Here is a 56,871-nt window from a genome sequence, read left to right as displayed (position 1 = left end):
GCGTCTTGGCCAGCTCGCCGAGCTCGGCGAGGGCGTCGCCGATCCGCTGCTCCTCCGTCAGGCGCTCCGGGAAGCCGGCGATGATGCGGCCGGACAGCGAGATGTCGCGGGTCTCCAGCGTCACCCCGGCCTTCGCGGCGTAGGCCCCCACGACCGGCAGGAACGAGTACGTCGCAAGGGCCGGGGCCTCGTCAGTGTGGGTGTAAATGATGGTCGAGTCAGTCACCGGGTACTCCGCTCCATCCACGTCTCAAATATTGCTCGACATCAAGATATCAAGATTCCTCGACATCAAGATATCTCCTGGTCCGTCCCGCCCCCACGGCGGTGTGGCCGCCGGCGAACGGGACCGGCCACCGCGGCGGCGGACCGTCAGCCGGTCCGCCGCAGCAGCGCCAGATACATCGCGTCGGTGCCGTGCCGGTGCGGCCACAGCTGGACGTCCGGCCCGTCGCCGAGCTCCGGGACCCCCGGCATCAGCGGCCGGGCGTCGATCCACTCGGCCGCGGCCGCCGGACCGCCGCGCCCCTTGAGGACGTCCTCCACCACCGCCCGGGTCTCTGCCGGATGCGGCGAACAGGTCGCATAGCCCACCACCCCGCCGATCCGCACCGCCGCCAGCGCCTGCCGCAGCAGCTCCCGCTGGAGCGGAGCGAAGCCGTCCAGGTCCTCGGGGCGGCGCCGCCAGCGCGCCTCGGGCCGGCGGCGCAGCGCGCCCAGACCGGTGCACGGCACGTCCACCAGCACCCGGTCGAAGGCCCCGAGCCGCCACGCCGGACGGGTGCCGTCGGCGGCGATCACCGCATACGGGCCGGGGTTGCCGTCCAGAGCCCGGGCCACCAGCCGCGCGCGGTGCGGCTGCTTCTCCGAGGCCAGCAGCGCCGCGCCGCGCTGCGCCGCCAGCGCACCCAGCAGCGCCGCCTTGCCGCCCGGCCCCGCGCAGCCGTCCAGCCACACGCGGTCGGGGCCCTCCAGCGGCGCGTTCGCCAGCGCCAGCGCGACCAGCTGGCTGCCCTCGTCCTGCACGCCGGCGCGCCCCTCCCGCACCGCGTCCAGCGCGCCCGGCTCCCCGCCCTCGGCGAGCCGGACCGCGTACGGCGACCACCGGCCCGGCACCGCGCCGTTCTCGCCCGCGGCCGCCAGCAGTTCCTCGGCGGTGGACCGGCCGGGCCGCGCCACCAGCGTCACCTCGGGGCGCTCGTTGTCCGCCGCCAGCAGCTCCTCGATACCGGCGCGCCCGCCGCCGAGCGCGTCCCAGAGCGCGGAGACGACCCACCGCGGATGCGCGTGCACGATCCCCAGGTGCTCCTCGGGATCCTCGTCGTACGCCGGAGCCACCCGCTCCAGCCAGCCGTCCAGATCGTGCGCGGTGACCTTGCGCAGCACCGCGTTGACGAACTTCGCCCGGCCGTCGCCCACCACCACCCGGGCCAGTTCGACGGTGGCGCCGACCGCGGCGTGCGGGGGGATGCGGGTGCCGAGCAGCTGGTGCACGCCGAGCGTCAGCACGTCCAGCACCGGCGGGTCGACGTCGCGCAGCGGCCGGTCCACGCAGTCGGCCAGGATCGCGTCGTAGGTGCCCTGGCGGCGCAGCGAGCCGTAGACCAGCTCGGTGGCCAGCGCCGCGTCCCGGGCGTCGAAGTCGCCGGCCGCCCGCGCCTTGCGCAGCAGCGGCGGCAGGACAAGATTCGCGTACGCGTCCCGCTGGTCCACGGCCCGCAGCGCCTCGAACGCGAGGATCCGGACCGGGTCCTTCGTGGGGCGGCGGTAGGGCTTACGGGTGCCGTGGCGACGCGGCGGCTGCTGACTCACAGAAAGGTGCTCCGGTATTACGGGACGGGGTCCGCCCCAGCCTACGCGGACCGGAAGGCCCTGGCGCGGGGGGACTTACGGCCCCGGGGGAACGGCGGGGTGCCGGCCCAGCCGACATACCCGCGCCCCCGTCAGAAGCGCCCTAGTCCTCCAGCCGCTCCCCGGTCGCGATCCGCACGCCGCGGGCCCAGTCCGCGGCCCGCATCGGCTTCTTGCCCTGCGGCTGGACCCAGAGCAGCTCCACCGGGTCGCTGCCGGTGCCCGCGTGCACCGCCTTCTTGGTGGCGGCCAGTTCGCCCGGCGCCAGGGCCGGCCCGTCGTAGGCGGGGGCCGGGCCGGCCGCCATCACCTTCAGCCGCTCCCCGCGGAAGACCGTCCAGGCGCCGGGCGCCGGGGCGCACCCCCGGACCACCCGGTCCACCCGCAGCGCGGGCGCCGTCCAGTCGATCCGGGCGTCCTCCACCTCGATCTTCGGGGCGAGGGTGATCCCCTCCGCCGGCTGCGGCACGGCCTTGAGGGTGCCGTCCTCGATGCCGTCCATCGTGGCGGCGAGCAGACCGGAGCCGGCGAACGCCAGCCGGGTCAGCAGATCGCCGCTGGTGTCCGTCGGCCGGATCTCCTCGGTGAGCACCCCGTACACCGGGCCCGAGTCCAGCCCCTGCTCGATCTGGAACGTCGTGGCGCCGGTGATCTCGTCGCCGGCGAGCACCGCGTGCTGCACCGGCGCCGCGCCACGCCACGCCGGCAGCAGCGAGAAGTGCAGATTGACCCAGCCGTGGGCCGGGATGTCCAGCGCCGCCTTGGGCAGCAGCGCCCCGTAGGCGACCACCGGGCAGCAGTCCGGCGCGATCTCCCGCAGCCGGGCCAGGAAGTCCTCGTCCCGCGGCTTGACGGGCTTGAGCACCTCGATGCCGGCCTCCTCGGCGCGCTCCGCGACCGGGCTGGCCACCAGCCGGCGGCCCCGCCCGGCCGGCGCGTCCGGCCGGGTCACCACGGCCACCACCTCGTGCCGGTCCGAGGCGATCAGGGCGTCGAGGGCGGGTACGGCGACCTCGGGGGTACCGGCGAAGACAAGCCTCATGGGTGACGGACTACCTCTCACACGCTGCGGAACGGCGCACCAGTCTAGATGAGTGAGTCCGAAGTCCCGCCTGCCCGGCGGCGCCTTGACGCAGGTTCATGGGGCCGAACGCCAGGGGGCGTGCGAACCCGTCCGCGCCCTGCGTACACGCTCGTACGCCCCTGCACCGTGACCAGAGCCGCTCCTGGCGCGTTGGTCAAGCAGCATTGACCGAATTCCGGGCCGCTTTGGCGGCCCGATCGCTTTCACCTTTCCTTTCCACGCCGGTTCGAGAGGCTTGCTCATGGCCGACCACGCAACCCACGACGCCCAGGCACGCGCCAGCCTGCATCTCCTGGTGCGGGACATCGAGCGGGTCCGCCGGCAGGTGGATGCCCTGCGCACGCTCACCGCACAGCTCGGCAACGTCTACCGGCCCCGGCGCACGGGCCCCTCCACGGGCTTCGTCGTCTACGGGCGGGCGCCGGCCCCCACCGTGCGCCTCGCCCAGGAGCTGCGCGACAGCGTCGAGACCCTCGTCACCGCGGCGGTCGACTTCGACCGCTCGCTGGGCTTCTCCTGGGACGCGGTGGGCTCCGCGCTCGGCGTCACCAAGCAGGCGGTGCACCGCCGTTACGGCGCCCGGCGGGCCTCCACCCAGTCGTCGGGCGACGGCGGTGAGGCCGCGGTGCGCTCGTCCGACACCGCCGCGGCCCGCGCGGTCAGCATCGCCGGTGGCCTCGCCGGGGCCCCGTCCGTCCCCGCCGCCCGGTCGATGCCCACCCAGCCCTCCGCGTCCTCCCGCGACGAGGCCCGGCCGGGCGCCTTCCCCGGCCCCCGCAACGGCTGACTTCTCCCCCACCCGTGCAGGCCGCACCCCGCGGGCGCCACGCACCGGCACCCGGACCGCCCGCCGACATCGGTCCCGGGTGCCGTGCCATGCGACGGGCCTGATGGCTGCCGTCCGGCGGGGCTTCGAGCGGAGCGCCCACCGGCCGAAGCGGCGCGCTCAGCCCAGATCCGGCGGATCGACCCGCACCCGCACCGGCTGCCCCTCCCGCTTGACCAGACGGGCCGCCTGCGCCGTCTTCAGCGCCGCCGCCAGCGCCCCGCCCTGCCCGGGACGGACCCGTACGAGCACCCGCTCCCATACCTCGCCCGGCGGCGGGTCGCCCGGCCTGCGGGGCCGCCCGGGATCCGGCACCGCCACCGGAACGGGACCCAGCACCTCGGCCCCCGCGGGGAGTTCGGCCGCCGCCAGCACACCGGCCACGTCCTCGGCACGGCCCGCCACCGCGGCCATCCGCGACACCGGCGGGAAGCCCAGCTCCGCCCGCTCGGCCAGCTCCCGGACCGCGTGGCCCACCGGATCCCAGCGCACCAGCGCCTGCACCGGCCGCAGCGTCGGCTCCGCGATCACCGCGACCGTGCCGCCCGCCGCCTGGCCGCGGACCAGCGCCGCCGCGCCCAGCCAGCGGCGCAGCGCCTCCTCGCCGGCCCGCAGATCCGGCCGGCCCAGCAGCGCCCAGCCGTCCAGCAGCAGCGCCGCGGCATAGCCCGCGCCCTCCGCGATCGGCTCGGCGCCCGGTGTGCTCACCACCAGCGCGGGCAGGTCGGGGACGGACTCCAGGATGTGGTCCCGGCCGGAGGTCCGGACCGGTACGCCGGGGAACGCCCGGCCGAGCTCCTCCGCCGTCCGCCGTGCGCCGACGACCTGCGCCCGCAGCCGGGTGCCGCCGCACTCCGCGCAGGACCACTCCGGGACCGCCTGCCCGCACCAGCCGCAGCACAGTGCGCCGCCCTGGCTCTGCGCCTCCAGCGGCCCGGCGCAGTGCCGGCACCGGGCCGGTGTGCGGCAGCGCCCGCACGCCAGCCGGGGCACATATCCCCGCCGCGGAACCTGCACCAGGACCGGCCCGTGCGCCAGCGCCTTGCGCGCCGTCTGCCAGGCCAGCGACGGCAGCCGGGCGGCCCGCGCCGCCTCGTCCCGCGCCTGCTCGGTCTCGTCGACGGTGCGGACCAACGGCGCCGCGCCGCGCACCACTTCGCGGTCAGCGGCCAGCTGACGCGCCCAGCCGTTCTCCACCAGCTGGGTGGCCTCCACCGTGCGTCCCACGTCGCCGACCAGGCACCCGGCCTTCTCGTGGACGGCGCGGAGCAGGAGCACGTCCCGGGCGTGCGGATGGGGCGCGTGGATCTCGCTGTGGTTGGTGTTGCCGTCGTCCCAGATGGCGACGAGGCCGAGCTCGGCGACCGGTGCGTACATGGCGGCGCGGGTGCCCACCACGGCCCGCACCGCGCCGCGGCGTATCGCCAGCCAGCGGCGATAGCGCTCCTCGGGGCCCGAGTCGGCCACCAGGAGGGTGTGCCGGCCCGGCCCGATCAGCTCCGTCAGCGCCGCCTCGACCCGGGCGGCGGAGCGGCCGTCGGGCATCACCACCAGGGCGCCGCGCCCGGACGCCAGGGTGGCGGCCACCGCGGCGGCCAGTTCGGCCGGCCAGTGCGGACCCGGCAGGGCGGTCCACACGGCGCGCGGGGAGTCGCCGCGGGCCAGCGCCTCCAGGAACGCCGGGCCGGCCGGATAGCGGCTCCAGCTCCCCGGCGCGGGAGGGACGGGCGGCGGCGGGGCCGGCGGGAAGCGCTCCGCCTCGGCCTTGGCGTTGCGCGGTGGCAGGGCGAGCTGGAGGACATCGGCGAGCGAGCCGGCGTAGCGGTCGGCGACCGCCCGGCACAGCGCCAGCAGCGGGCCGCTGAGCACCGGCTCCGGCGAGACGACCTGGGCGAGCGCCGCCAGCGGTCCACGGTAGTCGGACTCGGCGACCCGCTCGACGAGATACCCGTCCAGCAGGCTCCCGCCCTCGCGGCGGCCCTCGCGCACCTTGCCGCTGCCCGCCCCGAAGCGCACCCGCACCCGCACCCCGGGCTGCGCCTCGGCGTCCATGGCGGCGGGCACCGCGTAGTCCCAGAGCCGGTCGAGGTGGACGGGGCCCTTGTCCACCAGTACCCGGGCCACCGGCAGGTGCGGCGCCAGCGCGGCGCCCCGCCAGGTGCGCGGTTTGGCCCGCTCCGCCTTCTTCTCCCGCACGGCCTCCCGGATCAGGGCCAGCTGCTCGCCCCGCTCCCCCGGATCCGGTCCGTTCTCCCTGCTCACAGCAACCAGTCTTAGCAGACGGCACCGACAACGGCGGCCGGGTGCGCAACGGCCCGGGGCCCCNGNCCNNCGTAGCGGTCCGGGGCCCCGGGGAAGTGCCCTGGTGGTGCGTGCCCTACAGGCCCGCGGCCTTGCGGAGGGCGTCCACCCGGTCGGTGCGCTCCCAGGTGAAGTCCTCCAGCTCGCGGCCGAAGTGGCCGTAGGCGGCGGTCTGGGAGTAGATCGGGCGGAGCAGGTCGAGATCGCGGATGATCGCGGCCGGGCGGAGGTCGAAGACCTCACCGATGGCCTGCTCGATCTTGTCGGTCTCGACGGCGTTGGTGCCGAAGGTCTCGACGAACAGGCCGACCGGCTCGGCCTTGCCGATCGCGTAGGCGACCTGGACCTCGCAGCGCGAGGCGAGACCGGCGGCGACCACGTTCTTGGCGACCCAGCGCATGGCGTAGGCGGCGGAGCGGTCGACCTTGGACGGGTCCTTGCCGGAGAAGGCACCGCCGCCGTGCCGGGCCATACCGCCGTAGGTGTCGATGATGATCTTGCGGCCGGTCAGGCCGGCGTCGCCCATCGGGCCGCCGATCTCGAACCGCCCGGTCGGGTTCACCAGCAGGCGGTAGCCGTCGGTGTCCAGCTTGATGCCGTCCTCGACGAGCTGGTTGAGGACGTGCTCGACGACGAACTCGCGGATGTCGGGTGCCAGCAGCGAATCCAGGTCGATGTCGCTGGCGTGCTGCGAGGAGACCACCACGGTGTCGAGACGGACGGCCTTGTTGCCGTCGTACTCGATGGTGACCTGGGTCTTGCCGTCGGGACGGAGGTAGGGGATGGTCCCGTTCTTGCGGACCTCCGACAGCCGGCGCGAGAGACGGTGCGCCAGGTAGATCGGCAGCGGCATCAGCTCGGGGGTCTCGTCGCACGCGTACCCGAACATCAGGCCCTGGTCGCCCGCGCCCTGCCGGTCCAGCTCGTCGTCGTCGCCCTCGACGCGGTTCTCATAAGCGGTGTCGACGCCCTGGGCGATGTCCGGCGACTGCGCGCCGATGGACACCGAGACACCGCAGGAGGCGCCGTCGAAGCCCTTCTTGGACGAGTCGTAGCCGATCTCCAGAATCTTGTTCCGGACAAGATTGGGGATGTCGGCGTACGCCTTGGTCGTCACCTCGCCGGCCACGTGCACCAGGCCGGTGGTGATCAGCGTCTCCACGGCGACCCGGGACGTCGGGTCCTCCTTCAGGAGTGCGTCGAGAATGGTGTCGCTGATCTGGTCAGCGATCTTGTCGGGGTGGCCCTCGGTGACGGACTCCGAGGTGAACAGGCGGCGGGACACATCGCTCCCTGGGGTTGCAGCGGCTGCTGGCTGATCATTTAGCGGAACGGCCGAGAGCTGCGCTCGGCCGAATCCACTGCCAGTTTATCGGTCTAATGTGGCGCGCGGGCACGCAGTCTCGATTTATGGAACCCCCGTGACCAGGGACACCACTGCCTCGCGGTAGTGACGATCACCTCGAGATCCAGTCGGGTCAAGAGGGCACGCCGATTTTCGGGGGTCGACCAGGGGTGCCGGGCGGCCCGGTGCGGCGGTTTCCGGCCGCGCCGGACATCACGGGCGCGGCTCGGCCAGTCGGGGGGCGACCAGGTCCCAGACGGTGTCGGCGAGGGCCTCCTTCGGCCCGTACGGGACGGGGGTCTCGGTGCCGTCCGTGGCGAGGATCACTGCCTCGTTCTCGGTCGAACCGAAGGTCCGGTGCTCGCCGACCTCGTTGACGACCAGGAGGTCGCAGCCCTTGCGGGCGAGCTTGGCGCGGCCGTTGGCGAGCACGTCGTCGGTCTCGGCGGCGAAGCCGACGACCAGCTGGCCGGGGCGGGCCCGCTCGGCGGAGAGCTCCGCGAGGATGTCCGGATTCCGTACCAGCGCGACCGGCTCCGGCTCCTGCCCCTCCTGCTTCTTGATCTTGCCGGGGGCGTAGACGGCGGGCCGGAAGTCGGCGACCGCGGCGGCCATCACCACCGCGTCGGCGTCCGCTGCGGCCTTCAGCACCGCCTCGCGCAGCTGGAGCGCGGTGCCGATGCGGAGCACGTCCACGCCGGCCGGGTCGGGCAGCTCGGTGTTGCCGGCGACGAGCGTGACCCGGGCGCCGCGGGCCGCGGCGGTGCGGGCGAGGGCGTAGCCCTGCCTGCCGGAGGAGCGGTTGCCGAGGTAGCGCACCGGGTCCAGCGGCTCACGGGTGCCGCCCGCGCTGACCACGACATGGCGGCCGGCGAGGTCCTGCGGCAGACCCCGGGCGCCGCGGGCCAGCACCTGGCGGCACAGGTCGAAGATCTCCACCGGGTCGGGGAAGCGGCCCTTGCCGGTGTCAACGCCGGTGAGCCGGCCCACCGCGGGCTCGATGACCAGCGCGCCGCGGCGCCGCAGGGTGGCGACGTTCCCCTGGGTGGCGGGGTTCTCCCACATCTCGGTGTGCATCGCGGGCGCGAAGACCACCGGGCAGCGGGCCGTGAGCAGGGTGTTGGTCAGCAGGTCGTCGGCGAGGCCGTGGGCGGCCTTGGCCAGCATGTCGGCGGTGGCCGGGGCGACCACGACGAGGTCGGCGGCCTGGCCGATGCGGACGTGCGGGACCTCGTGGACAGACTCCCAGACCTCGGTGGTGGCGGGGTTGCCGGACAATGCCGACCAGGTGGCCTCGCCGACGAAGTGCAGCGCCGAGGCGGTCGGCACGACCCGGACGTCGTGGCCGGACTCCGTGAACCGGCGCAGCAGCTCGCACGCCTTGTACGCGGCGACGCCGCCGCTGACCCCCAGGACGACCCTGGGCCGCTCCCGCTTGTCCATCGTTTCCCCGCTCCCCGAGCCTAGGTCCGAACGTGTGCCCCTCAACCTATGCCCTCGCGGCGCACCAAGGGCCCGGCAGGTTCCCCAGCTCGACGCCGGGGGCCCTGCCGGGCCCTTGGTGAGGGTGCGGTGTGCCGCTTACTGGCCGACCGGACCCTCGACGGCCTCGGAGGTCAGCAGGCCCGCGTTGATCTCGCGGAGCGCGATCGACAGCGGCTTCTCGTGCACGTGGGTGTCGACCAGCGGCCCGACGTACTCCAGCAGGCCCTCGCCGAGCTGGGAGTAGTAGGCGTTGATCTGGCGCGCGCTTGGCGGCGTAGATCACGAGGCTGTACTTCGAGTCGGTGGCCTCGAGAAGCTCATCAATGGGCGGGTTGATGATGCCCTCGGGTGCGGTGATGGAAGAGGACACTCTCTACCTTCCGAAAGGGGATGAAGCAGGTGGTGGCGCATAGGGCGCCGAAATCCGTGGCGCCGCGGTCGGGGCCGGGGTCAGTCGCCGGTGGCCCGGTCCTCAGTGCGGCGCAGCATCAAGGCTAGCAGCTCACGGCTGACGTCCTCGACGGAGGTGTTGACGAGCGTCACGTCGAACTCCTTCTCCGCCGCGAGCTCGATCCGGGCCGCCTCCAGGCGCCGCTCGATGACCTCGGGCGCCTCCGTGCCGCGGCCGGTGAGCCGGCGGACCAGCTCCTCCCAGCTCGGCGGCGCCAGGAAGACGAGGTTGGCCTCCGGCATGGACTCGCGCACCTGGCGGGCGCCCTGCAGGTCGATCTCCAGCAGGACCGGCTCGCCGGCCTCCAGGCGGTCCAGCACCGCCTTGCGCGGGGTGCCGTAGCGGTTGCCCGCGAACTCAGCCCACTCCAGCAGCTCGCCGTTGGCGATGAGCTTGTCGAACTCCTCGTCCTCGACGAAGAAGTACTGGACGCCGTGGCGCTCCCCGGGACGCGGCCTGCGGGTGGTGGCCGACACCGAGAGCCAGATCTCGGGATGGACCTTGCGCAGATGCGCGACGACCGTGCTCTTGCCGACCCCCGAGGGGCCGGAGAGCACGGTCAGGCGCGGTTGTCTGGCCGGGGATACGGGGGCGGACCCCCGGGAGACTGCTGAACTCATGCAGCGATTATTCCAGCTACCCGGCAGTGCCGGGAAACTCAGGAACCCGTGCTGCCGAACTCGCGCTCCAGCGATGCGATCTGGTTGGAGCCCAGACCACGGACCCGGCGGCTCTCGGAGATCCCGAGCCGCTCCATGATCTGCTTCGCCCGGACCTTGCCCACGCCGGGCAGGGACTCCAGGAGGGCCGAGACCTTCATCTTGCCGATGACATCGTTTTTCTGGCCCTGCTGGATGACCTCGTGCAGGGAGGCTCCCGAGTGCTTGAGCCGATTCTTGACCTCGGCGCGCTCCCGGCGAGCCGCGGCGGCCTTTTCGAGCGCGGCAGCGCGCTGTTCAGGGGTAAGGGGCGGAAGAGCCACGCCTACGTCACCTCGGATGTCGAACTGTCGGATACGGACCGGTGTGGAACCTAGTCGCCCCGCAACAGCGGAGCAACGAGCAACGCGCTTACGTGCAGTGCTCTCGACGGAGACTAGCGGCCGATCGCGCCGGAGTCAGCGAGAACAGACGAAAAGTCCTGGTCAGACTCAGCTGACCAGGACATTTCGGGACCAAATAACCGCGTTATGCGACGGCCGCGCGCACTTCGTCGGCACAGCGGGCCGCCGCCGCGCGCAGTGCGCCGGCGTCCGGACCGTGCTTCAGCACTCCCCGGCTGACGCTCGGGACGACGTTGCGGACCGCCGCGCCGAAGACGGTGGGCAGGTCGGCGGGGGTGGCGCCCTGGGCTCCGATGCCGGGCGCCAGCAGCGGACCGTTGATCGCCAGGTCGAAGGCGGAGAGATCGCCGAGGGTGGCGCCGACGACCGCGCCGAAGGAGCCCAGCGGCGCCGCCTGGGCGTTCTCGGCGGCGAGGTGGCCGAGCATGGTGGCGGCGACGCTGCGGCCGTCCTCACGGACCGCGCGCTGCACCTCCGCGCCCTCCGGGTTGGAGGTCAGGCCCAGCACGAAGAGCCCGGCGCCGCTCTGCCGGGCCAGCTCCACGGCCGGCGCAAGCGAGCCGTAGCCGAGGTACGGGGAGACCGTCAGCGCGTCCGAGAACAGCGGCGAGTCCGGGCGCAGGAACGCCTCGGCGTAGGCGCTCATGGTGGAACCGATGTCGCCGCGCTTGGCGTCCATGAGGATCAGCGCACCCCGCTCCCGCGCCTCTTCGACGGCGGTCTCCAGGACGGCGATGCCGCGCGAGCCGAACCGCTCGAAGAAGGCCGACTGCGGCTTGAAGACCGCGACCTGCTCGCCGAGCGCCTCCACGACGGTCCTGGTGAACCGCGCCAGGCCGGCGACGTCGTCGTTCAGGCCCCAGTCGGCCAGCAGCGAGGCGTGCGGGTCGATGCCGACGCAGAGCGGCCCGCGCTCGTCCATGGCACGGCGGAGACGGGCGCCGAAGGGTTCCATCGAGGTCATGATGCGGGCTTCCTTGCGTCGGCGCCGACCGCGTCGGCGAGGGTGGCGTACGGGCTGGTGCGCAGGCGCGCGGCGAGGCCCTTGTGGATCGACCGGCACCAGAAGGGGCCCTGGTAGATGAAGGCGCTGTAGCCCTGGACGAGGGTGGCGCCGGCGAGGATGCGCTGCCAGGCGTCCTCGGCGGTCTCGATGCCGCCGACGCCGATCAGGGTGGTCCGGTCGCCGACCCGGGCGTAGAGGCGGCGCAGGACCTCCAGGGAGCGCTCCTTGAGGGGGGCGCCGGAGAGGCCGCCGGTCTCGGCGGTCAGCTCGGGGTCGGAGGCCAGGCCCAGGCCCTCGCGGGCGACGGTGGTGTTGGTGGCGATGATGCCGTCCAGGGACAGTTCCAGGGCGAGGTCGGCGACCGCGTCCACGTCCTCGTCCGCGAGGTCCGGGGCGATCTTGACCAGCAGCGGGACCCGGCGGTCGGGGACGGTGCGGTCGGCGGCCTCGCGGACCGCGGTGAGCAGCGGCCGCAGGTGGTCGACGGCCTGGAGGTTGCGCAGCCCCGGCGTGTTCGGCGAGGAGACGTTGACGACCAGGTAGTCGGCGTGCCGGGCCAGGCGCTCGGTGGAGATGACGTAGTCGGCGACCGCCTCGGACTCCGGGACGATCTTGGTCTTGCCGATGTTGACGCCGAGGGTGGTCCGGAAGACCGGGTTGCGGGCGGCCAGGCGGGCCGCGACCGCCGCCGAGCCGTCGTTGTTGAAGCCCATGCGGTTGATCAGCGCGCGGTCCGGGACCAGCCGGAACAGCCGCTTCTTGGGGTTGCCGGGCTGTGGCTGGGCGGTGACCGTGCCGATCTCGACGTGGTCGAAGCCGAGCATGGCCAGGCCGTCGACGGCGGCGGCGTTCTTGTCGAAGCCGGCGGCCAGGCCGAACGGGCCGTGCATCCGGCGGCCCAGGGCCTCGGTGCGCAGCTCCTTGTAGCGGGGGGCGAGGGCGGCCGCGGCGAAGGTGCGCAGCACCGGGATGCGCGCGGCCCGGCGGATCCAGCGGAAGGCCAGGTGGTGGGCCTTCTCGGGGTCCATGCGCTGGAAGAACAGCTGGAAGAACAGGCGGTACATGGTGGTGGGGACGACCTTTTCGCGAGGAGTCGGGCGGGCTCAGGGAAGAGGCGGGCTCATGAAGAGGGGGACACCGCCTTCGGTGTCCCCCTCGCGGGCCTACTCCTCGCGGGCCGCGGTCAGTTGCCGGGCGTGTTCCTGGAGGGAGCGCACCCCGACGTCGCCGCGGGAGGTCGCCTCGATGCCCTGGACGGCGGCGGCCAGTGCCTGGACGGTGGTCAGGCAGGGGATGCCGCGGGCCACGGAGGCGGTGCGGATGTCGTAGCCGTCGAGCCGGCCGCCGGTCCCGTAGGGGGTGTTGACGATCAGGTCGACCTGGCCGTCGTGGATCAGCTGGACGATGGTCTTCTCGCCGTTCGGGCCCTCGCCCTCGGACTGCTTGCGGACCACGGTGGCCTTGATGCCGTTGCGGCGCAGCACCTCGGCGGTGCCGGAGGTGGCCAGCAGCTCGAAGCCGTGGGCGACCAGCTCACGGGCCGGGAAGATCATCGAGCGCTTGTCGCGGTTGGCGACGGAGACGAAGGCCCGGCCCTTGGTGGGCAGCGCGCCGTAGGCCCCGGCCTGCGACTTGGCGTAGGCGGTGCCGAAGACCGAGTCGATGCCCATGACCTCGCCGGTGGAGCGCATCTCCGGGCCGAGGACGGTGTCCACGCCGCGGCCGGAGGCATCCCGGAACCGCGACCAGGGCATGACCGCCTCCTTGACGGAGATCGGCGCGTCCAGCGGCAGGGTGCCGCCGTCGCCGGTCTTCGGCAGCATGCCCTCGGCGCGCAGCTCGGCGATGGTGGCGCCCAGTGAGATGCGGGCGGCGGCCTTGGCCAGCGGGACCGCGGTGGCCTTCGAGGTGAAGGGCACGGTGCGGGAGGCGCGCGGGTTGGCTTCGAGGACGTAGAGGATGTCGCCGGCCATCGCGAACTGGATGTTGATCAGTCCGCGGACCCCGACTCCCTTGGCGATGGCCTCCGTTGAGGCCCGCAGCCGCTTGATGTCGAAGCCGCCGAGGGTGATCGGGGGCAGTGCGCAGGCGGAGTCGCCGGAGTGGATGCCGGCCTCCTCGATGTGCTCCATGACGCCGCCGAGGTAGAGCTCGTGGCCGTCGTAGAGCGCGTCCACGTCGATCTCGATGGCGTCGTCGAGGAAGCGGTCGATGAGGACCGGGTGCCGGTCGATCAGGCCGGCGTGCCGCTCCAGGTACCCGGCCAGCGAGGGCTCGTCGTAGACGATCTCCATGCCGCGGCCGCCGAGCACGTAGGACGGGCGGACCATGACCGGGTAGCCGATCTCGGCGGCGATGGTCTTGGCCTCCTCGAAGGAGAAGGCGGTGCCGTACTTGGGGGCCGGCAGCCCGGCCTCGGTCAGCACCCGGCCGAACGCGCCGCGCTCCTCGGCGAGGTCGATGGCCTCGGGGGAGGTGCCGACGATCGGCACGCCGTTGTCCTTGAGTGCCTGTGCCAGGCCCAGCGGGGTCTGGCCGCCGAGCTGGACGATGACGCCCGCGACCGGGCCGGCCTGCTGCTCGGCGTGCACGATCTCCAGCACGTCCTCCAGGGTGAGCGGCTCGAAGTAGAGCCGGTCGGAGGTGTCGTAGTCGGTGGAGACGGTCTCCGGGTTGCAGTTGACCATGACGGTCTCGTAGCCGGCGTCGCTGAGCGCGAACGAGGCGTGGACGCAGGAGTAGTCGAACTCGATGCCCTGGCCGATGCGGTTGGGGCCGGAGCCGAGGATGATCACCGCGGGCTTCTCGCGGGGCGCGACCTCGGTCTCCTCGTCGTAGGAGGAGTAGAAGTACGGCGTCTTCGCGGCGAACTCGGCGGCGCAGGTGTCGACCGTCTTGTAGACCGGGCGGATGCCCAGCGCGTGCCGCACCTCGCGGACGACGTCCTCGCGCAGGCCGCGGATGTCCGCGATCTGGGCGTCCGAGAAGCCGTGGCGCTTTGCTTCCGCAAGGGTCTGAGGGTCGAGCTTGTCGGCGGCCGCGATCTCGTCGGCGACCTCCTTGACCAGGAAGAGCTGGTCGACGAACCACGGGTCGATCTTCGTGGCGTCGAAGACCTCCTGCGGGGTGGCGCCGGCCCGGATGGCCGCCATGACGGTGTTGATCCGGCCGTCGGTGGGGACTTTGGCGCGCTCCAGCAGCTCGGCCTTGTCACCGGGGTCGCCGGTGAAGGCGAACTGGCTGCCCTTCTTCTCGATCGAGCGCAGCGCCTTGTTGAGCGCCTCGGTGAAGTTGCGGCCGATGGCCATCGCCTCGCCGACCGACTTCATGGTGGTGGTGAGGGTGGCGTCGGCGGCCGGGAACTTCTCGAAGGCGAACCGCGGCACCTTGACCACGACGTAGTCGAGGGTGGGCTCGAACGACGCCGGGGTCTGCTCGGTGATGTCGTTGGGGACCTCGTCGAGGGTGTAGCCGACGGCGAGCCGGGCGGCGATCTTCGCGATCGGGAAGCCGGTGGCCTTGGAGGCGAGGGCGGACGAGCGCGACACCCGCGGGTTCATCTCGATGACGATCACCCGGCCGTCCTCGGGGTTGACCGCGAACTGGATGTTGCAGCCGCCGGTGTCGACACCGACCTCGCGGATGACGGCGATACCGATGTCCCGGAGGATCTGGTACTCGCGGTCGGTGAGCGTCATCGACGGCGCGACGGTGATCGAGTCGCCGGTGTGCACGCCCATCGGGTCGAAGTTCTCGATGGAGCAGACGACCACGACGTTGTCGTGCTTGTCGCGCATCAGCTCCAGCTCGTACTCCTTCCAGCCGAGGATGGACTCCTCCAGGAGCACCTCGGTGGTCGGGGAGAGCGTGAGGCCCTGGCCGGCGATCCGGCGCAGCTCCTCCTCGTCGTGGGCGAAGCCGGAGCCGGCGCCGCCCATGGTGAAGGACGGGCGGACCACGACCGGGTAGCCGCCGAGCTCCTCGACGCCCGCCAGGACGTCGTCCATGGAGTGGCAGATCACCGAGCGGGCGGACTCGCCGTGGCCGATCTTGGCGTTGACCGCCTCGACGACCGCCTTGAACTGGTCGCGGTCCTCGCCCTTGTGGATCGCCTCGACGTTGGCGCCGATCAACTCGACGCCGTACTTGTCGAGGGTGCCCGCCTCGTGCAGCGAGATGGCGGTGTTGAGCGCCGTCTGGCCGCCGAGGGTCGGCAGCAGCGCGTCCGGGCGCTCCTTGGCGATGATCTTCTCGACGAACTCCGGGGTGATCGGCTCGACGTAGGTGGCGTCGGCGATCTCCGGGTCGGTCATGATCGTGGCCGGGTTGGAGTTGACCAGGATGACGCGCAGGCCCTCGGCCTTGAGGACCCGGCATGCCTGGGTGCCGGAGTAGTCGAACTCGGCGGCCTGACCGATGACGATCGGGCCGGAGCCGATGACCAGGACGGACTGGATATCGGTGCGCTTAGGCACGCTGGCCCTCCATCAGAGAAACGCTGTGCTGATTGTTGTCTCGCATGAGCTCGACGAACCGGTCGAAGAGGTACGCGGCATCGTGCGGGCCGGCGGCCGCCTCGGGGTGGTACTGGACGCTGAAGGCCGGCTGGTCCAGGAGCTGGAGCCCCTCCACCACGTCGTCGTTGAGGCAGACGTGGGAGACCTCGGCGCGGCCGAAGGGGGTGTCGGAGACCTTGTCGAGCGGGGCGTCCACGGCGAAGCCGTGGTTGTGCGCGGTGATCTCGACCTTGCCGGTCGTGCGGTCCTGCACCGGCTGGTTGATGCCGCGGTGCCCGTACTTGAGCTTGTACGTGCCGAAGCCCAGCGCCCGGCCCAGGATCTGGTTGCCGAAGCAGATGCCGAACAGCGGGGTCTTACGGGAGAGCACCTCGCGCATCACCGCGACCGGGTGGTCGGCGGTGGCCGGGTCGCCGGGCCCGTTGGAGAAGAACACGCCGTCGGGGCCGACCGCGTAGACGTCCTCGGCGGTCGCGGTGGCCGGCAGGACGTGCACCTCGATGCCGCGCTCGGCCATCCGGTGCGGGGTCATGCCCTTGATGCCGAGGTCGATCGCGGCGACGGTGAACTTCTTCTCGCCGATCGCCGGGACGACGTACGCCTCCTTGGTGGCGACCTCCGCGGAGAGGTCGGCGCCCTTCATCTCGGGCTGCTGGCGCACCTCGGCGAGCATCGTGCCCTCGTCGGGCAGCGCGTTGCCGGAGAAGATGCCGACCCGCATCGCGCCGCGCTCGCGCAGATGGCGGGTGAGCGCGCGGGTGTCGACGCCGCTGATGCCGACGACGCCCTGGTGGCGCAGCTCCTCGTCGAGGGAGCGGCGGGAGCGCCAGTTGGACGGGATCCGGGCGGGGTCGCGGACGACGTAGCCGGCCACCCAGATCCGCTGCGACTCGGGGTCCTCGTCGTTCACGCCGGTGTTGCCGACGTGCGGGGCGGTCATGACGACGACCTGCCGGTGGTACGAGGGATCGGTCAGCGTCTCCTGGTATCCGGTCATGCCGGTGGAGAACACCGCTTCGCCGAAGGTCTCCCCCACGGCCCCGTAGGCGCGGCCGCGGAAGGTGCGGCCGTCCTCCAGGACGAGTACGGCGGGGATTTTGCCGGTCCCCTGGGTGGAGGTCGTCATCGTGCGCCTTCCGTTTCGGTGTGCTCGGTGGTGTGCTCGGTGCTGGTGAGCCGGTTGAGGGCCTCGACCCAGGCGGGGTGCTCCCCGGCCCGGTCGGAGCGGAAGCCGGAGTCGATCTGCTTGCCGCCGTGTTCCCAGGTGACGACCAGCAGGCCGCCCTCGGGGAGGACCTTGCCCGCGATCCCCTTGTCGAGGCGGGCGCCGCGCAGGGCGGCGGCCGGCACGAAGAAGTCCGCGGCGCCGGGCCGTTCGACGGCCAGGCCCTGGTCGGTGAGGGTCAGTTCGGCCCGGCTGCGGGTGCCCAGACCGCGGGCGACGATCCGGTCGAGCCATTGCCCGGCGGTGGTCGAGCCGTGGTAGCGGCCGCTGAGGGTCAGCCGGGCCTCGCCCGCCTCATCCGGTGCGGAGGGCAGCTCGGGCAGATCGCCCTGGAGGGTGCCGCGCCACTTCCAGCCCTGGCGCATCAGCCAGTACACGAAGACGACGAAGACCAGGAGGCCGACCACCCAGGCGATGCGCCCGGACCAGTCGGTGACCGGGGCGGAGTGCTGTGCCGCGGCCGAGTGGATCAGAAGAGGAGTCACGCGAGCTTCCCGTCGACGACCGTTGCGCGGCCCCGCAGGAAGGTGTGGGTGACGCGTCCCGGCAGCTCACGGCCCTCGTAGGGGGTGTTGCGGCTGCGGGAGGCGAAACCGGCGGGGTCCACCTCTCCACGGTAAGCGGAATCGACCAGGGTGAGGTTGGCGGGCTCGCCGGGTGAGACGGGACGCCCCTGGCCGGCCAGCCGGCCGATCCGCGCCGGGGCGGCGGACATCCGGTCGGCGACCCCGGCCCAGTCCAGCAGCCCGGTCTCGACCATGGTGTGCTGGACGACCGACAGCGCGGTCTCCAGGCCCACCATGCCCATGGCGGCCGCGGCCCACTCGCAGTCCTTGTCCTCGTGCGGGTGCGGGGCGTGGTCGGTGGCGACGATGTCGATGGTGCCGTCGGCGAGGGCCTCGCGCAGCGCCATGACGTCGCGCTCGGTGCGCAGCGGCGGGTTGACCTTGTAGACCGGGTTGTAGCTGCGCACCAGCTCGTCGGTGAGCAGCAGGTGGTGCGGGGTGACCTCGGCGGTGACGTCGATGCCGCGGGACTTGGCCCAGCGGACGATCTCGACGCTGCCGGCGGTCGACAGGTGGCAGATGTGGACCCGGGAGCCGACGTGCTCGGCGAGCAGCACGTCCCGGGCGATGATCGACTCCTCGGCGACGGCCGGCCAGCCGCCCAGCCCCAGCTCGGCCGAGACGACGCCCTCGTTCATCTGGGCGCCCTCGGTCAGCCGCGGCTCCTGGGCGTGCTGGGCGACGACCCCGCCGAACGCCTTCACGTACTCCAGCGCCCGCCGCATGATCACCGCGTCGTCGACGCACTTGCCGTCGTCGGAGAAGACCGTGACGCCGGCCGCGGACTCGTGCATCGCGCCGAGCTCGGCGAGCTTCCTGCCCTCCAGGCCGACGGTGACGGCGCCGATGGGCTGCACGTCGCAGTAGCCGTGCTCGCGGCCCAGCCGGTAGACCTGCTCGACGACGCCGGCGGTGTCGGCGACCGGGAAGGTGTTGGCCATGGCGAACACCGCGGTGTAGCCGCCGGCGGCCGCGGCCCGGGTGCCGGTCAGGACGGTCTCGGAGTCCTCCCGGCCCGGCTCGCGCAGGTGGGTGTGCAGGTCGACCAGGCCCGGCAGCAGGATCTTGCCGGCGGCCTCCACGATCTGGGCGCCCTCGGTGTCGGAGCCGGTGAGGTCGGTGCCGACGGCGGTGATCGTCTCGTCCGTGATCAGCACGTCCTGCGGCGCTCCGCCGAGCACCTGCGCACCGCGGATCAGGATCTTGCTCATCGTCTTACTTCTCCTCGGTACGGGGGTGGGTGACGGCGGGCTCGTTGCCGCCGAGCAGCAGGTAGAGGACGGCCATGCGGATGGAGACGCCGTTGGCGACCTGTTCGACGACCGTGCAGCGGTCGGAGTCGGCGACCTCGGCGGTGATCTCCATGCCGCGGACCATCGGGCCGGGGTGCATGACGACGGCGTGGCCGGGCATCCGCGCCATCCGGTCGGCATCCAGGCCGTAGCGGCGCGAGTACTCGCGCTCGGTGGGGAAGAACGCGGCGTTCATCCGCTCGCGCTGGACCCGCAGCATCATCACGGCGTCGGACTTGGGCAGCACGCGGTCGAGGTCGTAGGAGACCTCGCACGGCCAGGTCTCGACGCCGACCGGTACCAGGGTGGGCGGCGCGACGAGGGTGACCTCGGCGCCGAGGGTGTGCAGCAGATCGACGTTGGAGCGGGCGACGCGGCTGTGCAGGACGTCGCCGACGAGCGTGATGCGCTTCCCGGCGAGGTCCTTGCCGAGCCCTTCGTCCGGGCCGATCAGCCGGCGCCGCATGGTGAAGGCGTCCAGCAGGGCCTGGGTGGGGTGCTGGTGGGTGCCGTCGCCGGCGTTGATGACGGGGGCGTCGATCCAGCCGGAGGTGGCGAGCCGGTAGGGGGCGCCGGAGGCGCTGTGCCGGATGACGACGGCGTCGACGCCCATCGCCTCCAGGGTCTGGGCGGTGTCCTTCAGGGACTCGCCCTTGGAGACGCTGGAGCCCTTGGCGGCGAAGTTGATGACGTCGGCGGAGAGCCGCTTCTCGGCCGCCTCGAAGGAGATCCGGGTGCGGGTGGAGTCCTCGAAGAAGAGGTTGCAGACGGTGCGGCCGCGCAGGGCGGGCAGTTTCTTGATCGGCCGGTCGGCGACCCGGGCCATTTCCTCGGCGGTGTCGAGGATCAGCACGGCGTCGTCCCGCGTGAGATCGGCGGCCGAGATGAGGTGACGCTTCATCCGGTGTTCTCCGGGGGTGAGGGAGGTGTACGGGAATGTCCGTCGAGCGGGCATGGGTACGGGCCCGGGGTCACCGGGTCCGTCCGCGCGTGGGCTAGCGCCCGTCGGCCGGGGCGGTCCGCTCGACCGCCGGGAAGTCGCCGTCGGAACCGGGGCGGGACACGGCGGAGCGCAGGCCGAGCAGCACGGCGTCGCGGCCGTCCTCCTCGGTGAGCTGGACCTTGACCGCCTCCCGCAGCGAGGTGGGGAGGTTCTTGCCCACGTAGTCGGCGCGGATCGGCAGCTCGCGGTGACCGCGGTCGACCAGGACGGCCAGCTGCACGGCGCGCGGGCGCCCGATGTCGCCCAGCGCGTCCAGGGCGGCGCGGATCGTGCGTCCGGAGAAGAGCACGTCGTCGACGAGGAGGACGAGGCGGCCCTCGATGCCTTCGGTGGGGATCTCCGTGCGACCCAGCGTGCGGGCCGGGCCCAGCCGCAGATCGTCGCGGTACATCGTGATGTCGAGCGAGCCGACCGGAATGGCGCGGCCGGTGATCTCCTCGAGCTTGGCGGCCAGCCGCCGGGCGAGAAAGACACCGCGGGTGGGGATTCCCAGGAGCACCACGTCGTCCGCGCCCTTGGCGCGCTCGACGATTTCGTGGGCGATACGGGTCAGCATCCGCGCGATGTCCGGGCCTTCGAGCACCGGCCGGGCGGCAGCATGCGATCTCGTGTCGGAATGCGTCGCGTCCATACGAAACGGACCTCCTTCTCCGCCTCACGGGACGGACCTTAAAGGACGTCGGAATTACGAGACTCAGGCTATCAGGAGGCCCTCGGAGAGCCGCACACCCCCCTGACGGGTGAGGGTCTGGCCCATTCGGCTTGACGAAGTCAGATTACGCTGCGTAACCTCACAGTGAGTTACCAGCCACGCGGCCGAGCCGCATGTCGATACAGCCGTCTGGGGAGCTTTATGTCCAGCGAATACGCTAAACAGCTCGGGGCCAAGCTCCGCGCCATCCGTACCCAGCAGGGCCTCTCTCTCCACGGCGTCGAGGAGAAGTCCCAGGGCCGCTGGAAGGCCGTGGTGGTGGGGTCCTACGAGCGCGGCGACCGTGCCGTGACCGTCCAGCGCCTCGCCGAGCTGGCGGACTTCTACGGCGTGCCGGTGCAGGAGCTGCTGCCGGGCACCACGCCGGGCGGCGCCGCCGAGCCGCCGCCCAAGCTGGTGCTGGACCTGGAGCGTCTGGCCCACGTCCCGCAGGAGAAGGCCGGCCCGCTCCAGCGCTACGCCGCCACCATCCAGAGCCAGCGCGGGGACTACAACGGCAAGGTGCTCTCGATCCGCCAGGACGACCTGCGCACCCTCGCGGTGATCTACGACCAGTCGCCCTCGGTGCTCACCGAGCAGCTGATCAGCTGGGGCGTGCTGGACGCGGACGCCCGCCGGGCCGTGCAGCACGAGGAGATCTGACCGGCTTCCACCCCCGCTTCACACGCAGAAACGTACCGCCGCTCCGGGCTGCCCGGGGCGGCGGTCGGCGTATATCCGGCGACGGACGCCCGGCCAACGGCCGGCCTGCGGAAACGGGCGCGGACGGCCGACGGGCCCGGAGCGATGGGGTATCGCTCCGGGCCCGTTCGGTGCCTCGGTTCGCGGCCGTCAGCGGCTGTCAGTGGCCGCCCGGCCGGTTCGGCGCGTCAGCGCGTCTCCTCGCGGCGCAGCCCCGGCTTCAGCTCCTTGAGCCGGGCCAGCAGGCCGTTGACGAAGGACGGCGAGTCGTCCGTGGAGAACTCCTTGGCCAGCTGCACGGCCTCGTCGATCGCCACCGCGTCCGGCGTGCCGTCCACCCACAGCAGCTCGTAGGCCCCGAGCCGCAGGATGGAGCGGTCGGCCGCCGGCATCCGGTCCAGGTCCCAGTCGACGGAGTAGGTGGAGAGCAGCTCGTCGATGCGGGCGATGTGCTCCGCGTACCCCTCGACCAGTTCCAGGGTGTACTCGTGCACCGGCGGTTGGCGGGGGTCGGTCCGGGCGTGGCGCATCCAGTCCGCGAGCACGGACTGCACGTCGGCACCGCGCTGGTCGGCCTCGAAGAGGATCTGGAAGGCGCGCTTACGGGCCTTGGTGCGGGCAGCCACGGTTAGCTGTTCACCCGGCCGAGGTAGTCGCCGGTGCGGGTGTCGACCTTGATCTTCTCACCGGTGGTGATGAAGAGCGGGACCTGGATCGAGTGGCCGGTCTCCAGCTCGGCGGGCTTGGAGCCGCCGGTGGAACGGTCGCCCTGGACGCCCGGCTCGGTGTGCTTGATGGTCAGCTCGACGGCGGCCGGCAGCTCGACGTAGAGCACCTCGCCCTCGTGCTGCGCGACGGTGGCCGTGAAGCCCTCGATGAGGAAGTTGGCGGCGTCACCGACGGTCTTGCGGTCGATGTGCAGCTGGTCGTAGGTGTCCATGTCCATGAAGACGAAGTAGTCGCCGTCCATGTACGAGAACTGCATGTCGCGCCTGTCGACAGTGGCCGTCTCGACCTTGACGCCGGCGTTGAAGGTCTTGTCCACCACCTTGCCGGAGAGCACGTTCTTGAGCTTGGTACGGACGAAGGCCGGGCCCTTACCGGGCTTGACGTGCTGGAACTCGACGACGGACCAGAGCTGGCCGCCTTCGAGCTTGAGCACCATGCCGTTCTTGAGGTCGTTCGTGGAAGCCACGGTTGCGGAATCTCCTGGACTGCGGGTGGTGGGTACCTCGAAACTGCCCGCAGCGAGCCCGGTGGCTCACAGGGCGAGCAGCTCCTTGGTCGTGATCGTGAGTAGCTCGGGTCCGCCGTCCGCCTCGGGGCGGACGACGAGGGTGTCGTCGATCCGGACACCCCCTCGGCCCGGGATGTGGACCCCTGGCTCGACGGTGACCGGCACGCAAGCGTCCAGTTTACCCATGGCGCCGGGTGACAACTGAGGGTCCTCGTCGATTTCCAGTCCGACACCGTGCCCGGTCCACGGGCCGAGGCCGTCTCCGTGCCCCGCCGTCTCCAGGATCTGGCGGGTCACCCGGTCCACCTCGTGGCACTCCACGCCCGGCGCCAGCGCCTCCCGGCCGGCCTTCTGGGCCGCGAAGACCAGGTCGTACAGCTCGATCTGCCAGTCCGCCGGAGTGGTGCCGATGACGAACGTGCGGCCGATCTCGCAGCGGTAACCGCGGTAGTTCGCGCCCAGCCCGACGGTCAGGAAGTCGCCCTCCTCGACCCGGCGGTCGGTGGGCAGGTGCCCGGCGCGCCCGGAGTTCGGGCCGGTGGCGACGGAGGTGGCGAAGGCCGGGCCGTCCGCGCCGTGGTCGACCAGGCGGCGCTCCAGTTCCAGCGCGAGGTGCCGTTCGGTGCGGCCGACCAGGATCGACTCCAGGAGTTCGCCCAGCGCCTGGTCGCTGATCTCGGCGGCGATCCGCAGGCAGGCGATCTCGTCGTCGTCCTTCACCAGCCGCTGCGTCTCGACGGCGCACGCCAGGTCGGCGAGCCGCACCCCGGGGGCCACCTGGGAGAGCGCCCGGTGGCGGGTGACGGTGAGGTGGTGCTCCTCCACCGCCAGGACCTCCGCGCCCGACTTGGCGGCCAGGCCGGCGGCGGCCACCGCGGGATCGCCGTCGCGGGCCGGCAGCACCGAGATCCGCACGTCGTCGGCGGGCCGGCCCTCGGTGGGGTCGCCGGTCAGCGGGCGGCCGCAGACCAGGACGTCGTCCCCCGGGCTGCCGGGGCCCAGCAGCAGGGTCGCGCCGGGCGGGGTGCAGCCGGTGAGATAGCGGACGTTGGCCGGGCGCGAGATCAGGGCGGCGGTACTTCCGGTTGCGGCGCAGCGGTCGCGCAGCCGCGCGCGTCGGGCCGCGTACAACTCGGACATATCGCCAGCGTACGACCCCTCCTCCCGCGCGGCCGTTCGAGACGGCCGCCCGGGGGACGGTCCGGCTACCAGCTGGGCGGGCTGGCGATGCTGCGGGCGACGACCTCGTCGAGCGCCCGGACGGTGGTGGCCACGTCGTGCTGGGAGTTGTCGAGGATCGGCAGGCCCGAGCCGTACCAGCCGGCCATCCGGCCGTGGATCCGGGCCACCTCCTCGTCGGAGAGGCGGCGGTTGCCGGTGCGCCGGGCGTTGCGCTCCAGCACGACCTCCAGGCCCGGGAGCAGCACGATCGGCAGCAGGCCGGGGCCCACGTGGCGCTTCCAGCCGCCCAGGCCGACGACCGGGCGGTCCGGGAAGACCGCGTCGTCGAGGATGCAGGAGATGCCGTTGGCGAGGAAGTTGCGGGCGGCGAAGCCGCAGGTGCGGCGGGCGAGGCGGTACTGCGCCTCGGAGTTGTCGTTCCATCCGGACTGCGGGTCGGCGAAACCGGACCGGACCCACTCCCGGACGTCGTCCAGGCTGATGTGCGCGGTCGGCACCCGCCGGGTGTCGGCCCAGTGGCGGGCGACGCTGGTCTTGCCGGCGCCGGCCGGGCCGATCAGCAGCACCGCGACGGCGGCGTGCGCGGGATCCGGGGTGGCGTTGCTGGGCAGCGGGACGGGGGCACCGGGCGGCAGCTGGATGTGGCCGGTGACGTCGCCGCTGTGCGGGGCGGGCGGGTGCTGCGCGGCGGGCGGGGCCGCGGGCGGCGCGGACGGCCAGCCCGGAGGGGCCGGCGCGGGCGGGGCAGGGGGCGGCGGCGGGGCCGCGGGGGTGTGCGGCATGCCGGGCGAATGAGGCGGGCCGGGGTGCGGCGTCCAGTTCATGGTCATGCCGGCGCCCTGGGTGGGAAGCGGGCCGCGCGGCGGTGGCAGCGGAGCCCCCACTGCGTACTGCATCCGGTGGCTCTCCGTCTCGTGCGGTCGACGTGGTGCGGGGCGGCGCACCGGACGGGGTGGCCTGGTGCGCCGGGGCGGCAACTGCGGGGCGGGCACGGATGGTTGGCGCCCCGCCGCCGGGTGGTGCTGCGGTGAACCGTACTACCCCGGCGACTGCCAGGAGGTTTCCCTACCCCGGCCGTCCGTCGAATGAACGGCCGAGGGTACGGGTGTGTGGACGACGCGCGGGTCAGCCGTTCAGTTCCTCGGCCAGGGCGCGCAGCGCGAGGCGGTAGGAGCCGATGCCGAAGCCGGCGACGGTGCCGCTGGCGACGGCCGCGATGACCGAGGTGTGGCGGAACTCCTCGCGGGCGTACGGGTTGGAGATGTGCACCTCGATCAGCGGGGCGGTGCGCTGGGCGGCCGCGTCCCGCATCGCGTAGGAGTAGTGCGTGAACGCACCGGGGTTGATGACGACCGGGACGGCGCCGTCGGCGGCCTCGTGCAGCCAGCGGACCATCTCGCCCTCGTCGTTGGTCTCCCGCACCTCGGCGTCCAGGCCCAGCTCCCTGCCGAGCCGGGCGCACTCGGCGACCAGCCCGGCGTAGGAGGTGGCGCCGTAGACGTCGGGCTCGCGGGAGCCCAGCCGGCCGAGGTTGGGGCCGTTGAGGACCAGCACCCGGCGCGCCGCCGCGGTCATGCGGCGATCTCCGCGTGCGCGGCGAGCAGCATCGCCGGGTCGGGGCTCTCCAGGACGGCCGGCTTGGCCAGGCCGTCCAGGACGATGAAGCGCAGCCGGTCGCCGCGGGACTTCTTGTCGACCTTCATGGTCTGAAGCAGCTTGGGCCACTGGTCGCCGCGGTAGGTCAGCGGCAGTCCGACGGCGGACAGCACGGCGCGGTGCCGGTCGGCGGTGGCGTCGTCCAACCGGCCGGCGATCCGGCCGAGTTCGGCGGCGAAGACCATGCCGACGGAGACGGCGGCGCCGTGCCGCCAGTTGTAGCGCTCGTTCTTCTCGATGGCGTGGGCCAGGGTGTGGCCGTAGTTGAGGATCTCCCGCAGGCCGGACTCCTTGAGGTCGGCGGAGACCACCTCGGCCTTGACCCGGATCGCCCGCACGATCAGCTCGGTGGCGTGCGGGCCGTCGGGCCGCTTGGCGCCCTCGGGGTCGGACTCGATCAGGTCGAGGATCACCGGGTCGGCGATGAAGCCGGCCTTGATGACCTCGGCCAGCCCCGAGACGTACTCGTTGACCGGGAGGGTGTCGAGCGCGGCGAGGTCGCAGAGCACCCCGGCCGGCGGGTGGAAGGCACCGACGAGGTTCTTGCCCTCGGCGGTGTTGATGCCGGTCTTGCCGCCGACCGCGGCGTCCACCATGCCCAGGACGGTGGTCGGGACGGCGATCCAGCGCACCCCGCGCAGCCACGTCGCGGCGACGAAGCCGGCCAGGTCGGTGGTGGCGCCGCCGCCCACGCCGACGATCACGTCGGTGCGGGTGAAGCCGGTCTGGCCGAGCGCCTTCCAGCAGTAGGCGGCGACCTCGGCGGTCTTGGCCTCCTCGGCGTTGGGCAGCTGGACGGCGATCGCCTCGTAGCCCTGGTCGGCGAGGTCCGCGCGCAGCGCCTCGCCGGTGGCGGCCAGCGCCTCGGGGTGCAGCACCGCGACGCGCTTGGCCGCGGTGCCGATCAGAGCGGGGAGTTCGCCCAGCAGCTGCCGCCCGACGAGGACCTCGTACGGGTCGGTGCCGGCGGTACCGCCGACCTGGATGCGGGTGGCGTGCTCCGTCATGCCTGTTCCTCCCTGCCGGCGGGGTGCGCGGGGTCCGCGGCCGGCCGTAGCTCCAAAGCGTCCACGATCGCGTCGGCGACGTCCTCGGGGGTGCGGCCCCCGGTGGCGATCACCGCCCGGGCGACCTCGGTGTAGAGCGGGCGGCGCCGCTCCATCAGCTCGCGCCACTGCTTGCGCGGGTTGACCGCGAGCAGCGGGCGGGGCGCGTCCAGGCCCACCCGCTTGACGGCGTCGGCGAGTTCGACGTCCAGGAAGACCACCGGCAGGCCGGTGAGCAGCTTCCGGGTGCCGTCGTCCATGACCGCGCCGCCGCCGAGCGAGAGCACCCCGGGGTGGGTGTCGAGGGCGGTGCGGACCGCCGCCCGCTCCAGCTCGCGGAAGTGCGACTCGCCGTCCTCGATGAAGATCTCGGCGATCGGCTTGCCGGCGGTGCCGACGATGTCGGCGTCGGTGTCGCGGTAGCCGACGCCCAGCCGCCCGGCCAGCAGCGCGCCCACGGTGGACTTGCCGGCGCCGGGCGGGCCGACCAGTACGACGACCGGCGCGGTCACTTGATCGCCAGGTTGTCGAGGTAGCCCCGGACGTTGCGCCGGGTCTCCGGCACGCTGTCGCCGCCGAACTTCTCCACCACCGCGTCGGCCAGCACCAGCGCCACCATCGCCTCGGCGACGATGCCGGCGGCCGGGACCGCGCAGACGTCGGAGCGCTGGTGGTGGGCCTTGGCGGCCTCGCCCGTGGTGACGTCGATCGTCGCCAGCGCCCGCGGCACGGTCGCGATCGGCTTCATCGCGGCCCGCACGCGCAGGAGTTCACCGGTGGTCAGGCCGCCCTCGGTGCCGCCGGAACGGCCGGAGGCGCGCCGAATCCCCTCGTCGGTGGCCAGGATCTCGTCGTGCGCCTTGGAGCCGGGCACCCGCGCCAGGTCGAAGCCGTCGCCGACCTCGACGCCCTTGATGGCCTGGATGCCCATCAGGGCGGCGGCCAGCCGGGCGTCCAGACGGCGGTCCCAGTGGACGTGCGAGCCGAGGCCGACGGGCACGCCGTAGGCCAGCACCTCGACGACGCCGCCGAGCGTGTCGCCGTCCTTGTGGGCCTGGTCGATCTCGGCGACCATCGCCTTCGACGCGTCGGCGTCCAGGCAGCGCACCGGGTCGGCGTCCAGCTTCTCGACGTCGGAGGGCTTGGGGTAGACGCCGTACGGGGCCTTGGCCGCGGCCAGCTCGACGACGTGCGAGACGATCTCGATACCGGCCGTCTCCTTGAGGAAGGAGCGGGCGACGGTGCCCAGGGCGACCCGGGCCGCGGTCTCGCGGGCGGAGGCGCGCTCCAGGATCGGGCGAGCCTCGTCGAAGCCGTACTTCTGCATACCGGCGAGGTCGGCGTGGCCAGGGCGGGGCCGGGTCAGCGGGGCGTTGCGGGCCAGCTCGGCCAGCACCGTCTCGTCGACCGGGTCGGCCGCCATGACCTGCTCCCACTTGGGCCACTCGGTGTTGCCGACCATGATCGCGACCGGGGAGCCCAGCGACCGGCCGTGCCGGACGCCGCCGAGGAAGGTGACCTCGTCCCGCTCGAACTTCATCCGGGCACCGCGGCCATAGCCGAGCCGGCGGCGGGCCAGGGCGTCCGCCACCATCTCCGTGGTGATCGGCACGCCGGCGGGAAGGCCCTCCAGCGTCGCCACCAGTGCGGGGCCGTGCGACTCCCCCGCCGTCAGCCAGCGCAACCTGCTCAACGGTGCTCCTCAGTACTGCTCATGTGCTGCTCATCCGCGTACGGTCTGCTCTGATCCTCCCACGTCGGGCCGGCCGCGCGGTGCGGCGTCCAGGGTGCGGACCGAAGGGACCGCCCAGCGGGCGGCCCGGATCGCTCAGCGGGCCGCGAGCGCCGCCTCGCCGGCCCGGCGCATCGCGGCCAGCGGCGCCGGCGCCCGGCCGGTCATCTGCTCGACCTGGAGGACGGCCTGGTGGACCAGGAGGTCCAGGCCGCCGACGACGGCGCCCCCGCGGCCGGCCCAGGCGGCGGCCAGCGCGGTCGGCCAGGGCTCGTAGAGCACGTCGAAGAGGGTGCCGGGGCGGTCGGGGACGGCGGCGGCGAGCGGGTCGGTGCTGCCCGCCGGGGTGGTGGCGACGACCAGCGGCGCCTCGAAGGCCGCGGCCGCCTCGCCCCAGGGGGCGGTGCGCACCGCGACACCGAGCCGTTCGCCCCAGCCGCGCATCTCCTCGGCACGCGCCGCGCTGCGGACGTACGCGGTGACCTCGCCGGTGCAGATCCGGGCGAGCGCGGCCAGCGCGGAGGAGGCGGTGGCGCCGGCGCCGAGGACGGCGGCCCGCTCGACCCGCTCGACGCCGCGTTCGCGCAGCGCGGCGAGCATGCCGGGGATGTCGGTGTTGTCGCCGTGCCGGCGCCCGTCAGCGGTGCAGACGACGGTGTTGACCGCCTCCACCGAGGCCGCGGTGGGGCTGATCTCGTCGAGCAGCGGGATCACCGCGCGCTTGAGCGGCATGGTCAACGACAGCCCGGCCCACTCCGGTCCGAGCTTCGCCATGAAGCCGGGGAGCGCGGCCTCGTCGATCTCGTACCGGCCGTACTCCCAGCCGGTCAGCCCGAGTTCGTCGTAGGCGGCGCGGTGCAGCACCGGCGAGAGGGAGTGCGCGATGGGCGACCCGAGGACCGCCGCCTTCTTGTTTTCAGCGCTGTGGGACACGGGCTGGCCTTCGGTTTCCGTTCTACTTCTGTTCTTGCTGCAGCTTGTTGAATTGCCGGACGAGCTTCATGTGATCGGTGAGATTGGTGGTGAAGGTCGTCGTCTTGTTGTCCAGCGAGATGAAGTAGAGCCACTTCTGGGAATTGTCCGGATCGACGGCCGCCTTCAGTGCCTCCGCGCCGGGATTTCCGATCGGACCGGGCGGCAACCCCTTGTAGAAGTAGGTGTTGTAGGGGTCGTCGTAGCTCCGGATCTCCTTCGTACCGATATTGATCTTGCTCTGCTTCTTGAGGTAGTTGAACGTCGAGTCGAATTCCAACTTCTGGTTCGTGTCCGTGTTGGTCGGGGCCAGCCGGTTGTAGACGACTGCGGCCATCTTGCGGAAGTCGTCGTGCGTCCGGCCCTCGGCCTGGGTGAGGCTGGCGACGGTGAGGAGCTGGAGCGGGGAATCCAGGTGGAATTTCCTGGCGTTCGCCGCGAGATCGTACTGCTGGAATTCCTTCGTGGCCCGCGCGACCATCTGGCGGAGCACGTCCGCGGGTTTGGCGTGGTCGCCGACGCTGTACGTCGACGGGTAGAGGAAGCCCTCCAGCGGGTCCTTGATCTTCGGGGAGTCGTCGGCCCAGGAGGGCAGGCCGAGGTTCTTGGCCTGGGTCTTGGCGACGTCCTTGGTGGTGCCCGCCTTGAGCTTGAGCTTCTTGTCGATCAGCTCGTAGACCCCGTCGGCCCGCAGCCCCTCCCGGACCGTCAGGCCGTTGCGGCTCTTGGGGTCCAGCATCAGGTCGAGGGCGGCCGCCGCCGACATCTGCTTGCGCAGCGTGTACGTCCCGGGCTGGAGGCTGCGCGACTTCTTGTCGTCCGCGGCAGCGGCCTCGGTGAACGCGCCGGCGCTCTTGATCACGCCGTCGCGGGCGAGGATCGCGCCCATCTGGGAGATCGGCACCCCGTCCGGGATCTCCACCTGCACGTCGCCGGTGCCCTCGCCCTCGTAGTCGGGCGCCGATCCGAAGCGGGCCTTGAGGTAGTCGTAGCCGAAGTAGCCGACGCCACCGACCACGCCGACCAGGGCCAGGGTCGCGATCAGGCAGGCGGAGCCGCTGCGCCGCTTGTCCTTCTTGTTCTTCTTGTTGCGGCCCCGGCGCTCGCGGCCGGAAGGCCGGTCGTCCTCGTCGTCGTGGCCGGCGTCCTCGGCGTCCGGGGCGTCGGCGAAGAACGGGTGGTCCCGCTCCGGAGCGGGCGGTTCCGGCTCGTCGGCGTGCTGCGCGGCCCGCCAGTCGTCGCCCGCGGCGGCCGGGTCGTCGTAGGGCGGGGCGGCCTGCGGGTGCTGCTGCGGGCCGGGGCCCTGCGGGTGCGGCGGCTGCCCGTACTGCTGGGCGTGCGGGTCCGCCGCCTGCTCCGGCATCCCGTGCTGCGGGGGCGGCGGCTGGGCGGGCAGCTGCTGGGTCTCCTGGAAGCCGTAGCCGTCCTGGCCGCCGTAGTACTCGTGCCCCGGGTAGTTCTGGCCGGCGGGGTGCGGGGCCGGGTAGTCCTGGTCCGGCTGGTGGTACGGGCCGGGCGGAGGCTGCTGCCCGTAGGGGTCGTACGGGTCGTACGTCGGCCGGCCGCCCGGCTGCTGCGTGCCGTCCCAGCCGCCGTGGCCCGCCGGGTACTGCTGGTGCGGGTGCGGCTGCTGGGGAAGGTGCTGCTGGGGGTACTGCTCCTGGGGATACCCGGTGGGCTGCTGCCCCGCCCACTGCGGCTGCTGCGCCTGGCCTCCGTACGAACCGCGGTCTCCGTAGAGCGGGTCGTCGGGATGCCACGGTTCGGAGCCGTAGCCCCGGCCATACTCGGTCATCGATCCCCTAGAGCCGAGAGGCGGGGCGCTCCATCCGGGCAGCGCCTGACGTACCGTTCCGCCTCTGCTTGCACGCGCGGCTGTTCGAACCGCCACAACGCGCGGAACGTTACCGTACCGCGATCAGTCGACCACTTCGACGGGTTCCCCCGGCGGTTGCCCGGACGTCCGTTCGGTCTCCAGGGCGCTCTGGAGGATGACCACCGCGGCGGCCTGGTCGACCACCGAGCGGCCCTTCTTGCTGCGGACGCCGGAGGCCCGCAGTCCGTGGGTCGCGGTGACCGTCGACATCCGCTCGTCGACCAGCCGGACCCCTACGGGGGCGATGTTCCCGGCCAGTTCCCGGGCGAAGGCACGGACCTTGGCCGCGGCCGGCCCCTCTCCCCCGCTGAGGGAACGGGGCAGGCCGACCACGACCTCCAGCGGCTCGTACTCCTCGACGATCGCCTTCAGCCGCCGGTGCGCCGCCGGGACGTCCCGGCCCGGCACGGTCTCGACGGGGGTGGCGAGGACCCCGTCGGGGTCGCACGAGGCGACCCCGATCCGGGCGTCCCCGACATCCACGGCGATACGGCGGCCGCGTCGCATCTCGCTCACGTCCGTCAGGCCGCCTCGGACACCAGGCGCCGGACAGCCTCGACGGCCTCGGGCACCGCGGCGGCGTTCTGCCCGCCGCCCTGGGCGACGTCCGGCTTGCCGCCGCCACCGCCGCCGAGCGTCTTGGCCGCGGTGCGGACCAGGTCGCCGGCCTTGATGCCGCGCTCGCGGGCGGCCTCGTTGGTGGCGATGACCGTCAGCGGGCGGCCGTTGGCGACGGTGAAGAGGGCCACCACGACGGGGCGGTCGCCCTGGATCCGGCCGCGCACGTCGAGGACGAGCTTGCGCAGGTCGTCGGCGGAGGTACCGTCCTGGACCGGGGCGGCGACCAGGGCCACCCCGCGGACGTCCTGGGCGCCCTCGGCCAGCCCGGCCGCGGCCTGCAGCACCTTCTCGGCGCGGAACTTCTCGATCTCCTTCTCGGCGTCCTTCAGCTTGGCCAGGACACCGGAGATCTTCTCCGGCAGCTCCTCCGGGCGGCCCTTGACCAGCTCGGTGAGCTGCGAGACGACGGTGTGCTCACGGGCCAGGAACCGGTAGGCGTCCACACCGACCAGGGCCTCGACCCGGCGCACGCCGGAGCCGATGGAGGACTCGCCGAGCAGCTTCACCAGGCCCAGCTGGGCGGTGTTGTGGACGTGCGTACCGCCGCACAGCTCCTTGGAGAAGTCGCCGATGGTGACCACGCGGACCCGCTCGCCGTACTTCTCGCCGAACTCGGCGATGGCGCCCTGCTTCTTGGCCTCGTCCATGCTCATGACCTCGGCGTGCACGTCGAGTTCGCGGGCGAGGACGTCGTTGATCTTCTGCTCGACGTCGGTGAGGACCGAGCCGGGCACGGCGGTCGGCGAACCGAAGTCGAAGCGGAAGCGGCCCGGGGAGTTCTCCGAGCCGGCCTGGGCGGCCGTCGGGCCCAGGGCGTCGCGCAGCGCCTGGTGGGTGAGGTGGGTGGCGCTGTGCGCGCGGGCGATGGCCCGGCGGCGCTGGACGTCGATGACGGCGTACCCGGCGGCGCCGAGCACCACCTCGCCGACCTGCACCGCGCCCTTGTGGACGAGGACGCCGGGGACCGGCTGCTGGACGTCGCGCACCTCGACGACGGCGCCGTTGTCCAGCTTGATGCGGCCGGTGTCGGCGAGCTGGCCGCCGCCCTCGGCGTAGAACGGCGTGCGGTCCAGCACGACCTCGACCTCGTCGCCCTCGTGGGCGGCCGGGGCCGAGGCGCCGTTGACCACCAGGCCGACGACGGTGGACTCGCCCTCGGTGTCGGTGTAGCCGGTGAAGACCGAGGCGCCGGCGGTGTCGGCGATCTCGCGGTAGGCCGACATGTCGGCGTGGCCGTGCTTCTTGGCCTGGGCGTCGGCCTTGGCGCGCTCCCGCTGCTCCTTCATCAGGCGGCGGAAGCCGTCCTCGTCCACCGAGAGGCCCTGCTCGGCGGCCATTTCGAGGGTGAGGTCGATCGGGAAGCCCCAGGTGTCGTGGAGCAGGAACGCCTTGTCGCCGGGGAGGACCGTGCCGCCGCCGGCCTTGGTCTCGGTGACGGCGGTGTCGAGGATGTTGGTGCCGGCCTTGAGGGTCTTGAGGAAGGCGGCCTCCTCGGCGAGGGCGACCGTCTCGATCCGCTTGCGGTCCTCCAGCAGCTCCGGGTACTGCTGGCCCATCGTGCGGATGACCACATCGAGCAGCTCGCCGACGACCGGGCCGGTGGCGCCCAGCAGCCGCATGTTGCGGATGGCGCGGCGCATGATGCGGCGCAGGACGTAGCCGCGGCCCTCGTTGCCGGGGGTGACGCCGTCGCCGATGAGCATGGTGGAGGTGCGCATGTGGTCGGCGACCACGCGCAGCGAGACGTCGGAGTCGTCGGCGGCGCCGTAGCGGACGCCGGTGAGCTCGCCTGCCTTGTCGATCACGACGCGCAGGGTGTCGGTCTCGTACATGTTGCGGACGCCCTGGAGGATCATCGCGAGGCGTTCCAGGCCGAGGCCGGTGTCGATGTTCTTCGACGGCAGCTCGCCGAGGATCTCGAAGTCCTCCTTGCCGGTGCCCGCGCCGCGCTCGTACTGCATGAAGACCAGGTTCCAGATCTCCACGTAGCGCTCGTCGTTGACGGCCGGGCCGCCCTCGACGCCGAACTCGGGGCCACGGTCGTAGTTGATCTCCGAGCACGGGCCGCAGGGGCCCGGGACGCCCATGGACCAGTAGTTCTCCTTCTTGCCCAGGCGCTGGATGCGCTCCTTGGGCACGCCGACGACCTCGTGCCAGATGCGCTCGGCCTCGTCGTCGTCGAGGTAGACGGTGATCCAGAGCTTCTCGGGCTCCAGGCCGTAGCCGCCCTCCGCCACGGGAGACGTCAGCAGCTCCCAGGCGTACTTGATGGCGCCTTCCTTGAAGTAGTCGCCGAAGGAGAAGTTGCCGCACATCTGGAAGAACGTGCCGTGCCGGGTGGTCTTGCCGACCTCTTCGATGTCCGGCGTGCGGACGCACTTCTGGACGCTGGTGGCGGTCTTGAAGGGGGGCTTGACCTCGCCGAGGAAGTACGGCTTGAAGGGGACCATGCCCGCCGGGACCAGGAGCAGCGTCGGGTCGTCCGCGATGAGCGACGCCGACGGCACGACGGTGTGCCCGCGCTCTTCGAAGAAGCGCAGCCAGCGGCGGCGGATTTCAGCCGACTCCATCAGTGGTCCTCATTTCCGGTCGGTCCGGTCAGTCCGGGGGTTCTCGTGGTTCGGTGGGACGTCTGCTGCACCTGCTGCACCGCACGGCGCGGCGCGGGCAGCTCACGCACCTCGGCGGGCTCCGCGAGCCCGAGCGCGTCGTGCAGTTGCTCTTCACGGTCCGACATTCCGGCCCGTACGTCCAATGCAAATTGGCGCAGCCGGTGTCCGGTCTCGACGGCCTTGTCCGCGGCCTGGGCGGCGAGGCTGTCGGGCTGCAGCTTGCGCAGCTTGCGGTGGACCTTGTTGGTGGCCCACACCCCGGCGGCGGCGCCGGTGGTGAACCAGAATGCGCGGCGGAACATCGCGGTGATCAGTCCTTGGAGCGACGGGAGCGGCGCCCGCCGCGGCGGGCGCCGGGCAGGGTGCGGCCGACGATGACGGTGCGGTCCGGCTCGGGCAGGCCCTTCTTGCCGATCGCGCGGCGCACGCCGTAGCCGAACGCCGCGACCTTGACCAGCGGCCCGCCGAAGGCGGAGGAGACGGTCGAGGAGAGCGCGGAGGCGTTGGCGGTGACCTCTTGGACGTCGGCGGCGATGGCGTCGACGCGGGCGAGTTGGCTGTGCGCGGAGCGGACGGTCTCGGAGGCGTCGGCGAGGAGCGGCACGGCCTGCTCGGTCACCTCGGTCACCATCTTGGTGGTCGCCTTGAGGGTCTGCGCGAGCCTCACCAGTACGAGGGCGAGGAACGACACGAGGATCGCCCAGAAGACGGCCACGAGGATCCCGGCCACCTCTCCACCGGACACGCTGGCACCACTCTCCGACTGGTCTGCTCTGGTCTGGTCTCGTCCTGCTCGAACGGCAACCTTGACCTTATCGCGCCGTGACTGTCCGTCCGTACCGCGTTGCCGTTCCGTCCCGCGGCACCGCAGGGGCCGGTTCCACGGTCCGTGGCGGCGCGCATGCGCTCCGTGGGGCGGGCGGGGTCGCCGACGTGGGAACTCGGCGCCGCCGTCCGGCAGTTGACCGCCGGCCCGACGGCCGGCCGGGAGCCAGGGATTTCCGCCCGGAAACGCGCCGGCCCGCCGCCTCCCCGTCCGCGAACGGAGGGGAGTCGGCGGGCTGAGCGGTGCGCCGGCCCGGTGGATCAGCGGGCGTAGTACTCGACGACGAGCTGCTCGTCGCAGATCACCGGGATCTCCTTGCGGTTGGGGTCCCGGTCCAGGCGGAACGCCAGGGCCTGGAGGTTGACCTCCAGGTAGCGCGGGGTCTCGCCGTCGGGGGCGTAGCCGCCCTCGCGGGCCACCTGGAAGGGGTGCTTGTCGCGGCTGCGCTCGCGGACCATCACCACGTCGCCGGGGCGGACGCGGAAGGACGGCTTGTCGACCTTGCGGTCGTTCACCGAGATGTGGCCGTGGACCACCATCTGGCGGGCCTGGTAGATCGTCCGGGCCAGGCCCGAACGCAGGACGAGCGCGTCCAGACGGCGCTCAAGCTCGACGATCAGGGCCTCGCCCGTCTTGCCTTCGACCTTCCGAGCGCGGTCGTAGGCGCGGACCATCTGGCGCTCGCTGATGTCGTACTGAGCGCGCAGACGCTGCTTCTCCAGCAGCCGGACCTTGTAGTCGCTGTTCTGCTTGCGGCCACGGCCGTGCTCGCCGGGCGGGTAGGGACGGGCCTCGAAGTACTTGACGGCCTTCGGCGTCAGCGCGATGCCGAGCGCACGGGACTTCTTGACCTTGGGACGCGACTGGTTCACGTGGAACGTTCCTCCATGTAAGTTAGGTGAGGCTTACCTTAGCGCGAGGAGAACGCATGTTTCGACCTGGGATCCCCCTGCCCGGCGCGAACCGCACCGGGACGGGTCAGCCGCGTCCCGTGGAAGACGCCCAGCGGCCCTCGGCGGCTGAGCGCGTACGAACTCTCGTCGAATCCCATGGTATGGCGTCGCTGGACATCCCCGGAGTCGAGGATCCGGACGAGACCGGCCTCTCGGCTCCCGTCTGCCGGACCGTGACTCCCGAAGGAGACGTGCTGCTCCTGGTTCCTGGGGACTCAGCGGCCGCCCGGGCCGCCGCACACGCCCAGGACGACGACCTGCCCGCCGTGATGGAGATCACGGATGTGGCACCGGTCGCGGTGCCCCACCGCATCCGCGGCCGCGCCTGGGTCGCCGGCTGGCTCACCCCCGTACGCAACGAGCAGCGGGCCCGGGCCGCGATGCTGCTCGCCGAGCGGCATCCGGTCGGCGAGCTGCTGGGCATCAGTGAGGCACTGGCACCGGACCCCGTGCCGGGCCAGTACGGGCGGCCCGCCTGGATGCTGCTGCGCCTGGAGGTCGGCGAGGGCGCCGTGGACGACCTGTGGGGCGCGGAGTCCTTCGAACCGGAGGAGTTCGCCGCCGCGGCGCCCGACCCGCTGGTCTCCCACGAGGCGGAGCTGCTCCAGCACCTGCACGCCGCCCACTCCGCGCAGGTCCGGGGGCTGTGCGCGCTGCTCGGCGAGCGCGGCGACGAGGTCTGCGGGCTGCGCGACCAGGCCGTGCCGGTGGGCCTGGACCGCTTCGGGCTGCGGGTCCGCTTCGTCCGGGGAACCGGGGAACGGCCCCAGGGGGACGGCGGGACGGACGGCGTGCGGCGGACCTTCGACGCCCGCTTCGACTTCCCCGAGCCCGTCCGGGACGTCGCCGAGCTGCGCCGGGCGATGCACGTCCTCTTCGAGGCCGCGGCCGACTGAACCGGCCGCGGCGCCCGGCCCCGTCAGTCTCCGCTCTCGCCGCTCTCGCCGCGCAGCCGGGCCCGGACCCGCTCGGCGACCTCGGCGTAGCGCGCCTCGGCGCCGTGCCGGGTGGGGGTGTAGTAGCGCGTGCCGTGCACCGCGTCGGGGGCGTACTGCTGGGCCGCGATGCCGCCCGGCAGGTCGTGCGGGTACTGGTAGCCCTTGCCGTGGCCCAGCTTCTGGGCGCCCTGGTAGTGACTGTCGCGCAGATGCGGGGGCACCGGCCCGGCCTTGCCGGCGCGGACGTCCGCCAGCGCGGCGTCTATCGCCAGATACGCGGCGTTCGACTTCGGGGCGAGGGCGAGCGCGATGGTGGCCTGGCTCAGCGTGATCCGGGCCTCGGGGAAGCCGATCAGCGCCACCGCCTGGGCGGCCGCCACCGCCGTCTGCAGCGCCGACGGATCGGCCAGGCCGATGTCCTCGCTCGCCGAGATCATCAGCCGGCGGGCGATGAACCGGGGGTCCTCCCCGGCCTCGATCATCCGCGCCAGATAGTGCAGCGCGGCATCCACGTCGGAACCGCGGATGGACTTGATCAGCGCGCTGGCGACGTCGTAGTGCTGGTCGCCGGCCCGGTCGTACTTCACCGCCGCGCGGTCGACCGCCTCCTCCAGCGTCCGCAGGGTGATCTCCTGCTCCCCCTTGGCCAGCGCGGAGCCGGCGCCGGCCTCCAGGGCCGTCAGCGCCCGCCGGGCGTCGCCGCCCGCGATCCGCAGCAGATGGGACTCGGTGTCCTCAGGGAGGACGACCGCCCCGCCCAGGCCCCGCTCGTCGGTCAGCGCCCGGCGCAGCAGGCCGCGCAGGTCGTCGTCGGTGAGCGGTTCGAGCGTCAGCAGCAGGGAGCGGGAGAGCAGCGGGGAGATCACCGAGAAGTACGGGTTCTCGGTGGTGGCGGCGATCAGCGTGACCCAGCGGTTCTCCACCGCGGGCAGCAGGGAGTCCTGCTGGGCCTTGCTGAAGCGGTGGATCTCGTCGAGGAAGAGGACGGTCTCCTTGCCGTAGCCGCCCGAGGCGCGGCGGGCGCCGTCGATGACCGCGCGGACCTCCTTGACGCCGGCGGTGATCGCGGAGAGCTCGACGAAGCGCTTGTTGGTCGCCTGGCTGACGACGTACGCCAGGGTCGTCTTGCCGATGCCGGGCGGACCCCACAGGAAGACCGACGACGGCCCCGCCGGTCCTCCGGCGCCCTCGCCGACCAGCCGCCGCAGCGGCGAGCCGGGCTTGAGCAGGTGCTGCTGGCCGACGACTTCGTCGAGGGTGCGGGGGCGCATGCGTACGGCGAGAGGGGACCCGGCGGGGTCCTTCTCCTGACGGGCTTCCGCGGCGGCGGTGAACAGGTCGGGCTCCACGTCTACGGAGCCTATGCCACCCCACTGACAACGCCCCGGCCGCCGAGGTCGGCGGGCCGGGGCGGGGACGGATTCCGGACGGTTCCGGGCCGCTCCAGGACGGCTCCGGGGCTCAGAGCAGGCTGCTCCAGTACGACCACCAGCGGGTCAGGATCAGCAGCCCGATCACGCCGTACCAGAGCACCGGGACGACCCAGTGGAACTCCAGTACCGCGTTGCGCAGCGCCCGGGGCGCCGGGATGAGGCCGTGCTTGAGGTTGTGCACGGTGGTGTACCAGAACATCAGGATCACGGCGCACCAGGTCAGCGTGCACCACAGGCACAGCGCGTTGATGCTGTACAGCGTCTGGGTCATCAGCCACATGCAGAAGACCGCGGCGAGGCCGGTGCCGGCGTTCAGCCCGAGCCAGTACCAGCGGCGGAAACGGGCCCCCGCCAGCAGGGCCATGCCGATCGTGATGATCAGGCCGAAGCCGACCAGGCCCATCATCGGGTTCGGGAAGCCGAAGACCGCCGCCTGCTTGCTCTGCATGACGCTGCCGCAGGAGATGATCGGGTTGAAGCTGCACGCCGGCTTGAAGTTCGGGTCCTTCAGCAGCGCGAACTCGTCGAGGGTGATGACCCAGGAGGCCAGTCCGCCGAGTGCGCCGGTGATCACCAGGAGCAGGGCGAGGGCGCGACCGGAGCCGGTGGGCTGCGCGGCGCTCGCGCGGTCGTCGTCGGTGGACACGTCGTCAAGCGCTGTCGTCGTCATATGGCCGTTCCGTCGGTCCCGTGGGAGGTGTCGGTCGGCCGGCGGAACCGGCCGCGTCCTTCATTGTGCCGCACCTGCCTGTGCACCCGGGGTGCTCCGCACCGATCCGGGGTCATGCCCCGCCCGGCCGTTGACGCGGCCGTTGACACAAGGGCCCGGACGGCACACCGCCGTCCGGGCCCTCGGGGTCTGCCGCGTCCGGCTCAGGCCAGCGCCCGCCGGACCTCCTCGACCACCGCGTCCAGCGCGACCGGGGTCTGCTCGCCGCTCACCAGGTCCTTGAGCTGGACCACGCCCTCGGCCAGATCCCGCTCGCCGGCCACCAGGGCCAGCCGCGCACCGGAGCGGTTGGCGGACTTCATGGCGTTCTTCAGGCCCTTGCCGCCGTAGGCGAAGTCCGTGGCGACGCCGGCCAGGCGCAGCTCGGTGACCTTGCCGAACAGCACCCGGCGGGCCTCCTCGCCGAGCGGGACGGCGTAGACGGAGGTGGCGGCCGGAATGTCGAGGGTGACGCCCTCGGCCTCCAGGGCCAGCACCGTGCGGTCCACGCCCAGCGCCCAGCCGACGGACGGCAGCGCGGGGCCGCCGATCATCTCCGACAGGCCGTCGTAACGGCCGCCGCCGCCCACCGCGGACTGCGAGCCCAGGCCGTCGTGGACGAACTCGAAGGTGGTGCGCGTGTAGTAGTCCAGGCCGCGGACCAGCTTCGGGTCGTCCTCGAAAGCCACACCCGCCGCGGTCAGCAGCTCGCGGACCTGCTCGTGGTAGGTCTTGCACGCCTCGCAGAGGTAGTCGCGCAGCATCGGCGCGCCGATCAGCTGCTCCTGGACGGCCTCGCGCTTGTCGTCCAGCACCCGCAGCGGGTTGATCTCGATCCGGCGGCGGGTGTCCTCGTCCAGCTGGAGCCCGTGCAGGAACTCCTGGAGCGCGGCACGGTAGACGGGACGGCACTCCTTGTCGCCGAGCGAGTTCAGCAGGATGCGGAAGTCGCGCAGGCCCAGCGAGCGGTACGCCTGGTGGGCCAGGATGATCAGCTCGGCGTCCAGCGCCGGGTCCTCGGCGCCGATCGCCTCGGCACCGACCTGCGAGAAGTGCCGGTAACGGCCCTTCTGCGGGCGCTCGTAGCGGTAGTACGAGCCGGAGTACCAGAGCTTGACGGGGAGGTTGCCGCCCTTGTGGAGGTTGGCCTCCAGCGCGGCGCGCAGTACGGAGGCGGTGCCCTCGGGGCGCAGCGCGAGCTTGTCGCCGCCCTTGGTCTCGAAGGCGTACATCTCCTTGGTGACGATGTCGGTGGACTCACCGACACCGCGGGCGAACAGCTCGACGTTCTCGAAGCCGGGCGTCTCGACGTAGCCGTAGCCGGAGTTCCTCAGCGGTGCGGCGATCGCCTCGCGCACCGCGAGATACGTCGCGGAGTTCGGCGGGATCAGGTCGTAGGTGCCCTTGGGTGCCTGAAAGGTGCTCACGGAAGGTTCTCGTCACAATCCTCGTCGCGGAGCGGCGGTACGGGTGCCGTCTCCGAGGCCGGCGGCCACCTGCCGGAGGAAGGGGTTGGTGGCGCGTTCGCGGCCGATGGTGGTCTGGGGGCCGTGGCCGGACAGGACGACGGTGGAGTCCTCCAGCGGCAGGCACACGCGTGCCAGCGACCGGAGGATCTCGGCGTGGTCGCCGCCCGGCAGGTCGGTGCGTCCGATGGAGCCGGCGAACAGCAGGTCGCCCGAGAAGAAGACCGGCGGAACGTCGGCCTGCTCGGGCATCCGGAAGGTCACCGACCCCTTGGTATGGCCCGGGGCGTGGGCGACCGAGAACTCCAGCCCGGCCAGCTCCAGGACGCTGCCGTCGGCCAGGTCCTTGACGTCGTCCGGCTCGCCCACCGTCAGCTCGCCCATGAGCGGCTGACCGATGGAGCGGCCGAGGGCCTTCTCCGGGTCGCTCATCATGTAGCGGTCCTCGGGGTGGATCCAGGCGGGGACGTCGTGCGCACCGCACACCGGGACGACGGACGCCACGTGGTCGATGTGGCCGTGGGTGAGGATCACCGCGACGGGCTTGAGCCGATGCTTCCTGAGCGCGTCCTCGACTCCCGGGGCCGCCTGGTGGCCCGGGTCGATGATCACGCACTCCTCGCCGGCGGCGGGGGCGACCAGATAGCAGTTGGTGCCCCAGGCCCCGGCGGGGAACCCGGCAATCAGCACGTTCGTCCTTAAAGATCGGCGGGGGCGGCCCGCGGGGCCGCGCCCGGAACATCTCGGCAGCTCCAGAGCCTACCGGCGGGACTCCCGGCAGGGCGAACCCGTATACGGTACGGCCACGGCAGGGCCCTGTCACCGGACGCCGGCCGCCCGCCCGGAGGACCGGCGGCGGACGGGAGTTGCGGCGGCGGGGCCCGACGGCAGCGATCGACGCTCAAGGACAAGGAGGCGACCGGTGGCCAGCAAGGACCGGCGGCGGCGCGAGCTCGCCCGGGAGAAGTACGCGCGCCAGCAGCAGCGGCGGACCGAGTCCACGCGGCGGGCCAAGCGCCGCAACGTGATCGTCGCGGGCGTGGTGGCCGTCGCCCTGGCCGCGGGCGCCACCGCCTACGCCTCGGTCACGCTCCTCGGCGGCGGGCAGGACCGCACCGACGCCGCGGCCTCGCCGGCCGACCCGTGCGCCCGCCCCGCCAAGGGCGCACCGTCGACGAAGACCTGGCCGAAGGAGCCGGCGATGGCGATCGACACCTCGGCGTCGTACACCGCCCGGCTGGCCACCACCTGCGGGCGGATCACGTTCACCATGGACGCGGCCAAGGCGCCGCACACCGTCAACTCCTTCGCCTTCCTGGCGGGCCAGGGCTACTTCGACCACAGCCGCTGCCACCGCCTGGTCGACCAGCACATCTACGTTCTGCAGTGCGGCGACCCGAAGGGCACCGGCGAGGGCACGCCCGGCTACACCCTCCCCGACGAGAACCTCAAGGACCCCCGGCTCAAGGGCGATGTGTACCCGGCGGGCACGGTCGCGATGGCCAACCGCTACGACGGCAAGGACCCCAAGACCCGTAACTCCGGCGGCAGTCAGTTCTTCCTCGTCTACCAGGACAGCCAGCTGCCCCCGAACTACACGCCGTTCGGCCGGATCACCGGCGGGACGGACGTGCTGAAGAAGATCGCCGAGGCCGGTTCGCACCCCGAACCGGAGACCGGCAACACCGCTCCCAACGCCACCGTCGTCATCAACGGGGCAACGGTCGGGAAATCCTGATCGGCGGTGGCCGGGAGGGGGCGCATTCGGTCGTCCTCGCTGCAATTTCGGTCGTGCTGGATGCGGACAGCCGACCGCCGGTCGCCTAGATTGGCGTTGTGTAGGGTGCCTGCTCCGACGGCCTGCCACCCGCACCGCAAGTCAGCCCGTCGGACCGGCCGGGCGCTGCCCGCCGGACAGAAACTGTGGACGATGCCGGGGGCCGCGGGCCCGGGCCGGCATCATGTGGAGGAGGCGCTGTGAGCAGCGACCCATGGGGCCGCGTCGATGAGACGGGGACCGTGTACGTGCGTACCGCCGACGGCGAGCAGGTCGTCGGATCGTGGCAGGCGGGCACTCCCGAAGAGGCCCTCGCCTACTTCGAGCGCAAGTATGAGGGCCTGGTCGTCGAGATCGACCTCCTGGAACGGCGGATCAGGACCACCGACCTCTCGGCGAAGGACGCCCAGACCGCCATCGACCACCTGCGCCGGCAGGTCGACGAGCACCACGCGGTGGGCGATCTGGAGGCGCTGGGCAAGCGGCTGGACACGCTGGTCGGCGTGGTCGAGTCGCGGCGCGAGGAGCGCCGGGCGGCCAAGGCCCGGCAGACCGACGAGGCCCGGCAGGCCAAGGAGAAGCTGGTCGCCGAGGCCGAGGAGCTGGCGGGCAGCGAGCAGTGGCGGGCGGCCGGCGAGCGGCTGCGGTCGCTGGTGGACACCTGGAAGGGCCTGCCGCGGCTGGACCGCAAGACCGACGACGAGCTGTGGCACCGCTTCTCGCACGCCCGGTCGGCGTTCTCCAAGCGCCGCAAGGCGCACTTCGCCTCGCTGGACGCGCAGCGCGAGGAGTCCCGCAAGGCCAAGGAGAAGCTGGTCGCCGAGGCCGAGTCGCTGTCCGGCTCCACGGACTGGGGGACCACCGCCGCCCGCTACCGCGAGCTGATGCAGGAGTGGAAGGCCGCCGGCCGCGCCCAGCGCGAGCACGAGGACGACCTGTGGAACCGCTTCCGCGGCGCCCAGGACGTCTTCTTCCAGGCGCGCGGCGAGGTCTTCGCGGAGCGCGACGCCGAGCAGCGGGAGAACCTCACCCGCAAGGAGGAGCTGGCCGCCGAGGCGGAGAAGCTGCTCCCGGTCACCGACCTGAAGGCGGCCCGGGCCGCGTTCCGGGGGATCAACGAGCGGTGGGAGGCCATCGGCCATGTGCCGCGGGACGCCCGCCCCAAGATCGAGGGCCGGATGCACGCCGTCGAGCGGGCCATCCAGGACGCCGAGGAGGCCGAGTGGCGGCGGACCAACCCCGAGGCGCGGGCGCGCGCCGCGGGGCTGACCGGTCAGCTCCAGGACGCCGTCGACAAGCTCCAGAAGCAGATCGACCAGGCCCGGGCGGCCGGCAACACCGCCAAGGCCGACAAGCTCGGCCGTGAGCTGGAGGGCCGCAAGGCGCTGCTGGACCAGGCGCTCAAGGGCCTTGAGGAGTTCGGGGGTTGATCTTGCGGCAGCGTGGCTGAGGTGCCATAAGGAACGGCCCGCCGGGGTTTCCCGGCGGGCCGTTCCCGTGTGTGCCTGGGCGCTCAGGGCCGGCGGGCCGAGGTCACGCGGTAGACGTCGTAGACCCCTTCGACACCCCGGACCGCCTTCAGGACATGGCCCAGGTGCTTGGGGTCGCCCATCTCGAAGGTGAAGCGGGAGGTGGCGACCCGGTCGCGGGAGGTCTGCACGGCGGCGGAGAGGATGTTGACGTGCTGGTCGGACAGGACCCGGGTGACGTCCGACAGCAGTCGCGAGCGGTCCAGCGCCTCCACCTGGATCGCGACGAGGAAGACCGACGACTGGGTCGGCGCCCACTCGACCTCCAGGATCCGCTCCGGCTGCCGGGAGAGCGAGTCCACGTTGACGCAGTCGGCGCGGTGCACCGAGACGCCGCTGCCGCGAGTGACGAAGCCGATGATGGGGTCGCCCGGCACCGGCGTACAGCAGCGGGCGAGCTTGACCCACACATCGTCCACGCCCTTGACGACCACGCCCGGGTCGGCACTGGAGCGGCGCTTGGAGCGCGGCCGGATCGGCGTCGACTCGGCGATGTCCTCGGTGGCCTCGTCCTGCCCGCCGAGCGCCTGCACCAGCTTCTGGACGACGCCCTGCGCGGCGACATGGCCCTCGCCGATGGCGGCGTAGAGCGAGGAGATGTCCGGGTAACGCATCTCGTGCGCGAGGGTGACCAGGGAGTCGCCGGTCAGGATGCGCTGGATCGGGAGGTTCTGCTTGCGCATCGCGCGGGCGATGGCGTCCTTGCCCTGCTCGATGGCCTCGTCGCGGCGCTCCTTGGAGAACCACGCGCGGATCTTGTTGCGGGCGCGCGGCGACTTCACGAAGCTCAGCCAGTCACGGGACGGGCCCGCGCCGGGCGCCTTGGAGGTGAAGACCTCCACCAAGTCGCCGTTGTCCAGCGTCGATTCGAGCGGGACGAGTCGCCCGTTGACCCGCGCCCCTATGGTGCGGTGGCCGACCTCGGTGTGCACCGCGTAGGCGAAGTCGACCGGGGTGGCGCCGGCCGGCAGCGCTATCACGTCGCCCTTGGGCGTGAAGACGAAGACCTCGTTGCGGGAGAGGTCGAAGCGCAGCGACTCCAGGAACTCGCCCGGGTCCTCGGTCTCCTTCTGCCAGTCCAGCAACTGCCGCAGCCAGGCCATGTCGTTGACGGTGTCCTGGCCGGCGCCCTTGCCGGTGCCCTTGGGCGCGTCGGTGCGCACCTTGGAGGCGCCGGCGACCGCCTCCTGCTTGTACTTCCAGTGCGCGGCGATGCCGTACTCGGCGCGCCGGTGCATGTCGAAGGTGCGGATCTGGAGCTCGACGGGCTTGCCGTTGGGACCGATCACCGTCGTGTGCAGCGACTGGTACATGTTGAACTTGGGCATCGCGATGTAGTCCTTGAACCGGCCGGGGACCGGATTCCACCGCGCGTGGATGGTGCCCAGGGCCGCGTAGCAGTCCCGGACGGTGTCGACGAGGACACGGATGCCCACCAGGTCGTAGATCTCGGCGAAGTCGCGGCCGCGCACGATCATCTTCTGGTAGACGCTGTAGTAGTGCTTGGGGCGGCCGGTGACGGTGGCCTTGATGCGGGCGGCCCGCAGATCGGCCTGGACCTCGTCGGTCACTATCGCGAGGTACTCGTCCCGTTTGGGCGCGCGCTCGGCGACCAGCCGGACGATCTCGTCGTACATCTTGGGGTAGAGGATCGCGAAGGCGAGGTCCTCCAGCTCCCACTTGATGGTGTTCATGCCCAGCCGGTGCGCCAGCGGGGCGTAGATCTCCAGGGTCTCGCGGGCCTTCTTCTCCTGCTTCTCCCGCTTGAGGTAGCGCATGGTGCGCATGTTGTGGAGCCGGTCGGCGAGCTTGATGACCAGGACGCGCGGGTCCTTGGCCATGGCGACGACCATCTTGCGGACCGTCTCGGCCTGCGCGGCCTCGCCGAACTTGACCTTGTCCAGCTTGGTGACGCCGTCGACGAGCAGCGCGACCTGGTCGCCGAAGTCCCGGCGCAGGGTGTCGAGGCCGTACTCGGTGTCCTCGACGGTGTCGTGCAGCAGCCCGGCCATCAGCGTCGCCGGGTCCATGCCCAGCTCGGCGAGGATGGTGGTGACGGCGAGCGGGTGGGTGATGTACGGGTCGCCGCTCTTGCGCTTCTGGCCGCGGTGCCAGCGCTCGGCGACCTGGTAGGCCCGCTCGACCTGACGCAGCGTGGCGGTCTCGATCTTGGGGTCGTTGCTGCGGACGGCCCGCAGCAGCGGCTCCAGGACGGGGTTGTACGGGCTGGAGCGCTGGACGCCCAGACGGGCCAGCCGGGCCCGGACGCGGTTCGGCGAGCCGGAGCGGCCGCCCGGGGCGGTCTGCAGCGGCTTGGCCGGCGGCTGCGGCACGGGGGCCGGGCGGGACCGGCCGGCGGGGGCCTGGGGCGCGGGGGGCGCGGCGCTGCCGTCGGCCGCGCCCTGCCGCTCGGGCTTCGGCGCGTCGGAGGAAACCGCGGGCTGCGGCTTCGGCTCGTCCGGACGCACGGCGGGGGTTCCCGTCGGACGCGGTCCGGGGGAGAGCGGCTGGGCCTCGTCTGGCAAGGGCACTCCTCATGCGGGTACGGACCCCAGGGCCTCGAAGCGGCCGGGGTGCCATGGTATCGAGCCCGTGGCCATGACTGCCGCGCGGCCAAGGGTCCGTACATGACACAGCGGCGGGGGCACCCGGAATGTTCCGGATGCCCCCGCCGTCGCCAGAAGTGCCGGACGAGGCCGGCGGCCGGCTCAGACCGTGATCAGGGCCTCCAGCGGAGCGCCCTTCAGGCTCGCGTCCAGCCGCTGCCGGCCGGCCAGGAAGCCCAGCTCCAGCAGCACCGCCAAGCCCGCCACCTCGCCGCCGGCCCGCCGGATGAGCTGCAGCGAGGCGTCCGCGGTGCCGCCGGTGGCCAGCACGTCGTCGATCACCAGGACCCGGTCGCCGGGCGCCAGCGCGTCGGCGTGCATCTCGATCTCGGCGGTGCCGTACTCCAGCTCGTACGCCTGGCCGAGCGTGGCGCCGGGCAGTTTGCCGGCCTTGCGGACCGGGACGAACCCGATACCGGCGGCCACCGCCACCGGCGCGGCGAGGATGAAGCCGCGGGCCTCCAGGCCCACGACCTTGTCCACCCGGAAGCGCCGGCACAGGTCGACGAAGGCGCCGGTCAGCGCGCCGAACGCGGCCGGGTCGGCGAGCAGCGGGGTGATGTCCTTGAACACCACGCCCGGCTGCGGGTAGTCCGGCACGTCCGAGATCCGGCTGAGGAGCAGCTCGCGCAGCTCGGCGGGGGCGCTCATCGGCGCTTCCCGGAGGTGCGTCCGCGGTTGCGGTTGCGGGCCGCGGGCTGCGAGCGCGGGCCGACGACCGCGGCGTCCTCGGCCTCCGCCTCGCCGGCCTCCTCCTGGCGGGCCGCCTCCTTGGCAGCGGCCGAGGCCCGCTTGGCGGCGACCCGCTTGGCCAGCGCCTTCATCTGCGGCTCGCCGTTCTTCAGGTCGGCGACCATCGGCGTCGCGATGAAGATCGAGGAGTAGGCACCGGCGGCCAGACCCACGAACAGCGCCAGCGAGATGTCGTTGAGCATGCCCGCGCCCAGGACGCCGCCGCCGACGAAGAGCAGACCGGCGACCGGCAGCAGCGCCACGACCGTGGTGTTGATCGAGCGCACCAGGGTGCCGTTGATGCTGCGGTTGGCGATCTCGCTGTAGGTGAAGCGGGACTGCTTGGTGATGTCCTTGGCGGCTTCCTTCAGGCTGTCGAAGACGACGACGGTGTCGTAGAGCGAGTAGCCGAGGATCGTCAGCAGACCGATGACCGTGCCCGGGGTGACCTCGAAGCCGACCAGGGCGTAGACGCCGACGGTGATCGTCAGGTCGTGGATCAGGGCCACCAGCGCGGCGACCGCCATCCGCCACTCGAAGGCGACGGCCAGATAGAGCACCACCAGGACCATGAAGATCCCCAGGCCCAGCCATGCCTTGTCGGCGATCTGCTCGCCCCAACTCGGGCCGACCAGCTGGGTGTTGACGTCCTTGACCGGGACCTTGAGGTCCTTGGCGATCTCCTCCTGGACGGGCAGCGACTGCTTGGTGTCCAGACCGCTGATCTGGACGCGCAGCGTGCCGTTGCCGAGCTTCTGCACCATGGCCTGGTGGCCGGGGGCGGCCGACTCCGCGTGGTGCTGCGCCTCCGCGGTGGAGACCGAGGTCTTCGGGGTGGTGAAGACCGCGCCGCCGGAGAACTCGATGCCGAAGTTCAGGCCCCGCACCGCCAGGCCGACGATGGCCGTGATGGTGATCAGGATCGAGATGCCGTACCAGATCTTCCGCTTGCCGATGAAGTCGTAGCCGACCTCACCGCGGTAGAGCCGGGCGCCGAGGTTGCCGAGCTTGGACATCTCACGCCTCCTTCGTCTGGGTGGGGGCAGTGCGACGGCGCCGCAGCGGCGGCCTGGCGCCCAGGCGCTTGGGATCGAGCCCGGACCACGGGTGGCCCTCGGCGAAGAACTTCCGCCGGGCCAGCAGCGTCATCAGCGGCTTGGTGAAGAGGAAGACCACGACCACGTCGAGCAGGGTGGTCAGGCCCAGCGTGAACGCGAAGCCCTGCACCTTGCCGACGGTGACGGCGAACAGCACCGCCGCGGCCAGGAACGACACGAAGTCGGAGACCAGGATCGTGCGCCGGGCCCGCGGCCAGCCGCGTTCGACGGCCGGGCGCAGCGTGCGGCCCTCGCGGATCTCGTCCCGGATGCGCTCGAAGTAGACGATGAACGAGTCGGCGGTGATACCGATCGCGACGATGGCGCCGCAGACCGCCGGGAGGTTCAGCGCGAAGCCGATGGCTGGGCCGAGCAGCGTCATGATCGTGTAGGTCAGGACCGCCGAGACCCCCAGGCTCGCCAGCGCGACCAGCGCCAGCCCCCGGTAGTAGGCGACGAGGTAGACGACGACCAGCGCCAGGCCGATGGCACCGGCGATCAGGCCGGCGTGCAGCTGCTCGCCGCCGAGCGCCGCGGTGACCGTGGTCTCGTCGTCGATCTTGAACGAGAGCGGCAGGGCGCCGTACGACAGCATGTTGCCGAGGTCCTGGGCGGACTGCTGGGTGAAGCCGCCGGAGATGGTGGCGTTGCCGCCGTTGAGCCGCTCGCTGACGCGCGGGTCGGAGACCACCGCGCCGTCCAGCACGATCGCGAACTGGTTCTGCGGCGTCGTCTTGGCGGCGAGCTTGCCGGTGACGTCCGCGAACTTCTTGCCGCCGTCGGAGGTGAAGTCCATCTGGACGATCCAGCCCTGGCCCTGCTGGCTGTCGAAGACGGCCTTGGCGTCCTTGACGTCCGTGCCCTCGACCCCGACCGGGCCGAGCACGTACTTCTGGGCGCCGTCGTTCTTGCAGGCCACGACCGGGTCGGTGGGCTTGGCGCCGGCGGCCTGCTCATTGGCCTGGGCCAGGCTCTGCTTCGTGGAGCAGTTCAGCGCCGCGAACTGCTTCTGCAGGGCGGGCGGGATGTCCGCGCCGCCGGGGGCCGGGGGCGTCGGCTGCGCCGAGGGCTTGTCCGAGGCGGAGGCGGACGGCGGGGCGGACGGCTTCTTCAGCGCGTCGGTGACCGCGCGGCCCTTCGTGGTGGGGCTGGCGCTCGGGGTCGGCGAGGCGCTCTGCTGGGAGCCCTTGCCGCCGTCCTTGCCGCCCTTGGAGGGGCTGGGCGTGGGCTCGGGGGTCTTGGTGCCCGCGGCGGTGGTCAGCACCGGCCGGAAGGCGAGCTGCGCGGTGGTGCCCACCTGCTGCCGGGCCTGCTTCGCGTCCGTCCCCTTGGGGATGTTCACGATGATGTGGTTGCTGCCCTGCGTCTGGACCTCGGACTCGGTCACACCGAGACCGTTGACCCGCCGCTCCATGATGCTGGCGGCGGTGTTCATGTTGGTCTCGTTGATCGCGTTGGGCTTGCCCGGCTGGTTCTGCGCGGCCAGCGTGAAGCTGGTGCCGCCCGCGAGGTCGATGCCCAGTCGGGGGGTCAGTGTGCCGGAGTAGAACATGCCTCCGACCAGCGCCACCATCGCGATCAGCATCAGGATCAGGGTGCGCCCCGGATGCCCCTGGCTCGCGGGCGCCCTGCGGCCCTTCTTCGGTGCTGCCACCTTGTCGTTTCTCCCTGTCCAACCCCTCGGCCTGGGATGTCTGCCGAGCGGCCACGAAGTCTTGTGGGGACGTGCCCCCGCCGGAGCCTAGACCGTCCGGGAACCGCGGTGCGCCCGATCGGGGGCGTGCCGCGGTCCCTACTACGGAACGGACTACTTCGCGTCGGCGTCGCCGGTCTTCTTGCCGTCCTTGGCGGCCTCGGCCTCGTCGGCCGCCGGCTCGTCGGCCTTGCCGGCCTGGTCGTCCTCGGCCTTGTCGGCCTGGTCGGCCTTCTCGGCGGCGGGCTCGGCGCCCTCGCCGCCCTCGGCCTTGCCCAGGTCGATCTTGCCGGCCTTGTCACCCTTTTCGGTGGCTTTGTCGGCACCTTCACCGGTCAGCGACGAGACGTCGTCCGGAACGACCGGGCGCTCCTCGGCGACGACCGGGTCGGCACCGTCCAGAATGCGGTTGTACTCCTCGTCCGCGAGCACCGCGCCGATGGCGTTCTTGGCGTAGATGGCGTGCACACCGGGAGCGACCTCCAGGAGGACGGTGTCCTCGTGGATTTCCTTCACGGTGGCGTACATGCCGCCGATCGTCCGGACGCCGGTGCCGGGCTGCATCTCATTGCGCATCTGCTGGGCCGCCTGCTGCTTCTTCTTGGCGGACCGCGTCATCAGGAACATGGCCCCGATGAGGACGATGAAGGGGAGGAGAGTCACGATATTGGGCACGGGACGGAAATCCTTCGCACGACCGCTGCTGTCGGCGGTCTCGTATAGCGGGGGTGGGTATGCCGGCCCTACGGACGGCATCGGCGGAGTCTAAGCGAGTCCGCACCACAGGAACAACGCCCAGCATCGCACCGCAGTTCCTGACCGGGCGAGTCTCCGCGCCGTCAGGTCTCGAACAGGCCGGGCTGGCCGCCTCCGCCCGCCGCCTGCGGCGGCACCATCCCCATGTGCGCCCAGGCCGCCGGCGTCGCGATCCGGCCGCGCGGCGTCCGGGCCAGCAGGCCCTCCCGCACCAGGAACGGCTCGGCGACCTCCTCGACCGTCTCACGCTCCTCCCCCACCGCGACCGCGAGGGTGGACAGCCCCACCGGGCCGCCGCCGAACAGCTTGAGCAGGGCGGTGAGCACCGCGCGGTCGAGCCGGTCCAGGCCGCGGGCGTCGACCTCGTAGACCCCCAGGGCCTGCGCGGCGATCTCGCGGGTGATCACGCCGTCGGCCTTGACCTGGGCGTAGTCGCGGACCCGGCGCAGCAGACGGTTGGCGATCCGGGGCGTGCCACGGGAGCGGCCGGCGATCTCGGCGGCGCCGTCGGGCTCTATCTCCACGTCGAGCAGGCCGGCGGAGCGGTGGATGACGCGCTGGAGCTCGGCAGGGGCGTAGAACTCCATGTGGCCGGTGAAGCCGAACCGGTCGCGCAGCGGCGGCGGCAGCAGGCCCGCCCGGGTCGTGGCCCCGACCAGCGTGAACGGCGGGAGCTCCAGCGGGATCGCGGTGGCGCCCGGGCCCTTGCCGACGATCACGTCGACGCGGAAGTCCTCCATCGCCATGTAGAGCATCTCCTCGGCGGGCCGGGACATCCGGTGGATCTCGTCGAGGAAGAGGACCTCGCCCTCATGGAGGGAGGAGAGGATCGCCGCCAGATCGCCGGCGTGCTGGATGGCGGGGCCGGAGGTGATCCGGATCGGGGCGCCCATCTCCGCCGCGATGATCATGGAGAGGGTGGTCTTGCCGAGCCCGGGCGCCCCGGACAGCAGGACGTGGTCGGCGGTGGCGCCGCGGGCCCGGGCGGCCTTCAGCACCAGGTCGAGCTGCTCGCGGACCCGCTCCTGGCCGACGAACTCGTCCAGGTCCTTGGGCCGCAGCGCGGCCTCGACGGCGTTCTCCTCGCCATCGGCGTCGGCCGCCACCAGCCGGTCAGCCGGGGCGCCGGCGGTCTCGTCGGCGGCGGACGGTGCGGTGTCGTCCCAGTTCACTGCGGATTGCCTCGCGGGGTCGGGGCGGCCGGGCCGCCTGCGTGGTCGTACGGTCGGGTGCGCCGGGGCGCGCCGGTCATCGGGCCCGGTTGAGGGTCCTGAGGGCCGCCTTGAGCAGCTGCGGGACCTGCGGTGTGCCGCCCTCGGCGGCCGCCGCCTCGGCCTGCGGCGCCACCGCGGCGACCGCCTCGTCGGCCTCCCGCGCCGCATAGCCCAGGCCGACCAGCGCGGCCTGCAGCTGATCGCGCCAGCCGGCCGGCGCCGCGGCCCCGGCCGCCGGACGGGCGCCGCCGACCGGCGCGCCGAGCCGGTCCTTGAGCTCCAGCAGCAGCTTCTGCGCGCCCTTCTTGCCGATGCCCGGCACGGCCGTCAGCGCCTTCTCGTCCCCCGTGGACACCGCGAGCCGCAGCGCGTCCGGCGCGTGCACCGCGAGCATCGCCTGGGCGAGTCGGGGGCCGACGCCGCTGGCGGTCTGCAGCAGCTCGAAGGTCTGCCGCTCGTCGTCGTCGGCGAAGCCGTAGAGGGTGAGGGAGTCCTCGCGCACGACGAGGGAGGTGGCGAGCTTGGTGCGCTCGCCGAGGCGGAGGCCGGAGAGGGTGTTCGGCGTGCACTGCACGGCGATGCCGACACCGCCGACCTCGACGACGGCGGCGTCCGGTGCGAGGGCCGCGACCGGGCCGGAGACAAAGGCGATCATCGGGAGCCCTTCAGCATGCGAGCGGGGACGGGGGTGCGGCGGGCCGCGGCCTGGGCCTGCTGGAGGCGGTTGACCGCGGGGGCGCGCCAGATGTGGCAGATGGCCAGGGCCAGGGCGTCGGCGGCGTCGGCCGGCTTGGGTGGCGCGGCGAGCCGCAGCAGGCGGGTGACCATGGCGCCGACCTGCGCCTTGTCGGCCCGGCCGGAGCCGGTGACCGCGGCCTTGACCTCGCTGGGGGTGTGCAGTGCGACCGGCAGTCCGCGGCGGGCGGCGCACAGCATGGCGACCGCGCTGGCCTGGGCGGTGCCCATGACCGTGCGGACGTTGTGCTGGCTGAAGACCCGCTCCACGGCGACGTACTCGGGGCGGTGGGTGTCGAGCCACTCCTCTATGCCGCGCTCGATCAGCACCAGGCGGTGCGCGATGTCCGCGTCCGCGGGCGTGCGCACCACGCCGACGCCGGCCATGGTCAGCGGCCGTCCCGCGACCCCGTCCACCACGCCGACCCCGCACCGCGTCAGCCCCGGGTCCACCCCCAGCACCTTCATCGGGCCCCGCCCCTCGCCGTCGTTCGGTCGTCTGTTCCTTACGTTCCTGCAGGTTAGTGGCTGCCACTGACAAACCGACGGGCCGGCGGGGTGTGTCCCCGCCGGCCCGTCGTACGACCGGTAAGCCCGCGGCCGTCAGGCGTCGACCTTGGCCATGACGTCGTCGGAAACGTCGAAGTTGGCGAAGACGTTCTGGACGTCGTCGCTGTCCTCCAGCGCGTCGATCAGCTTGAAGATCTTGCGCGCGCCCTCTTCCTCCAGCTCGACCTGCATGGTCGGGACGAAGTTGGCCTCGGCCGAGTCGTAGTCGATACCGGCCTCCTGGAGCGCGGTGCGCACCGCGACCAGGTCGGTGGCCTCGCTGAGCACCTCGAAGGACTCACCGAGGTCGTTGACCTCCTCGGCACCGGCGTCCAGGACCGCGCCCAGGACGTCGTCCTCGGTCAGCTCGCCCTTGGGGACGATCACCACGCCCTTGCGGTTGAAGAGGTACGACACCGAGCCCGGGTCGGCCATCGAGCCGCCGTTGCGGGTCATCGCGACGCGGACGTCGGAGGCCGCGCGGTTGCGGTTGTCGGTGAGGCACTCGATCAGGACGGCGACGCCGTTGGGGCCGTAGCCCTCGTACATGATCGTCTCGTAGTCGGCGCCGCCGGCCTCGAGACCGCCACCGCGCTTGATCGCGGAGTCGATGTTCTTGTTGGGGACCGACTGCTTCTTGGCCTTCTGGACGGCGTCGTAGAGCGTCGGGTTGCCCTCGAGGTCGACGCCGCCCATCCGCGCCGCGACCTCGATGTTCTTGATCAGCTTCGCGAAGAGCTTGCCGCGCTTGGCATCGATCACGGCCTTCTTGTGCTTCGTCGTAGCCCATTTAGAGTGGCCGGACATCCGCCTGTCTCCTTCGCGTAACCCATTCAGAAAACGATCGCCCCAGATCCTACCGGGAGAGCGTCAGGCCGCCGCACGCACCATGTCCACGAAGAACGCGTGGATGCGGTGGTCGCCGGTGAGTTCCGGGTGGAACGACGTGGCCAGGACGTTACCCTGCCGCACGGCCACCGTATGTCCACCGTACGTCGCCAGGACGTCCGCGCAGGCGCCGACCGACTCGACCCACGGGGCCCGGATGAAGACGCCCTCCACCGGCCCGCCGTCGATCCCGGCGACCTCGACGGCCGCTTCGAAGGACTCGTTCTGCCGCCCGAAGGCGTTGCGGCGCACGATCATGTCGATGCCGCCGAGCGTCTCCTGGTCCTCCCGGGCGTCCAGCAGCTTGTCCGCGACCATGATCATGCCGGCGCAGGTGCCGTAGACCGGCCGGCCGGCCCGGACGAACGCGCGCAGCGGCTCCAGCATGCCGAACGCGACCGCCAGCTTGGACATGGTGGTGGACTCGCCGCCCGGTATCACCAGGCCGTCGACCTCGGCGAGCTCCTCGGGACGGCGCACCGGGAGCGTCCGGGCGCCGGCGTCCGCGAGCGCCCTGAGGTGCTCGCGGACGTCGCCCTGGAGCGCCAGCACACCGATGGTGGGAGTGGTGCTCATCAGTTTCTGCGTCCTTACCAGCCGCGGTTGGCGTAGCGCTCGGCCTCGGGGAGGGTGTCGCAGTTGATGCCGACCATGGCCTCGCCCAGGTTGCGGGAGACGTCCGCGATGACCTTCGGGTCGTCGTAGAAGGTGGTGGCCTTCACGATCGCGGCGGCGCGCTTGGCCGGGTCGCCGGACTTGAAGATGCCGGAGCCGACGAAGACGCCCTCGGCGCCGAGCTGGCGCATCAGCGCGGCGTCGGCCGGGGTGGCCACACCACCGGCGGAGAACAGCACGACGGGCAGCTTGCCCAGCTCGGCGACCTCCTTGACCAGCTCGTACGGGGCGCGCAGCTCCTTGGCGGCGGCGAACAGCTCGTTGTGGTCGCAGCCGCGCAGCTTGGCGATCTCGCCCTTGATCTGGCGCAGGTGGCGGACCGCCTCGACGACGTTGCCGGTGCCCGCTTCGCCCTTGGAGCGGATCATCGCGGCGCCCTCGGCTATCCGGCGCAGGGCCTCGCCCAGGTTGGTGGCACCACAGACGAACGGGGTGGTGAAGGCCCACTTGTCGGAGTGGTTGACCTCGTCGGCCGGGGTGAGGACCTCGGACTCGTCGATGTAGTCGACGCCGAGCGACTGGAGCACCTGCGCCTCGACGAAGTGACCGATCCGGGACTTCGCCATGACCGGGATGGAGACGGCGTTGATGATGCCGTCGATCATGTCCGGGTCGGACATCCGGGCCACGCCGCCGTCCTTGCGGATGTCGGCCGGGACCCGCTCCAGGGCCATGACGGCGACGGCACCGGCGTCCTCGGCGATCTTCGCCTCTTCCGGCGTGACGACGTCCATGATCACGCCGCCCTTGAGCTGCTCGGCCATGCCGCGCTTGACGCGCGCGGTTCCGGTCTCGGGGGTCTGGGGCGTGGTGGGCGTGCTGGACACGTTGACCTCACTCAGTGCGGGTGGTTGCGCTTCGGCGCCCACACAACCGTTGGCAGGTGCCCCGCGAAAAGGGCCAATTAGAGGCCAGTGGCTTGCGACCTCTGCCGTCTCGGGATCCGGATGTTCCGATTCCGCCCCGTGGTCGCTCAGTTTCCCCCCGAGCGGTCGTCCAGGACGGCCGGCGGCTCGTCGTCCATCTCGAACGCCATCGGGAACGGCGCGTGCCCCGCCAGCCGCAGATAGCGCACCAACCGATGGCGGCGCACCGCCCGCGCGGCCCGTACGGCGTCGTTGTGGAACCGGCGCGCCATCGGCACCCGGCGCACCGCCGCCGTCAGCTCCACGACCGTACGCTCCCCGCCCGGCGCCTCCCGCACCGCCTCCAGCTGCCCCTCGTCCTCGAAGACGGCCCGCAGCGCTTGGCTCAGCTCGCTCTCCGCGACCTCCCGATGCTCCTCCTCCGCCTGCCGGGCCTCGTGCGCGGCCTGGTAGAGCACGATCGACGCCGCCGGATCGAGCACCCCGGAGGTCCCCACCTCCTGCGCCACCGAGGCCCGCCGCAACAACTGCGCGTCCAGCGCCGCCCGCGCGGCGTCGATCCGCGCGTGCAGACGGTCGAGCCGGCCGGCCGTCCAGCTCAGGTAGACGCCGATGAGGATGATCGCGGCGGCGATCCAGATAAACGTGGTCACGGCGTGTCACGCTATCGCCTCCGGCGGGGTGCGCCCCACGTAGCCGGCGTTTCCGTCGTAGGGGTTCGCCGCTGCTTTTGCGCCGGTCCGCTGCGCTTGGCTGGCTTCCCACGTTGTCGGGTGCGGCGCCGTGTCGCCTGGCGGCGGGCGTTGTCCGCTGCGCGGGGCTGTTGGGTGCGGTGACGGGCCGGAGGGGGTGGTGTGCCGGACTGCTTCGCTTTACGTCCGGCACACCACCCCCTCCGGCCCGCCCCCTCCCGTTGGGGGTTATGAAGACGGTGAGTGGGGGCTGACCTCAGTGGTCCCCTGCCGGTCGTCCGTTAGTTGACGGTCACCCATCAGCCCAGAGTCCACAGGGGCCCACCGGACGCGCGCCCCAACGTGCCTGGCTTCCACCCAACCCACGGGAGGGGACGGGTCGGAGGGGCAGGGGG

Annotated in this window: 52 protein-coding genes and 1 pseudogene (1 of these 53 only partly in view); 5 read left to right on the top strand and 48 right to left on the bottom strand. The window is 72.2% G+C overall.

What is annotated here, in order from left to right:
• The 3 genes from B073_RS0119960 to fmt all read right to left on the bottom strand — a co-directional run.
• Nucleotides 1-226 carry the start of an NADP-dependent isocitrate dehydrogenase gene (locus B073_RS0119960; protein ID WP_018539851.1) on the bottom strand. Its footprint begins 1,997 nt before the window's first position, so only the first 226 of its 2,223 coding nucleotides appear in the window; its start codon is at nucleotides 224-226; its stop codon lies beyond the left edge, outside the window.
• A gap of 146 nt (nucleotides 227-372) precedes the next feature.
• The gene (locus tag B073_RS0119955; protein WP_018539850.1) at nucleotides 373-1,812 is read right to left on the bottom strand and encodes an RsmB/NOP family class I SAM-dependent RNA methyltransferase; all 1,440 of its coding nucleotides are present in this window, start codon (nucleotides 1,810-1,812) and stop codon (nucleotides 373-375) included.
• A gap of 142 nt (nucleotides 1,813-1,954) precedes the next feature.
• Nucleotides 1,955-2,893 carry a methionyl-tRNA formyltransferase gene (fmt, locus tag B073_RS0119950; protein WP_018539849.1) on the bottom strand — a complete coding sequence of 313 codons (939 nt, stop codon included), beginning with the start codon at nucleotides 2,891-2,893 and terminating at the stop codon, nucleotides 1,955-1,957.
• Nucleotides 2,894-3,176: 283 nt separating this feature from the next.
• Between fmt and B073_RS0119945 the strand changes: the two genes are divergently transcribed.
• On the top strand, nucleotides 3,177-3,722 hold the full coding sequence (locus tag B073_RS0119945; protein ID WP_018539848.1) for a hypothetical protein: 546 nt from the start codon (nucleotides 3,177-3,179) through the stop codon (nucleotides 3,720-3,722).
• 159 nt (nucleotides 3,723-3,881) lie between these two features.
• Here B073_RS0119945 and B073_RS0119940 read toward each other — a convergent pair whose 3' ends face one another.
• From B073_RS0119940 to pyrR, 14 genes and pseudogenes are all read right to left on the bottom strand, one after another.
• Complete coding sequence (locus B073_RS0119940) at nucleotides 3,882-6,023, bottom strand: primosomal protein N' (RefSeq protein ID WP_018539847.1); 2,142 nt, start codon at nucleotides 6,021-6,023, stop codon at nucleotides 3,882-3,884.
• A 115-nt stretch (nucleotides 6,024-6,138) separates the two neighbouring features.
• The gene (metK, locus tag B073_RS0119935) at nucleotides 6,139-7,347 is read right to left on the bottom strand and encodes a methionine adenosyltransferase (RefSeq protein ID WP_018539846.1); all 1,209 of its coding nucleotides are present in this window, start codon (nucleotides 7,345-7,347) and stop codon (nucleotides 6,139-6,141) included.
• Between the two features lie 273 nt (nucleotides 7,348-7,620).
• Entirely contained in the window at nucleotides 7,621-8,850 is a 1,230-nt protein-coding gene (gene coaBC / locus B073_RS0119930) for a bifunctional phosphopantothenoylcysteine decarboxylase/phosphopantothenate--cysteine ligase CoaBC (RefSeq protein WP_018539845.1), read from the bottom strand.
• A gap of 138 nt (nucleotides 8,851-8,988) precedes the next feature.
• A pseudogene (gene rpoZ, locus B073_RS40460) lies at nucleotides 8,989-9,262 on the bottom strand (DNA-directed RNA polymerase subunit omega).
• 80 nt (nucleotides 9,263-9,342) lie between these two features.
• On the bottom strand, nucleotides 9,343-9,963 hold the full coding sequence (gmk, locus tag B073_RS0119920) for a guanylate kinase (RefSeq protein WP_051094099.1): 621 nt from the start codon (nucleotides 9,961-9,963) through the stop codon (nucleotides 9,343-9,345).
• Nucleotides 9,964-10,001: 38 nt separating this feature from the next.
• Nucleotides 10,002-10,325 carry an integration host factor gene (locus tag B073_RS0119915; RefSeq protein ID WP_016572363.1) on the bottom strand — a complete coding sequence of 108 codons (324 nt, stop codon included), beginning with the start codon at nucleotides 10,323-10,325 and terminating at the stop codon, nucleotides 10,002-10,004.
• 205 nt (nucleotides 10,326-10,530) lie between these two features.
• Nucleotides 10,531-11,370, bottom strand: coding sequence for an orotidine-5'-phosphate decarboxylase (gene pyrF, locus B073_RS0119910; protein ID WP_018539842.1), 840 nt, complete (start codon nucleotides 11,368-11,370; stop codon nucleotides 10,531-10,533).
• Nucleotides 11,367-12,476, bottom strand: a complete 1,110-nt coding sequence (locus tag B073_RS0119905; protein WP_018539841.1) for a quinone-dependent dihydroorotate dehydrogenase — start codon at nucleotides 12,474-12,476, stop codon at nucleotides 11,367-11,369. Before B073_RS0119905 ends, pyrF begins: the two co-directional genes overlap by 4 nt.
• Before the next feature lie 99 nt (nucleotides 12,477-12,575).
• Nucleotides 12,576-15,887, bottom strand: coding sequence for a carbamoyl-phosphate synthase large subunit (gene carB / locus B073_RS0119900; RefSeq protein ID WP_018539840.1), 3,312 nt, complete (start codon nucleotides 15,885-15,887; stop codon nucleotides 12,576-12,578).
• Nucleotides 15,880-17,055, bottom strand: coding sequence for a glutamine-hydrolyzing carbamoyl-phosphate synthase small subunit (carA, locus tag B073_RS0119895; RefSeq protein WP_018539839.1), 1,176 nt, complete (start codon nucleotides 17,053-17,055; stop codon nucleotides 15,880-15,882). Before carA ends, carB begins: the two co-directional genes overlap by 8 nt.
• Nucleotides 17,052-17,639, bottom strand: a complete 588-nt coding sequence (locus tag B073_RS0119890; protein WP_018539838.1) for a hypothetical protein — start codon at nucleotides 17,637-17,639, stop codon at nucleotides 17,052-17,054. The genes carA and B073_RS0119890 overlap by 4 nt, the downstream gene beginning before the upstream one ends.
• Nucleotides 17,636-18,931, bottom strand: a complete 1,296-nt coding sequence (locus B073_RS0119885; RefSeq protein WP_018539837.1) for a dihydroorotase — start codon at nucleotides 18,929-18,931, stop codon at nucleotides 17,636-17,638. The genes B073_RS0119890 and B073_RS0119885 overlap by 4 nt, the downstream gene beginning before the upstream one ends.
• A 4-nt stretch (nucleotides 18,932-18,935) precedes the next feature.
• Nucleotides 18,936-19,913 (bottom strand): aspartate carbamoyltransferase catalytic subunit, encoded by a 978-nt coding sequence (locus tag B073_RS0119880; protein WP_018539836.1) that lies wholly within the window; start codon nucleotides 19,911-19,913, stop codon nucleotides 18,936-18,938.
• Between the two features lie 94 nt (nucleotides 19,914-20,007).
• Nucleotides 20,008-20,646: a bifunctional pyr operon transcriptional regulator/uracil phosphoribosyltransferase PyrR gene (gene pyrR / locus B073_RS0119875; protein ID WP_018539835.1), complete on the bottom strand. Its 639-nt coding sequence runs from the start codon at nucleotides 20,644-20,646 to the stop codon at nucleotides 20,008-20,010.
• Nucleotides 20,647-20,868: 222 nt separating this feature from the next.
• On the opposite strand from pyrR, the gene bldD reads away from it, so the two are divergent.
• Nucleotides 20,869-21,369: a transcriptional regulator BldD gene (gene bldD / locus B073_RS0119870; RefSeq protein WP_018539834.1), complete on the top strand. Its 501-nt coding sequence runs from the start codon at nucleotides 20,869-20,871 to the stop codon at nucleotides 21,367-21,369.
• A 227-nt stretch (nucleotides 21,370-21,596) separates the two neighbouring features.
• On the opposite strand, the gene nusB is transcribed toward bldD, so the two are convergent.
• From nusB to rpsD, 15 genes are all read right to left on the bottom strand, one after another.
• Nucleotides 21,597-22,034: a transcription antitermination factor NusB gene (nusB, locus tag B073_RS0119865; protein ID WP_018539833.1), complete on the bottom strand. Its 438-nt coding sequence runs from the start codon at nucleotides 22,032-22,034 to the stop codon at nucleotides 21,597-21,599.
• Nucleotides 22,035-22,036: 2 nt separating this feature from the next.
• Entirely contained in the window at nucleotides 22,037-22,603 is a 567-nt protein-coding gene (efp, locus tag B073_RS0119860; protein ID WP_018539832.1) for an elongation factor P, read from the bottom strand.
• Nucleotides 22,604-22,669: 66 nt separating this feature from the next.
• Nucleotides 22,670-23,785, bottom strand: coding sequence for an aminopeptidase P family protein (locus tag B073_RS0119855; RefSeq protein WP_018539831.1), 1,116 nt, complete (start codon nucleotides 23,783-23,785; stop codon nucleotides 22,670-22,672).
• Between the two features lie 65 nt (nucleotides 23,786-23,850).
• The gene (locus B073_RS0119850) at nucleotides 23,851-24,723 is read right to left on the bottom strand and encodes a Pro-rich N-terminal domain-containing protein (protein ID WP_018539830.1); all 873 of its coding nucleotides are present in this window, start codon (nucleotides 24,721-24,723) and stop codon (nucleotides 23,851-23,853) included.
• Between the two features lie 229 nt (nucleotides 24,724-24,952).
• Complete coding sequence (gene aroQ, locus B073_RS0119845; protein ID WP_018539829.1) at nucleotides 24,953-25,402, bottom strand: type II 3-dehydroquinate dehydratase; 450 nt, start codon at nucleotides 25,400-25,402, stop codon at nucleotides 24,953-24,955.
• Complete coding sequence (gene aroB / locus B073_RS0119840; RefSeq protein WP_018539828.1) at nucleotides 25,399-26,490, bottom strand: 3-dehydroquinate synthase; 1,092 nt, start codon at nucleotides 26,488-26,490, stop codon at nucleotides 25,399-25,401. The genes aroQ and aroB overlap by 4 nt, the downstream gene beginning before the upstream one ends.
• The gene (locus B073_RS0119835) at nucleotides 26,487-27,041 is read right to left on the bottom strand and encodes a shikimate kinase (RefSeq protein ID WP_018539827.1); all 555 of its coding nucleotides are present in this window, start codon (nucleotides 27,039-27,041) and stop codon (nucleotides 26,487-26,489) included. The genes aroB and B073_RS0119835 overlap by 4 nt, the downstream gene beginning before the upstream one ends.
• Nucleotides 27,038-28,222, bottom strand: a complete 1,185-nt coding sequence (gene aroC / locus B073_RS0119830) for a chorismate synthase (RefSeq protein ID WP_026247543.1) — start codon at nucleotides 28,220-28,222, stop codon at nucleotides 27,038-27,040. The genes B073_RS0119835 and aroC overlap by 4 nt, the downstream gene beginning before the upstream one ends.
• Nucleotides 28,223-28,357: 135 nt before the next feature.
• Nucleotides 28,358-29,194 carry a shikimate dehydrogenase gene (locus B073_RS0119825; RefSeq protein ID WP_018539825.1) on the bottom strand — a complete coding sequence of 279 codons (837 nt, stop codon included), beginning with the start codon at nucleotides 29,192-29,194 and terminating at the stop codon, nucleotides 28,358-28,360.
• 22 nt (nucleotides 29,195-29,216) lie between these two features.
• Nucleotides 29,217-31,028, bottom strand: coding sequence for an endolytic transglycosylase MltG (gene mltG, locus B073_RS0119820; protein WP_018539824.1), 1,812 nt, complete (start codon nucleotides 31,026-31,028; stop codon nucleotides 29,217-29,219).
• Between the two features lie 123 nt (nucleotides 31,029-31,151).
• Nucleotides 31,152-31,616: a Holliday junction resolvase RuvX gene (gene ruvX / locus B073_RS0119815; protein ID WP_018539823.1), complete on the bottom strand. Its 465-nt coding sequence runs from the start codon at nucleotides 31,614-31,616 to the stop codon at nucleotides 31,152-31,154.
• Between the two features lie 14 nt (nucleotides 31,617-31,630).
• A complete protein-coding gene (gene alaS / locus B073_RS0119810) occupies nucleotides 31,631-34,300 on the bottom strand; it encodes an alanine--tRNA ligase (RefSeq protein ID WP_018539822.1) in 2,670 nt (889 codons plus the stop codon).
• Nucleotides 34,300-34,644: a DUF6167 family protein gene (locus B073_RS0119805; protein ID WP_018539821.1), complete on the bottom strand. Its 345-nt coding sequence runs from the start codon at nucleotides 34,642-34,644 to the stop codon at nucleotides 34,300-34,302. The genes alaS and B073_RS0119805 overlap by 1 nt, the downstream gene beginning before the upstream one ends.
• An 8-nt stretch (nucleotides 34,645-34,652) precedes the next feature.
• On the bottom strand, nucleotides 34,653-35,072 hold the full coding sequence (locus tag B073_RS0119800; protein WP_018539820.1) for a DUF948 domain-containing protein: 420 nt from the start codon (nucleotides 35,070-35,072) through the stop codon (nucleotides 34,653-34,655).
• A 356-nt stretch (nucleotides 35,073-35,428) separates the two neighbouring features.
• Entirely contained in the window at nucleotides 35,429-36,040 is a 612-nt protein-coding gene (gene rpsD / locus B073_RS0119795; protein ID WP_018539819.1) for a 30S ribosomal protein S4, read from the bottom strand.
• 182 nt (nucleotides 36,041-36,222) lie between these two features.
• Between rpsD and B073_RS0119790 the strand changes: the two genes are divergently transcribed.
• The gene (locus B073_RS0119790) at nucleotides 36,223-37,017 is read left to right on the top strand and encodes a DUF2470 domain-containing protein (RefSeq protein WP_018539818.1); all 795 of its coding nucleotides are present in this window, start codon (nucleotides 36,223-36,225) and stop codon (nucleotides 37,015-37,017) included.
• A gap of 23 nt (nucleotides 37,018-37,040) precedes the next feature.
• Here B073_RS0119790 and B073_RS0119785 read toward each other — a convergent pair whose 3' ends face one another.
• From B073_RS0119785 to B073_RS0119770, 4 genes are all read right to left on the bottom strand, one after another.
• Entirely contained in the window at nucleotides 37,041-38,408 is a 1,368-nt protein-coding gene (locus tag B073_RS0119785; protein WP_018539817.1) for a replication-associated recombination protein A, read from the bottom strand.
• A gap of 112 nt (nucleotides 38,409-38,520) precedes the next feature.
• Complete coding sequence (locus tag B073_RS0119780; protein ID WP_018539816.1) at nucleotides 38,521-39,162, bottom strand: vitamin K epoxide reductase family protein; 642 nt, start codon at nucleotides 39,160-39,162, stop codon at nucleotides 38,521-38,523.
• A 203-nt stretch (nucleotides 39,163-39,365) separates the two neighbouring features.
• A complete protein-coding gene (gene hisS, locus B073_RS0119775) occupies nucleotides 39,366-40,628 on the bottom strand; it encodes a histidine--tRNA ligase (protein WP_018539815.1) in 1,263 nt (420 codons plus the stop codon).
• Between the two features lie 12 nt (nucleotides 40,629-40,640).
• Nucleotides 40,641-41,357: an MBL fold metallo-hydrolase gene (locus B073_RS0119770; RefSeq protein WP_018539814.1), complete on the bottom strand. Its 717-nt coding sequence runs from the start codon at nucleotides 41,355-41,357 to the stop codon at nucleotides 40,641-40,643.
• Nucleotides 41,358-41,589: 232 nt separating this feature from the next.
• On the opposite strand from B073_RS0119770, the gene B073_RS0119765 reads away from it, so the two are divergent.
• Both B073_RS0119765 and B073_RS0119760 read left to right on the top strand, forming a co-directional pair.
• Nucleotides 41,590-42,405 (top strand): peptidylprolyl isomerase, encoded by an 816-nt coding sequence (locus tag B073_RS0119765; protein ID WP_018539813.1) that lies wholly within the window; start codon nucleotides 41,590-41,592, stop codon nucleotides 42,403-42,405.
• Nucleotides 42,406-42,644: 239 nt separating this feature from the next.
• Entirely contained in the window at nucleotides 42,645-43,874 is a 1,230-nt protein-coding gene (locus B073_RS0119760) for a DUF349 domain-containing protein (protein WP_026247542.1), read from the top strand.
• Nucleotides 43,875-43,957: 83 nt separating this feature from the next.
• Here B073_RS0119760 and B073_RS0119755 read toward each other — a convergent pair whose 3' ends face one another.
• The 12 genes from B073_RS0119755 to B073_RS0119700 form a co-directional block, all read right to left on the bottom strand.
• Complete coding sequence (locus B073_RS0119755; protein ID WP_026247541.1) at nucleotides 43,958-46,498, bottom strand: RelA/SpoT family protein; 2,541 nt, start codon at nucleotides 46,496-46,498, stop codon at nucleotides 43,958-43,960.
• A gap of 183 nt (nucleotides 46,499-46,681) precedes the next feature.
• Nucleotides 46,682-47,230 (bottom strand): adenine phosphoribosyltransferase, encoded by a 549-nt coding sequence (locus B073_RS0119750; RefSeq protein ID WP_018539810.1) that lies wholly within the window; start codon nucleotides 47,228-47,230, stop codon nucleotides 46,682-46,684.
• The gene (gene secF, locus B073_RS0119745) at nucleotides 47,227-48,327 is read right to left on the bottom strand and encodes a protein translocase subunit SecF (RefSeq protein ID WP_018539809.1); all 1,101 of its coding nucleotides are present in this window, start codon (nucleotides 48,325-48,327) and stop codon (nucleotides 47,227-47,229) included. Before secF ends, B073_RS0119750 begins: the two co-directional genes overlap by 4 nt.
• 1 nt (nucleotide 48,328) lies before the next feature.
• The gene (gene secD / locus B073_RS0119740) at nucleotides 48,329-50,062 is read right to left on the bottom strand and encodes a protein translocase subunit SecD (protein ID WP_018539808.1); all 1,734 of its coding nucleotides are present in this window, start codon (nucleotides 50,060-50,062) and stop codon (nucleotides 48,329-48,331) included.
• Nucleotides 50,063-50,215: 153 nt separating this feature from the next.
• Nucleotides 50,216-50,728, bottom strand: a complete 513-nt coding sequence (gene yajC, locus B073_RS0119735; RefSeq protein WP_051094105.1) for a preprotein translocase subunit YajC — start codon at nucleotides 50,726-50,728, stop codon at nucleotides 50,216-50,218.
• A gap of 212 nt (nucleotides 50,729-50,940) precedes the next feature.
• Nucleotides 50,941-52,029, bottom strand: coding sequence for a Holliday junction branch migration DNA helicase RuvB (gene ruvB, locus B073_RS0119730; RefSeq protein ID WP_018539806.1), 1,089 nt, complete (start codon nucleotides 52,027-52,029; stop codon nucleotides 50,941-50,943).
• A 76-nt stretch (nucleotides 52,030-52,105) separates the two neighbouring features.
• Nucleotides 52,106-52,726, bottom strand: coding sequence for a Holliday junction branch migration protein RuvA (ruvA, locus tag B073_RS0119725; protein ID WP_018539805.1), 621 nt, complete (start codon nucleotides 52,724-52,726; stop codon nucleotides 52,106-52,108).
• Nucleotides 52,723-53,274, bottom strand: a complete 552-nt coding sequence (ruvC, locus tag B073_RS0119720; RefSeq protein ID WP_018539804.1) for a crossover junction endodeoxyribonuclease RuvC — start codon at nucleotides 53,272-53,274, stop codon at nucleotides 52,723-52,725. The genes ruvA and ruvC overlap by 4 nt, the downstream gene beginning before the upstream one ends.
• 135 nt (nucleotides 53,275-53,409) lie before the next feature.
• Nucleotides 53,410-54,162, bottom strand: coding sequence for a YebC/PmpR family DNA-binding transcriptional regulator (locus B073_RS0119715; RefSeq protein ID WP_026247539.1), 753 nt, complete (start codon nucleotides 54,160-54,162; stop codon nucleotides 53,410-53,412).
• Nucleotides 54,163-54,225: 63 nt separating this feature from the next.
• Nucleotides 54,226-54,819 (bottom strand): pyridoxal 5'-phosphate synthase glutaminase subunit PdxT, encoded by a 594-nt coding sequence (gene pdxT, locus B073_RS0119710; RefSeq protein WP_018539802.1) that lies wholly within the window; start codon nucleotides 54,817-54,819, stop codon nucleotides 54,226-54,228.
• Between the two features lie 14 nt (nucleotides 54,820-54,833).
• Entirely contained in the window at nucleotides 54,834-55,745 is a 912-nt protein-coding gene (gene pdxS, locus B073_RS0119705; protein ID WP_018539801.1) for a pyridoxal 5'-phosphate synthase lyase subunit PdxS, read from the bottom strand.
• A gap of 146 nt (nucleotides 55,746-55,891) precedes the next feature.
• Nucleotides 55,892-56,437: a hypothetical protein gene (locus B073_RS0119700; RefSeq protein WP_018539800.1), complete on the bottom strand. Its 546-nt coding sequence runs from the start codon at nucleotides 56,435-56,437 to the stop codon at nucleotides 55,892-55,894.
• Between the last annotated feature and the right edge of the window lie 434 nt (nucleotides 56,438-56,871).

This window comes from Streptomyces sp. MspMP-M5, from assembly GCF_000373585.1.
Classification (GTDB): domain Bacteria; phylum Actinomycetota; class Actinomycetes; order Streptomycetales; family Streptomycetaceae; genus Streptomyces.
Note: the sequence above shows the minus strand (reverse complement) of the source record. Positions and strands in the feature narration are given on the sequence as shown.

What these genes read in the sequence shown, in the direction of transcription:
- alaS (WP_018539822.1), bottom strand. Translation starts at nt 34,300, where the DNA reads ATGGAGTCGGCTGAAATCCGCCGCCGCTGGCTGCGCTTCTTCGAAGAG.
- ruvC (WP_018539804.1), bottom strand. Translation starts at nt 53,274, where the DNA reads ATGAAGGTGCTGGGGGTGGACCCGGGGCTGACGCGGTGCGGGGTCGGC.
- pyrF (WP_018539842.1), bottom strand. Translation starts at nt 11,370, where the DNA reads ATGACCTCGATGGAACCCTTCGGCGCCCGTCTCCGCCGTGCCATGGAC.
- ruvX (WP_018539823.1), bottom strand. Translation starts at nt 31,616, where the DNA reads ATGCGACGCGGCCGCCGTATCGCCGTGGATGTCGGGGACGCCCGGATC.
- B073_RS0119715 (WP_026247539.1), bottom strand. Translation starts at nt 54,162, where the DNA reads ATGTCCGGCCACTCTAAATGGGCTACGACGAAGCACAAGAAGGCCGTG.
- B073_RS0119805 (WP_018539821.1), bottom strand. Translation starts at nt 34,644, where the DNA reads ATGTTCCGCCGCGCATTCTGGTTCACCACCGGCGCCGCCGCCGGGGTG.
- pyrR (WP_018539835.1), bottom strand. Translation starts at nt 20,646, where the DNA reads ATGGACGCGACGCATTCCGACACGAGATCGCATGCTGCCGCCCGGCCG.
- B073_RS0119780 (WP_018539816.1), bottom strand. Translation starts at nt 39,162, where the DNA reads ATGACGACGACAGCGCTTGACGACGTGTCCACCGACGACGACCGCGCG.
- bldD (WP_018539834.1), top strand. Translation starts at nt 20,869, where the DNA reads ATGTCCAGCGAATACGCTAAACAGCTCGGGGCCAAGCTCCGCGCCATC.
- B073_RS0119885 (WP_018539837.1), bottom strand. Translation starts at nt 18,931, where the DNA reads ATGAGCAAGATCCTGATCCGCGGTGCGCAGGTGCTCGGCGGAGCGCCG.
- fmt (WP_018539849.1), bottom strand. Translation starts at nt 2,893, where the DNA reads ATGAGGCTTGTCTTCGCCGGTACCCCCGAGGTCGCCGTACCCGCCCTC.
- B073_RS0119905 (WP_018539841.1), bottom strand. Translation starts at nt 12,476, where the DNA reads ATGTACCGCCTGTTCTTCCAGCTGTTCTTCCAGCGCATGGACCCCGAG.
- B073_RS0119850 (WP_018539830.1), bottom strand. Translation starts at nt 24,723, where the DNA reads ATGCAGTACGCAGTGGGGGCTCCGCTGCCACCGCCGCGCGGCCCGCTT.
- gmk (WP_051094099.1), bottom strand. Translation starts at nt 9,963, where the DNA reads ATGAGTTCAGCAGTCTCCCGGGGGTCCGCCCCCGTATCCCCGGCCAGA.
- pdxT (WP_018539802.1), bottom strand. Translation starts at nt 54,819, where the DNA reads ATGAGCACCACTCCCACCATCGGTGTGCTGGCGCTCCAGGGCGACGTC.
- B073_RS0119855 (WP_018539831.1), bottom strand. Translation starts at nt 23,785, where the DNA reads ATGTCCGAGTTGTACGCGGCCCGACGCGCGCGGCTGCGCGACCGCTGC.
- yajC (WP_051094105.1), bottom strand. Translation starts at nt 50,728, where the DNA reads ATGTTCCTGATGACGCGGTCCGCCAAGAAGAAGCAGCAGGCGGCCCAG.
- carA (WP_018539839.1), bottom strand. Translation starts at nt 17,055, where the DNA reads ATGACGACCTCCACCCAGGGGACCGGCAAAATCCCCGCCGTACTCGTC.
- aroQ (WP_018539829.1), bottom strand. Translation starts at nt 25,402, where the DNA reads ATGACCGCGGCGGCGCGCCGGGTGCTGGTCCTCAACGGCCCCAACCTC.
- secF (WP_018539809.1), bottom strand. Translation starts at nt 48,327, where the DNA reads ATGTCCAAGCTCGGCAACCTCGGCGCCCGGCTCTACCGCGGTGAGGTC.
- B073_RS0119880 (WP_018539836.1), bottom strand. Translation starts at nt 19,913, where the DNA reads ATGAAGCGTCACCTCATCTCGGCCGCCGATCTCACGCGGGACGACGCC.
- B073_RS0119790 (WP_018539818.1), top strand. Translation starts at nt 36,223, where the DNA reads ATGGCGTCGCTGGACATCCCCGGAGTCGAGGATCCGGACGAGACCGGC.
- ruvA (WP_018539805.1), bottom strand. Translation starts at nt 52,726, where the DNA reads ATGATCGCCTTTGTCTCCGGCCCGGTCGCGGCCCTCGCACCGGACGCC.
- B073_RS0119945 (WP_018539848.1), top strand. Translation starts at nt 3,177, where the DNA reads ATGGCCGACCACGCAACCCACGACGCCCAGGCACGCGCCAGCCTGCAT.
- B073_RS0119750 (WP_018539810.1), bottom strand. Translation starts at nt 47,230, where the DNA reads ATGAGCGCCCCCGCCGAGCTGCGCGAGCTGCTCCTCAGCCGGATCTCG.
- aroB (WP_018539828.1), bottom strand. Translation starts at nt 26,490, where the DNA reads ATGACGGAGCACGCCACCCGCATCCAGGTCGGCGGTACCGCCGGCACC.
- coaBC (WP_018539845.1), bottom strand. Translation starts at nt 8,850, where the DNA reads ATGGACAAGCGGGAGCGGCCCAGGGTCGTCCTGGGGGTCAGCGGCGGC.
- mltG (WP_018539824.1), bottom strand. Translation starts at nt 31,028, where the DNA reads ATGACCGAGTATGGCCGGGGCTACGGCTCCGAACCGTGGCATCCCGAC.